Raw genomic sequence first — 57,671 nt, forward strand, 5'->3', positions numbered from 1 at the left:
GTCTTCGTCCATGCGGTTGTCGCTGATGAGTCCGAGCAACTTGAAGCCCATATCTTGCAAGCTCATGTCTTCAAGAAGTTGCTCCGTCTGTTTGTCTTTGGCTTTCTTGGCCATCTTCTTTTTCCACCTGGCAAGGTCTAAAACTCGCGCCGGCTTCGGCTGTGGTGTGGGTGGCTGACTCAGCTCGCGCTCCGGCATGGCCAGCACATTGTAATTAGGCGAGCCGACAGCGACGACTGAGCGGCGCGCTGGCCTCAAGTCCTCAGCGGTTTCGCGCCATTCAGGATAAGCATGAGTGAATGGCGAGGCAAGGACTACGCGCATAATGTTTCTTGCTTCGTCTTTGCGGCCCACTTCACCAAGCTCAACGGCATAGCTGTTGAGCAGATCGAAGTAGATGTGTGCTGGCGCATGCTTGATAACGGGTAAGATGCTTTCCAAGTCTTTTATTGCCTGCCTGTGATTACCTTCTATCGCTTTCAGAACAGCGAGGCCTCTAATAGCTTGTATCCCAGCTAAATTCAATTTTCCGGTTTCAAGCGCTTCTTGAAGGTAATAAAAAGCCGAATCAAAATCCCCTCTGTTATACGACAATGCGCCCAATGAAAGAATGCCCTTCACCTTGTAAGCGTCAGGGGCCTTATCCACTGTCAGTTCAAATAATTTCCTGGCTTCATCCTGATCGCCGTTGCCTTTGCTGTTCGTAGCGACCGCTAAAAAGTAGTGCCCTATCGCTTGATATTTCTTGATGGGCAGGTTCGATAACATCAATCCCATCTCTTTAATTTTATCGAATTGCCGGAACGCATAAGCCTGTTCCGCAAATTGAATAAGCCGATTACCTAGCTGCTGATAGTTTTCAATGCCGCGCAGTAATACCTGATACAATTCAGCCGATTTTGCTTCAGAAGGAGAAGCTATGAAGAAACTTGTGGCTGTTTGTCTTCTCATTTTTGCTCTGTCCTTTCCGGCTTTCGCAGGGCATACGTTTCCGGGGAACGAGGCTTGTGCCTGCGGTACGGCGGGGTGTCTGCCGGATTATCCTGGCGAATGTGGCAATCTGCTTTCGACATCAACGGAAGCTCCCGGTGACGGTACAGCGGCATGGGGAATCGTTTTAGTCGCGCTGCTGTTGTGGCTTAGACTGAAAGCCTAACAGTCAAGAAAAACCTGACACTGCGGTTGCTCTCGTGGCAACTAAGTATTTGTCTGTCGCATTGTAGCCGAAAGCACAGAAAACGCAAACTAGAAGTTACAGAGACGGGATTCTGAGGCGGGCAGGGTGCGGGGCTTGTGATATACTAGGTGGGCTAATTTTTTGTGCAAGTCACGGCTTTCTTGTGCAAGAGCGATTATTTATGCCAAGCCTTTCTTGTTCACCCAATATGGTGGCTCGGTGGCCGTACTTGTTTCGCCGCTCTGGTTTCTGCTTTCCTCTATTATGAACGCTTCCATACTGCCAATGCCGACGATCACTTGGCGTGCATTCGCTGCGTCCCTCGCCGCCGGCGCAGCCTTTTTCGCGTAAGTATTACTGAATGACTCAATCGGTAAGACTTTACCCTTTATGGTTGCTATTGTAGAATTTCCCGGCAGTATTAATCCTTTCGGTTCTTATAGTCCTATTATTTCAAAGGATTTGTCTCCGCTCTGTAGGCTGTTTTAGGAGATTCATGTTGCTTTCTGATGTTAGCTGGCCCATTGTACTGGATACTTCGTCAGCAGACTTGATCAAAGATTTTTTTACACCTGCATTAGCCAGGGCATCGCGCTACGACCGAGGTGTCGCCTTTTTCAGTTCTGGATGGTTGCGCGCGGCAGCCGAAGGGATGATTCCTTTTGCAGCCAACAAGGGGCGCGCACGTTGGGTGACGAGTCCCATTCTTGATGAAGCCGACTGGAAAGCGATGCAAACCGGCGATGATGCATGCCGTAACGAAGCATTACGCCGCGCCTTGAGTCACAACATCAATGATCTTGCCGAAGCGATTGAGCGAGACACGTTATCAGCGCTGGCATGGATGATTGCCGACAAAGTGATTACTTTCAAGCTAGCCGTGCCATACAACAAACTGGAGGGCGGTGCGTTTCACGACAAATTTGGTATCTTCACCGATGTGAAGGGCAATCAGATCAGCTTCAGTGGTTCGTACAACGATAGCATTCAAGGGCTGCGCAATTATGAATCCATCAAGGTATTTTGCTCGTGGCAGGCGGCCTTCGCGCCGCTCGTTGCCACTGATGCCACGCGGTTTGAACGGCTTTGGCATAATAAGGACGCTAACGTCCGCGTCTATGACCTGCCTGATGCAGCGCACGAACAAATACTTACACTGCGCACCGGCGACCGGCCTTATCCTGAACCTACCTGGCTGAAGCCACCTTCACTCACATTCACTTATCGCCCTCCACGACCATTCCTGCCTGAAAGGATCACATTACACAACTATCAACTAGAAGCGATTCAAGAATGGTTCAATCATGATTGCCAGGGCCTGCTTGAAATGGCGACCGGCACGGGCAAGACCATTACCGCGCTCGCGGCATCGGCGCGATTATTTGAACGCGAGAAGCGCCTCGCAGTCATCATCGCCGCGCCGTATCAGCATCTGGTCGATCAGTGGAGTGAAGAGGCCGAACGCTTCGGTTATCGCCCCTTGCTCGCTTATCAAAGCAAGGCGCGATGGCTTAATGAATTGAATGAGCAAATCGCAGAATATAGCGCTGGGCATCGACAGTTCATTTCCGTCATCACAACGCACACAACGTTTATCAGCACGGAATTTCAGAAGAGCGTTGCGCGGCTAATGGGTCCGTCGCTGGTGATTGCTGACGAAGCGCACCATCTCGGCGCGGAACGCAGCCGAGATAGTTATCCAAAACAAATTCCGTTCCGCCTGGCGCTATCAGCGACGCCTGACCGCTGGTTCGATGACGTGGGAACTGCTGCACTACGCGATTACTTCGGTGAAACGGTCTTTTCGTTTCCGCTCGAACGCGCCATCGGAGTCAGCTTAACGCCTTACTACTACCATCCGCATCTCGTCTCGCTCACTGATGACGAATTGGAGAGCTACGAAGATTTATCAGCAAAGATTGCTCGCTTGATGAACCGCGAGGACGATGAAGGCCAGCGAGTGTTCAAGTTACTGCTGATTCGCCGCGCCGAACTGCTGAACAAGGCAGCCAACAAACTCGAAGCGCTGTCGCAACTTGTAGATGCGGAGGATAACATCACGCATACGCTGTTTTATTGCGCGCCGGGACAGGTCGATGACGTGATGAGCTTGCTGGGATGGGATAAGGGATTGCTCGTGCATCGCTTCACCGCCGAAGAGAGCAGTGACGAGCGCCAGGAGTTGCTCGCAGATTTTGCGAGTGAGCGATTGCAGGCGCTGGTGGCGATGAAATGCCTCGACGAAGGCGTTGACGTGCCGAGCACGCGCACGGCATTCATTCTGGCAAGCAGTAGCAACCCTCGCGAATTCATTCAGCGTCGCGGGCGCATCCTGCGCAAATCGCCAGACAAAGAGTTTTCTGTTATTCATGATTTGATTGCTGTGCCGCCAACAGCTTGGACAGCATCAGCAGGCTCGCCGACCTGCCAGGCCGAACGTAGCATCATTCGCCGCGAACTAGGGCGGTTCAAGGAATTCGCCGCGCCCGCTCTCAACAAGCATCAGGCGCTCGATGTCGTCTGGAATATCGCCAGCCGTTACGGGCTGATGGACTTTTAGGAGGAAGGATGCTCAAAGACCGCGTGATGGAGTTGTTCAAGAATTATGAAAAAGATGTGCAGCAGGTCATCGCCGAAGTCCTCACGTTTGAACAGGAACACATCAGCCTGGAACGGTTTCGCGTAAAAGAACCGATTAAAGAGATCATCGACCAAGCGGTGAAGAAATGAAGCTCGAACGCATCACGCTGGAAAACTTTCGCCAGTACCATATCCGCCAGCGGCTTGCGTTTGCCAAAGACCGCAAGCGCAATGTGACGATCATTCACGGCATCAACGGCGCGGGCAAGTCTTCGCTATTTTTAGCCATCAACTGGTGCCTTTATGGCGAAGGTATATCCAACGTCGCCGAGTTGATGAGTAAAGAAGCCATCAGCCACGCACAAGTGGGAGAAATTGTGCGACTAATCGTCGAAGTGGCTTTCCAGCACGATGGCGAACGCTACGTCGTCACTCGCCGGTTAGCGGGCGAGAAGCGGGCGGATGGCTCGGTCTCCATCGTCGGCGAAGATGATTTCACGATGATGCAAACGCGTAGAGACGGACAGGCCCGGCGTGCAGGCAATCCCATCAGCCGAATGAATTCTATCCTGCCGAGCAATGTGCGAACTTATTTTCTGTTCGACAGCGAGAAGATAGACAATTTCGCCAAGTCGGAGGCAAGTAACGAAGTGCGTTATGCCATCTACAATGTACTCAAGCTCGAAGTGCTGACGCGAGGCCGCCGCCACCTCGAAGAAGCCGCCGCTGAATATCGTCGCGAGTTGAAACGCATCTCGACCGGCGAACTCAAAGAGTTAGTCGAGCAGGAGGAGAAGGCGCTCGCAGCAAGAGACAAGGCCGTCGCGCGCAAAGAAGAACTGGAACGCGAAATCGAATCGGCCCGCCGCAAAATCAGCGACATAGATCAGCGACTCAGCGAGATGCAGAGCGCGCAAGGGTTGCAGCAACAGCGAGCGACGCTTGAGCGCGAATTGAAAGAACGCGAAGACGAGTTAGACCAATTGGTCGGACAAATCAGGAATCTTGCGGCAAGCGGATTCATTATCATCGCGCAACCGGCCATCGACCAAGCGCTTGCGATATTGGACGAGAAACGCGAGCGCGGCGAGATTCCAAGCAATATCCGCCGGCAATTCGTGCAGGATTTGATTGAGCGGATGCGCTGCATCTGCGGGCGCGATTTCAAAGCGGGCGGCGCAGAATACAAGCGGTTGCTCGCACTGATGAATTCAAGCCTGTCCGGCTCACTTGAAGACGAAGTGCTGAACGCCGCCGCCGCGCTCAAATCGTTTGCTGAGCGCGGCGAAAGGCTGCGGGGTGATTTGAACAATGCGATGCGTCGGCGTGTGGAACTGGTCGACATTATCAACCGTCTTGATGAAGAAATCACAGATGTAGGTAATAAGCTGAAAGGCTCGCCACAGGAAGAAATCAGCCGCCTGGAAAAACAGCGTGAGGACTTTCGCGCCGATATCGAAAGCAACAAGAGCGGACAGGGCAGCCTTGATGCGCAGCTTGAATCGTTAAGCGGACAACTGGACGAGTTAAAGAAACAGATACAGGCCGCGAAAAAAGTGAAGAGCGCCGAGCGGGTATTAACGCGCAAAGCCGAGCTTGCGCAGAGCGCAGCGGACGCCATTGGCGAAGTATACGAAACGTTTGCGGGCGATATGCGCCGGCGCATCGAAGCGAAGACGAAAGAGATATTCAAACTGCTGGTCTGGAAAGATAGCCACTTTTGTGACGTGCGGTTGGGCGAAGATTATAACCTCGAAGTTATCGACCGCTACGGCCTGCCCGCCCGCCCTGATTTATCAGCAGGCGAGCGCCAAGTGTTGAGCCTGTCATTCATCACGGCGATGTCGCGCGTATCGGAAGAAGAAGCACCGCTCGTAATGGACACGCCGTTCGGGCGCTTGTCGTCGCATCATCGAAATAGTATCACCAAGCACTTGCCGGAACTGGCAGACCAGTTGGTATTATTCGTGACTGACGAAGAGCTGCGCGACCAGGCCCGCAAGAATCTTGAAGCACGCATCGGTGCTGAGTACCGCTTGGTGTTTGATCGCAAGACGAGTTGTACAACCATCGAAGAGGAATGAGTATGCCTGAAACAGAAACTTCGCGGAGTGATCGTGTCAACATTGATGAGTCAGTGATACAGAACTACAAATCGTTGACGGAGAATCCGATCATAGAGGAATCACCTTTTGACACATATAAAGACGTGTTTATGTTTGCAGCCTGCCTGGGATATGCCGCAGGAGATCGAAAGAAACTCTCTGCGGGGAAAAAGCATACGATTCGCAGAGAAGTTTTCACAGAAAATGACTTTATCCTGCTGAAAACGATTGCGATTGCCGAGACAGGTGATGTACAGGTATTGTCACGGTTTGACGAGATTCTGACGATAGCTGAAGAGTATGCTCACGCCGGCATTCGCGCTCTAAAGGCGGGCTTGCTTGACCAGCACGGGCGACCTTTGTGGAATTTGGTTGAACTTCTTAACTCGTAATGAGGAGCAAGGAGTTGATCTGATGACTACCAGCTTTGAAGAAGACGTTAGCCCAGGACAACAACTGCACGTTTTGCTTAAAAGAATGTTTCCAATGGATGACGGTAACGATTCTTCTTTCGCAGCAAGAATAGACTATGCCTTACGTGCTGATGGAGAGCTTGTTGAAATAATGTATAACAGCACTATCAACTATATGACGCGAAGGCTTATAACTACAGCCAGGTATTTGAAAAGAAAATCTGAAAAAGAAGGGGCTTCTGATAGGGATTTTATTTACACTCTAAGAAGGTTTCTTGAGAATGAGTTGCATATTCCAGGTGATAAGATAGAACTTATTCTCGTGCTATTACGAGAATGCGTCAGGATGAGCGAAAAAGAATTGACCAGAAAAACAATAAGACGCATCCGAGCACAAAGAAGGAATTGCTACATTTGCGGCATCGTACTTAATAGGGACGAAGATCAGCCATACGATTCTGCAACAGTAGAACATTTATGGCCTCAATCAATAGGTGGGGCAGATAAAGATTATAATCTCAAGCTGGCATGCAAGAATTGCAACGAAAGCAAAGCAAGCTATGTTGATGCGAGTGACTATCATTATGAGGAGATGTGCCTAATATCCGACAAGGAAGATGAAAGTTTTTCCGCTGATATGAGCAGAGTTTATGAAGTGGCTATATGGGCAAAGAATGGATATAAATGTACTGTTTGTGCTAAGGATGCTGTGTACATGGGCAAGCTAAACTTTGGTCGCCGCAATCCAAGAGACAGCTGGCATTTCCTGAACATCGATGCATATTGCAGCAGGCATCTGCCTGAATAGAAGGGAATAATGAAAAAGAGTGCCTCAGAGAAGAGATGTTTCTTTGGCTTTCGAGTCAAGCAACGAGTGGATACTGATACTGTGTCTTTCTTCGTTTTCTTTGCTCGAGCAAAAGATATTAAGCAATGGACTGGCATTAAGCGTTCAGCCGAATTCCCGGAAGGAATTCAACGAATACTAAGACCGTCCAGAAAAAAGGCGATTACACGGTTCCTGGCGTCAAATCCAATGAATACCATTCCCAATAATATCCTTCTAGCGTTTGAGCCAACCAAAACACGATTTGGTTCTTTGACAAACAAAATGCACAAATGCATTCCTAAGAAAGATATTCTGAATAAATGCAAAGGCCAACTTGACTGGGGATTCCTTGAGTTTTCATTCAATCCTGACGAAGAGGAGCATTTAAGACCTGCGCTTATAGTGGATGGACAACACCGACTTTATGGAATATCGGCTTATAATGAAGAGGATTTGCCCTTGCTTGTTGTCAGTTTGATTGATGCTCCGCTTCAAGAGCAGGCGTTCCAGTTCATCGTAATTAATAGCAAAGCCGTAAGAGTCCAGGCAGATAATGCGAAAGCTATAATCGCTGATTTAAGCCAAGATGTTGAAGATGAGCTTCGGAAACGTCTGCTGAATTCAGGAGTAAAATATGGAGATCAGACTCCGTTACTCATAACAATTAATGACTTACCTACAAGTCCTTTTCAGAAGTTACTGAAATGGAGCTATAACAGAGAAGGAATACACCTAGTTGAACTCACTACTATTGAACAGGCTACAAGCCATATAAGAGCACTTTTTGCCAGATACTTGGAAGATGATGAGGATTCGTTAATTGAAATCTTCTGTGCTATTTGGAGGGCTGTGAAAGCAAGCTACCCAGAACTTTGGGGCAAAGAGAAACTTGAGGGCGAAACGAACAAGTTTATGACCAAAGTAAACATCAATGCCTTAAATGAATTCATTGCTGATCGATTGAAAATCGCACATGAGATGGGATTCTTGAAGAATATATTTGAGTCTAAGGAAGTCGAAAATATTGTTTCAAATGTTTTCAGTTCAATCCCTAAAGAGTTCTGGGAAGCGAAATGGAAGAAAGAGATAAAAATTCAAGACAATGCCAATGTTAGAAGAATGATTAAAGAAGACCTGGAAACCCTTATGGAGAATACCAAATTGAAGAGACAGTGGAATGAAGATTTGAAACTTACGGAAGATGCTACAGAAGATGCTTCTCAAGAGGTTTCTTGAGGAAACTTGCGTTTTAGCCTGTAGCCAGAGAGACGCACGCCATGTTCATCTAGTACTCCTTGCCAGCCTTCCCTTGTACCTATCAATTCGGGTTTGTCGTATAGATGCCATCGCTCTTCTTGCAGCGTTAGCCGTGCGAATTTTTCACGCAGCGAGTGATCGGTTGGGATGAATTCTTCTTTGCGGTGTAGAATTGGCGGGTTCTTTGAATGCGTGTACTCTCGGTACTGTACACGAAAAGTTTGCAGGTGAACGACGAGCGAGGCCGCCAATGCTGGATGTGGGTCTCGTTCAAATTTGGGGTAAGACAAATAAGAAACCTGTGGCGTGTTGCGGTGGAGCTTGATTATGTTCGCACCTTCAACAGCGCCGATGTAAGCGCGAGCACAGCCCTCATAGACACGCAGTACCGGCGGCAGATGAGCAAGTGCAGTGATGTGAACGTAAAGCGCGCTAGGGGTCAGCTTTCCAACGCTCCCGCTTCTGTAGGCTTCGTCAAGAAGTTCTCTGTTGCCAGCAGCAAAAAGTAATTCGTCAGCCTTAACACAAGCGCGATTATATGTCGAAAAAAACGCGCGAACATCGAGTTGAAGGCTACACGAAAGTTGCGAGAATCGAGGACGCCCGCCGAACCGAGCCAGCGCCAGATAAATGAGCAAATCCTGAGTCCGATCTTCGCGAATTCGCTTCCACTGTTCAGCCCCAGTTACCCGACGAATAACGTCAAAGGCACGGTTCAAGCTTCGCAATTCGTTGCGAATGAGTGGGACCACATTTAACTCCGAATCATCCGGTAGACGACCGCGTGAAGCTACGAACTCCATTAGCGGTTCAAGCAATGTCTTGTATTGCTCAAAGAGAATATCGCTACGTTTCTGGCGCGGCGCGGCGGTGCGTCGCCTGTAGCGCGAAGCGACGAAAGACTGTCGCAATTCGTCATCGCGGAAGACATAAAATATCCCCGGCGCGGCAGGCAGGCTCGATACGTCAAGCACACTATCAATCCAATCTCGGAGTTCGTGTTGTTCGTAGTATCTCTGAAAAGTTCCAGTTCGCGTTAACCAGCCATCTTCATAACGAATCTGGTTCGTTTCTTTCGCCTCTACAGTAAGCCGTGCAGATATTACTAGCAGTTTTTTAGTCAAGCTCCAGGCTTCCCGAAGGACAGAAGTCCTCTCCATGGGATTTTCAATAACATTGATCACGTAGCCGAGATTGACAATGTCAGCTAAATCACGCTGAGTTTCTGGGCGGTAAACCGGATCCCATCCTGCGCAAGCGATTCCCTGGCTACGGAGGTGCCGAAGATCGTCACCTTGTCCGCAGCCATAGTCAAAAACGTTGGTGTCCTGATTGATCAATCCGTTTTCAATGGACAGCCGAAGGGGACGAGATAGCTCAGGACGACGGAGAGCTGTGCGGTGTCTTGCTATCGGCGTTGAGGACATTACTTTGAAGCAGCATTGATGGAGACTCGTCTTGAGAAATCCGAAATACTTTTTATGCGTCGATCCGCAGCCAGATACCCAATTCCACGGTGCAGGTGGAGCCGAAACTGCGCGGTCAATACTTCATCCGCAGTGCCTAGCCCATCAAGTCGACACCTCTCCTTAAGAAGAGCCAAATAGATTTCAGAGTACTGGCCACCAAAGACCTTCCAAGACATCTCTACCGAGCTATCTGAAGGAATCCTTGCTGATGGGGGGATGCCTGGTTCCGCTAGCGACAGACAAAACGCCCAGCGGCACAGCACATTCCAATGCTGAATCTTAGTCGAGCGCTTCAATTTGATGAGTTGATCTTTGGCCTGCTGCGAAAGGTATATATTATCAATTGGCATGGCAAACCACCTTTACATAAAATAGCCAGGCTGAATGCGTGTTGCCCCGATAGAATCATCAAACTCCAAACTGTAGGAGCGACCTATCCAGGGCTTCAGCTTCTCATAGTACTGGTTGTTAATTTCTTTATCAGTTGACAACAACAGCACTTGATGGCTTGCGTGCGGGAAGTATCGCTCAACAAGGCGCTCGCGGTGAGAAGCATCAAGGCGTCCGAGCGGCGTATCAATGATGGCGGGCAACTGCCGATCAGCAGCGCGAGCAAGACCCCATAAAATCGATATGGCTAATAGTTGCCTCTCACCAGCCGATAGTCTATCCGGCGACAAAACACGGCCATCTGCTCCTCGCAATTCGATGGAAAAATGTTCTGGGTCTATTCTCAAATCTGATACCAGCGACTCCTTATGAAGCAAATGCCGCAGGCTACCCATCACAAGGCGTTCGATCCGGGTCACGTGATGTTTTACTACCGTATCACGAAACTTCGCCAATGTCTGCCGAGCCTTCCGCGAATGCAAGAGCTTTTGCGAAATGTCTTCTTGCTCAAAATCTTGTTCTACGGCTTTTTCAATCTGAGCAATCAGGCTGGCGTTCTTTTGATCCCGTTCTCTTTTGACACGCTCAATTTCTAGCCCAAAAATCTCCAGCCGCCTGCGAGATTCATCAATTGCGGCTCGCGCTTTTTCACGCGACTCAATCAAGTGGGCGACAGTATCTTCTGCGGGAATGCTAGCAAGCTTGCGATCCAGATCAATCAAAGCGGCTTGCAACCCCTCTGCTTGTTGAAGCAATTCATCCACATGGATTTGAATATCAGGGAGTACCTTTGTCTGAAGCAATCGCAAACTTTCTATATCCTCAACACTCAAATTCAGGTAGCATCCGCCTTCTTTGGTCGCAACGCGACGACTACGATCCTTAACTAAAAATCTCTTTGCGGCGTTTATGATTCCTTTGTCCGCGCCATGCTGTTTAATGTTTTCCAGAAGCTGGGCGTCTCGTTCAGCAAGAGTCTGACTGAAAATCTCTGACTGGATGATCTCATGCTCCTTATAACATTGCTGATTTATCCGTTCGAGATACTCTACAACCATTAAAAGGGGGGCAGGACCAGACGCGGTTTCCCTCAACTGCTCTTCAACTTCTCGTAAATTGCTTTCAATCTCCGCTCGTTGGGCTTCTAACGAGGTCTGCTGTTCGAATAGTTCGCCTCCTTGAAGGCGAAACTCATTCTCAATCTCATGCAATCGCTTTTCCCGATATTCAAGTTCAACACCCAATTCGTTTTGTTGTCTTACAAGCTCTTCAAGATGCTTTTCCAATCTGTTTACTGCCGCTTGTGCATCTTCAATCTGCCGACGGTCTACATCTGTTTTTAGGGAAATTTGTTTCCGTCTTTCAAAAACAATCAGATCCGTCGTCAGGCGTTCTACAATATCCAGCCCAAGTAGGGAGCGAATAGCCGTTGATAACAACTGAGCAGAGTTTTCAAAATCCGCTAAACTTTCAATCTTCTCTCCGTCAAAAAAGAAAAGATGAGAGATGCGCAGAGGCATAAACGCTTCTACCTGCTCATTCCATGACCCTGCAAGAACTCGGTCCACCGTTCCATCGCGCAGAACCTCCATGCGTTCCTTGACTCCATTTCCATTCACCGACCAGGAACGATGGATGCGGTATACGTGTTCTTCACCGTCGGAATTATGACGAAACTGAACTTCTAACGATGCACCTTCAGATGGGTCTGTTGCGCGATGTATGCAACGGCGCAGATATTCATCATAAGCGAGAACTCCCCTGTTTGAGCAGCGCGCGAGTTTCCCATAGAGCGCAAGTTGTAAAGCATCTAGAAAAGTTGTTTTTCCAGCCCCATTAAGTCCTCCTAGAAGCACTATTGGTGTGCTAGGAGACGGAGGAGATAAACATAAGGACTGGCGCTCACCATAAACTCCGAAGTTATGAAGAACGATCTCATCGAAGATCATGAATGGCCTTTCTAATCAGAGTTGGTTGCTGAGGTAGAAGAGTCTTCTGTGTTGCTGATGTGGAGGAAAGACAATTGCTCATACTTTCCCTCCTTAGCGGTTACCATTGCCTGATGGCGGCGGCGGGCACGCTCAATAGCATCTTCTTCCCCGCTATAAAAGTTTCGTTGAAACGCCTGTTCTATGGCATCGTACAACCCTGCACGTCTTGCCATAGTGCGATAGCGTCCTTCTACATCGAGTAACTCGCGGATCAATTCGAAATGCAAATGGTCTTCGCCACAGGTTTCTCGAAGCAGAGACATTTCATCAACCCCGAAAGCTGAGTTATCACTTATCGGTTTGCCAGAGAATGGTTGTCCAACAATGTCCTCATAAATACGTGGCAGGCTGTCTTCTATTTCGTGCTTTTCGACCACCCAGATTCGCCGAATCTCACTCAATTCATCAAGTGTGATCAACTCAATATCTCTGACACTAGGCGGCCCGTTCTTGCGAACAAAATTTTGCGCTTCAAGCACTCTTCGAAGCCACATTTCCCGCGTAGATTGAGTGTAGGGACCAGGAATGGGGCGGTCATAATAAAGCTGGACAAGACCGCTCATTCTGCGAAAATCGCGCAGATGGCGGTCATCCTGAGTGTCGAGCGCATTTCGTAGCTCAAGGAGGGGGAGCATCCACTCTTTCTCTGCATCGTTCTGAATCATTGCGTGCATTGACCGATCCTGATCGACAAGAGTACAGACCCAGCACCCGAAGCGGCTGTCGCCGCAGCTTGGTGTGGTTGTATCCACGACAAGAGGACATTCGCCATCCGAAGATGCGCCTTGGTACATAGTCAATAAATCCTTGTTGTTATACCCCCAAGGATTCGCAATCTGCATAAGAAAAAGCCATACGTCGTCGTTGGACCAATCTTCAATAGGGCTAAACACAAGGCTGTTAGGAAGAGCTATATTAGGACTAAGACGTTCACGAACACGCTGACGTTCTAGCCTCGTCATGAGGAGAGATCTAGCGGCACTTTCGGCCTTTCGAGTTCCAAGTATAAGAATGACTTCCCCATTTTCGCGCACAACATTTTTGATAAAGGCGTTTGATGGGGCGATTTTTAATCTTTCCGTACACCACCTAAATTTTGGACGAGGAGCTGGATAGCCACGCCCTATAAGATTCACGAAAAATGTGTCTCTAATTTCTGGTGTTAGTCGGTGAGGGTAGATTGGAAGGCCCTGTTTGCTCGCAGCACGATTCATGGTTTCAAGTGATTGAGATACCCAAGCCGCTACTATAGGGTTTTCAACAAGCGTGTCCGTGCTGATAACATGAACCGACTTTGATCTCTTTTTTCGACTCAAATCAGATAGAGCAAGCCAAACTAATTGGAGGGTGGCAGAAGAGTCTTTTCCGCCACTATACCCTACAACCCAAGGAATATTGTCTGCAAGGTAGAGAGTCTTTATTTCTTCCAATAATAGGGACACCGTCTTTTTGAAGCCGTGTTGATCGAATGCGGACTTCGCTTTTTCCTCTTTATGTTGAGCCATATATTTTCCTTATCAGCCTTCGACCATCTAATCGCGCTATACTATTTATTCTCCATCAGCAAACTCTCAGATTGCCTGAAAGAGTGATTGAAGGGAGATACCTATTCATATCCTTAATCCAAGAACATTTTCAAAGAAATTTCCGCTTAGCTAGTGAGGGGCTTATATGTGTTCCCGTTAGTGCCAACTCACACCCTATATATAGTGCTTTGACCTGCCTATATGCCCATTATATAGTTACACCTCTGGGAACGTATAATTTAATCTTGCTCTAGCTGATGCGTCAACTCCCGGAGGGCGAATTCCAATAACGTTTTGAACGGGGCACCAAACGTCCACGTAAGGGGAAGTTATGACTGTCTATTTAGATTGCAATGCCACCACTCCGCTAGACTCAAGAGTCCGAGAAGAAGTACTACGTTATTTAACAGAAGAATTCGGCAATGCAGGGAGTCGCACCCATGAATATGGAGCACGGGCAAACCAAGCGGTGCAACATGCTCGAGATCAGATTGCAGGTGTCGTTAAGGCTGAACGCGATGAAGTTATCTTCACAAGCGGGGCTACTGAAAGCAACAACTTGGCCATACTTGGCCTTGTCCCGTACGGAAAGAGTGCTGATAGGAAGCATATCATCAGCACGATGATTGAGCATAAGGCTGTATTAGAGCCTCTAGATGCTCTTGCTCAACAGGGATTCGAAATAACTCTTGTCTCACCTACCCGCGGCGGATGGGTAGATCCATTAGCCGTGCGCAATGCGTTGCGCAAAGACACATTGCTCGTCTCAGTCATGCACGTCAATAACGAAACGGGGGTGGTTCAGCCGATACCTGATTTGTGTGAAATACTAACTAATCATCCAGTCTTTCTTCACGTAGATGCAGCGCAAGGTTTCGGAAAAGAAATTGCTGCTTTACAAAATCCTCGGATAGATTTTATCAGCATAAGCAGCCACAAGATATTTGGCCCGAAAGGAGTAGGTGCTCTTGTCGCTCGTCGTCGGGGATTCAATCGCCCGCCTTTAACTCCGTTGCTTTTTGGCGGTGGGCAAGAGCGTGGTTTGCGACCTGGAACGCTTCCTGTGCCTTTGGTGGCGGGGTTCGGTTTGGCTGCTGAGTTGGCATTGAAAGAAGTTCATCAGCGTAAGGAGGCTTGTCAAACTTATCGGAATATAGTTTTGGAGGCTTTAAAGCCTCTTCATCCTGTCATGAATGGAGATCCAACGCGAACTCTGCCTCATGTACTCAATCTCTCATTTCCGAACCTAGATTCGGAAGCCCTGATGATAGCACTCAAAAATATTATTGCGATTTCAAATGGTTCTGCCTGCACCTCGCAAAGCTATCAGCCTAGCCATGTACTTAAAGCAATGGGGGCTACGGATTCAATCATTCAAAGTGCTGTACGTTTATCTTGGAGTCATTTGACAGAAGGCCCTGACTGGAATGAAGTGGCTAAGATCATTGAGCGACTATATTGAGTTGATCTTCATCATTATGGGCGCAGTACTGATCCAGTCCCCAATAATTGGAAATGTAAAATTAAGTGGAACCCCACCACATCAGCTTGAGTTGTTGATTTCAAAGCCCTTCTTGACTATCCAACTAAAAAGTATCCGAACCATTGCCATAACATCACTTGATTCCATTCAGGGATTTTTGAAGTGCTGACTTGTACAAGCTATTGATGTTAGTAGGCAAGCAGCACTCAGGGTTGAATTACTCTCTACTTATACTGAACCCTATCGTCGTACACTGTCACTTATCCTGTGCGCGTCTTGCCTCTCATTTGCGACACGTTCAGTCGCCAATCTCATCCAAATATTTCCGAATGGTCTGCGCCCGATAGATGGCATCGATCATCTGGCTCTCTAAGACATTGCGCGGCTGCCACTCGGCAATGTACTTCTCGCGCAACACCAGAAACCTTGCCCGTGAGATGGCCCGGTGATCTCCCACCGCAACCGAGGCCGCCCGCTGGCCGCTTTCCAACTCATCAGTTACGAGCATATTCCCTGAGGCGCTCCCAGAGGATGGCGAAGCTACCCGGCTGTTGCTCCTCTTAAGCTGCTTCCTTGTGTTGCAAGCTCAAACAAAGTGCCGATTCCCTGGCGTTTGCGAAGCTTCTCTTGATAAACCCAACCGCTTCGGTTTATTATTCCTTTGGATGCCAACAGTATTGCGACAGGACGGATTCGAGTTCGTGATTTACACGAACGATCACACGCCGATGCATGTTCATGTGTTCAAAGGCGACGATGAAGTGAAGATTAATCTGTTGCCTGTCACAGTGGTTGAGAGTTGGAATATGAAGAAATCCGATGCTCGCAAAGCCAAGCAGATTACCATCAAGCAGCAAGATTTCTTAATAGAGATGTGGAGAGAAATTCATGGCTAAGGATAGCTTTGATCTTGAGTTCAAGCGCGCTGTCCGGGCGGCGAAAGAATCTGATGCGGCGGAACCGCGCGCGGCGGCAGCGCGCTATGATCGCAAGACAAACCGCATTGTGGTTGACCTTCGCAATGGTGCGAGCTTTATGTTCCCGCCTGAGAAGGCGCAAGGGCTGGCCGGGGCGTCGGCTGCTGACCTGGCTAAAGTCGTTGTAACTCTGTCCGGGTCTGGGCTGCGCTGGCCGACGCTTGACGCCGATTTCAGTCTGCCGGCACTGATGCTCGGCATCTTCGGCTCGAAAAGCTGGATGGCTGAAGTAGGACGGCGCGGCGGGCGTGTCACGTCAAAGGCGAAGGCGGCGACGGCCCGCGCGAATGGCCGAAAAGGAGGACGCCCGAAGAAAGCCAGGGCACAAGCGACATCTAGTTAATCGCGCAGAATTGGCCTGTGAGTGTTCAGATGCTGCAAAAACTTGCCTCAGAGAACCACAGATGAGGTTTTCATGGTGATGGGGCGGGCCACTGGTTCGCCGCTACCATAGCCCTGACTCAGGTGCTTCATTTTACTTGAACAGATTCTGAGGCCGGATTTATTTCTATATTCTCTCCCTTTGCGCCGAGTTGTTTGGGCCTGATAGCCTTTTTACTCTGCTTGCGCTTGCTGAGATTGCCAGCTTTTTTCTTTGCTGATTTCTTGTTGTGCTTATTCCTTTGCACGTTCACCTGCTGGCCACCGTCAGCTGCAATGTTCACCTGCTGTGGATTATTGATCGTCACCGGCACCGCGTAGCGCCGCAGATCGCGCAGCGCCCGCACTGCCCGAATAAACACCCTGTCCCATCGCTCTGCTTCTTCGCGGGCCTCGCGCGCTGATTCGCTCCCGTCTATCCGCTTCTCACTGCGCTTGCCATTGTGTTCGACCCAGAATCGCTCGATCTCACATTCCACTGCGACCCGCTCAGTCGCCAATCTCATCCAGTACTCTCGAATCGTCTGCGCCTGACAGATAGCGTCAATCATCTGGCTCTCCAAGACATTGCGCGGCTGCCATTCGGTGATGTACTTCTCGCGCAGCACCAGAAACCTTGCCCGTGAAATGGCCCGATGGTCTCCCACCGCAACCGAGGCCGCCCGCTGGCCGCTTTCCAACTCATCACGAGCATATTCCTTGAGGCGCTCCCAGAGGATGGCGAAGCTGCCCGGCTGTTGCTCCTCCAGTCGGGCCATTGCTGTCCAAGTCACATCTTCAGGCGAAGCGCCGAGCGCATCCTCAAGGGAGTCGAACCAATGGCGGCCTTCAATACCGGCAGACCCTTGACGCTTTTCCAATTCAAGCACGCGCGCAAATGACCTGGCCGCGAGCGTTGTAATGGGCTCAATTTCATTTGTCTTGATAAGCGACTCACTCATTTCAAACCTCCAATTGCAGTCAAGAGAGACGGATCAGATAGCAATTTATCGATGCGCCGTATCTCTCTGGATAACTTGATGAATGCTTTTCTGTCGGCTGCTCTTCGCTTCTGAAGCGCGCGCCACGCTGAATACGCTTCCCACAACTCAGCCGCGTTAGCTTTGCGGATGTAGGACTTCTTGAGCTTGCCGTTTTCGCGATAGAAGAAAAAGAAATACGGCCCGTGCAGAGCGCCGACGCTGCACTTGCAGCCGGCCTTGCCGCATTTCCTGAACTGCTGACAGATTGCCATTTTCTTGGGTAACATTTTTCAAAATCGATTTCGGGATTTACTACGTGCCATTCTGCGTCTTAGTATCTTTTTCGCCTGACCGCTATGTAACAATCCCCATGCCTTATTGTTTCTTCGTCTCGATGCGTTGATGCGTATCGCATTTCAGGCAATACCCATAGCCTGTTCCTTGCTGCCAATAGAACCTGACGGGCGAGCCGCAACCGACTAAACAAGGCTCTTCAATAGGCTCGCCCAGCACAACACTTTCCGTCAGCGCAAAATGAAGATTGGATGGCTGCTGAAACATCTTGAGCAACTCTGCTTTGTACATAACCAGTGCGTCGCGCATTTCAGGTGTCAGCACACCGCAAGGGGCATTAATGCGCAGCCGGTCGCCGTTCGCTTCGATTCGCACATCTCGCTTGCGAAGATCGCTCAAAAGTCTAAAAACAGTCATATCTCGAATACTTCTCGCTCCATGTCCATTTTGCCATCCGCCACATTCGCCACACCTTTTGCTCTCATATAGTTAAGGCTAGATTCATCCGCCACAGAACCCTCACCGTGTGGCGTTTGCCATTCCTTATAAGTCATTGAATCTGGGCCGTGTGGCGTTTGTGGCATTTCGATTTCCAGATAGCGTTCAAAAGCCTCCTCGAAATCGCTCCGATTATATCCGCGCAGTATGTCGTTGCCTTCCCGCCATTTAATTGGGCGAATTCTGAAAGGAGCCAGTAGCCGAGCCAAGCCATTTTTGGTGAGCGGTTTGCCATTACGCCATTCAGCCCAAGGTCGTCCCTCCATTTCAATAAGAGCTTGAACCATTTCTTCAGAAGGAAGGCGATCTCGGCGCTCATCGAAGATCGCTTTGAGGTCTCTGAGTAGAAGTGTTCCCCGTGAGTCGGATTCAGGTTCTGCGCCTGTCATCGCGCGGGCGGCTTCGCGAGCGAGTCGCGGCCAATCACCGCCGGCAGCATCGGCAATGGCAAGCAACGGTCGCCAGTTATCGCGTGCGCGGTCATTTGTGATTTCAGGCGGTATGTCCGGGTCGGAGGCGCAAAGCTCTTCTTTCAGGTCTGAAACGAATCGAGCAGCGCGGCTACACACAAGCTCAAGTTCGCCCATTCGATCAGAACGAAGCCGCTCCTTTTTCTCTGTTGCGCGCTTGCGCTCAAGTCGAACGACCAGCGCGCGGTCTTCAAGAGTATCTGGCAAAGCGCCAATCAAAGCTATGACCTTCGGACACCACGTGGCGAATTTTCGCGGCTCAAACTCTTCGCCCGTCGCTCGAATCACGTAGGCAAGGGATTTGCGATGACCACTATTCAAAATCCCTCTCAATTCTTCGTTGTCTTTGAGAAACGAATCTGCCTCATCGATCAGCAGCGTTGGGCAGTGCTTCTCAACCGTCCTGAAGAGCGCGCTTGGGGTGATGTTGGAAGTAGATAGCGGGCGCGGGACGAGAGCCGGAAAGAGATTAAGAAGCGTGGTCTTGCCACATCGTTTCTCTGGACTTGTGATTGCAAGCAAAGGAGAAATATCGAAGGAATCAAAGGCATGAGCGTAGACGATCCAGAGAGCGACGGTATTAAAAATATGCTCTGTTGCTGAGACAAAGCGGTGAAGCAAAGTAACGATTTCGTTGAGTAGCACTGAGCCGTCAACCGGCTCAGGCCAAAGATCAGGATCGCGCAGCGTAAGCCCTTTCGTTTCTTTCTGTTCATCCTGAGCTTTTGGCATTGCAGCATCAACCAGTCGGGCAGGGCTTGAGCAGCCGTGCTCTCTGAGAATCCTGATGGCATTTTCGCGCGCGACCCCTCGCGCAATATCGTCAATTCTTCTCACAGCAGCAGAGAAATCTCTAAGCGCCTTTTCAATGTCAGACATCGTTGCGCCCTCGTCGAGACTACGGAGCGAAGTCAGAGCATCATCGCTCGTATTACTGCGGGATTGGGAATGATTGCCTTTACCGTTCGGCTGTTCAGGCAGACCAAAAGACCGAAGCAATGCGGTGTGAGAGCAACCTTTCTGGCATTTGACCGCGCCAGTGGCAGGATTGAACATAATGCCTGCGTCACTCTTGGGAACATGGCAACGTGCGCGGCAATGGTAAAAGCCATCACCGTTTAGCTTGGCTGTAGGATCGCTCATGATGCGGCGCTTGAGTTCGGCGTTAAGATCATCCCAAGTTGTATAATCTGAACTGGCGTTGGACTCTTCAGCTAGCTCTGATAGCTCTCCGGTGGCTTTGACAACTTCACGCCAATTCAGAAGCTTGCCGTCTAAGATGTGATATTCATAAGGCGCATTAGGGGAAGCTTTCGCCGGGATGTAGAACATTCGAGATTCGTCTTTAGTCTGCGGGTCGATCTTGCCGCCCGAAACCTGGGAAGCCCATTGCCAGAGCAAAGGGTAAAGAGATGCCGGTATCGGTTCAGATAGGGGTAGGATAAGACGAAAGCGGTCTTCTGCATTTGGGTTTGAATCGGTGACGCGGCAGTGAGAATGAGTCGTATAGGCCGCGAAGCATAGCCCCAAGTTCAGCCAAGGCTGGTGGTCTTCATTGATCTTGGCGTGATGGTCATAGTCGAGCACCAGCAGAGAAAGCTCAACAACATTTGCTTTCTTCCGTTCAGGTGCGCTGAATGTTGCGGGTGAGAATAACGGGCCATCCTTTTCTGCACGCACAGACGGTTGAGCGAATTCCTTGCACATACCAAACCAACTGCGATGTACAAGCTGTGGAAGCTTGTCGTGCTTGTTTTTGAATAGTGAAATCGCGTATTGCAACGGTCTTTATCCTCAACTATCAAGATGTACACATCAATCGCGCATTCTTTGCCATTCGAGTTTGTGGATTAGTGAGGCCGGATAGCAGGGGCAAATGCCGCCCTCATTTGCTACGCTGTTCGCGCGGCTTCGCCTTGATGCACCGGGCGCAATTGTTTTTGAAGTCCTCTAGGCTTTGTGCATCATAAAGGATTCGACGGCCAGCTTTGAAATAAGTAATCAGCTTTTTGCTCTTATACTTGTTAAGTGTGGCGCGTGAGATTTTGATCTTTTGCAGGAATTCTTTTTCGCTCATCAAGCCATCGGATATTGCTGCAAACTCTGCCGTTGCTATGCTCATTGTCTCCCCTCCGCAATTTCGGTATCTGCACGTCTATCTGTGCGTAGGGGTGATTTTATCGAGGCGGTGAGCAAAGGACGAATGGCTAATATAAGGCGGTTTTATACCATAGCATTAGGGGGCACTTTTGCTATGGTTCAAGCTGGGGACTTGAACCATAGTGCCTGTTTCTCTCTCAATACTTCAAACAGCCACGTCAAGGAATAGTAGTAAGGAGGTACGCCGCAAAGACGCGCCGAATGTTCCAGAGCAATCTCGGAAGGTTTACAAAGCTCCAGCCCTTTTTTCAGCTTCTGAGGAAGGAATTTCAAATCGATGCGAGCCTCAAGTATGGCTCGTTTTTCCTGCTCGTTCTCATTTAACCACTCAATTAGGTCATCAGGCAGATCATAAGAATACGATGCCTGTATGCGCTTGCGCCAATTGGCTCTGAGTAAATGATTCTTCTGGGCCTTTTGGGCGTCTCGCTTCGCGGATGTCCAAATCTCCCTTAGATTATGATAATGATCTGGCAACTCAGCGAGGTTATAGTCTGGTTTTACGCCAACCCCTTCTTTCTTTGGCAATTTTAAGTCCTCCTGTACTACCCAGCTTTGGAGCGCATGAAAAGCGTTTACAAGATCATGACCTACAGCAATTGGCGATACCGAGCTGATCGAATCTACCACAAGGCTGCTCATCATACATTCAAACCTGATTTTGTATTTATCCTTTATGAATTCGAGGGCTTTAGGTATCCGCTTTTCAGCTTCTCTCTTAATGATCTCTTGATTCTCTGCAACCACAGTTTCACACGCATTTGTTATAGCTTGATTGATTTGATCTATAGTTATTTGGCTATCGCTGCTTTGTGCCATTATCGCACGTACTGTAGCTTCCAATTGCTGGCGTTGGTTCTTATAGCGGGCATCCTGTTCAAGTAGATCACATGCGAGTGTTTTAACTACTGCTGTAGCGACTAGAAAACTAAGATCGGGGTTGTCATCGGGTAATAATTGGTCAGGTGTGTAACTAAGGAGACCTTGATTCGAGAGTGCCATAATGCGCATCGAAATTTCCGCTGCGCCAGTAATCATTATTCGCTTGAGATCAGTAGAATCATCGTTTTTCTTGCGCTTCACTCTATCCTTCTCCCATGCTCGACTGTTCTGGCCCGCATCACATTTAGAATAATGTAGCTATCCACTGATTCGAGACGCCGGTGTTAGGAAGCCAACCAATATCAGTTTATCACTGGCTGCCCGCTCTCATCAGCTTGATTAAATGCGTTGAGCACAGCAGCAGCTCGGCGCACGGTCTCTGCATTCGCATTCACATATCTATAGGTAGTATTGGCTTGGGTGTGGCCAAGAATCCTTCCAATTTCTGGAAGCGAGATGCCTGCGGCATTCAGCCGAGTAGCATACGTGTGCCGCAGGTCATGAAACCTGACATCTGGTAAGCCGGCATCTCTGCGGGCTGCGTCAAATGCCTTTTTAACATTATCTTCGATCCCAAACACCAGTAGGTCATCAATCTTCGGAGACTGTTCGTAAAGCATCTGTAGTTCTCTCGCAAGCCTATCTGTTATCCCTACCTGTCGCTCGCGCATCGTCTTTGTGTTGAAAGCCTGGACAGTAATCTGCTCCCCAGTGAAATCAACATCTGCCCATTTCAGCTTAAGGATTTCGCCGTGCCGCATTCCCGTGTCGAGCGCACATATAATGATCGGCCTGATGTGTTCACGCCTCCGGGTGCAAGCCGCAAGCAATCGTTCCTCTTCTTCTTTCGTCAGGATTCGTTCTCTCTTGGTTTCGTCGGCTTTATTGATAAGCGCATCGCCCTGGTTGAAGGGATTTCGGATGATCCAGCTTTGGTGTACGGCGATGTTGAGCATGCGCCGAATCAATTCCAATTCTCGGTTGACCGAGGTGATGGAGCGTTGTTTGCCGCGTATGGTCTTCGTGTTGAGTCTTATGGTTCGATACTTGGCGATGTCGCCATGCGTAAGGGTTCGCAGCTTCTTCTTACCGAAATAGTCCTTTACGACTTGCCACATTGATAGCGCGCTGTTGAGGGCGCGAAGCCCGCTGATCTTTCGTCCTCCCACATATTGAGCGGGCTGCAAGTAAGTCTCTTTATAATAATCAGCCAAGTCACCGAACGTCATATGTGCGGCGTCGAGCGGACGGCTGCCATGATCATCAAGCTCTCTGAGCATTTGCTTGGCAATCTCTTTCGCATCACTCTTGCTTTCGGCACGACGGCGCTTCTCCACCCGCTTTCCGCCCTCGAAGTAAGTGATTCGTCCATACCATATGTTTACTGTCTTCTTGCCCTTATTGATCTTTTTGCAAACAGCCGATCCTACACGATTACGCGCCATTGTTATCCTCCCCTTCGCTACCTTTGGCCTGTACCAAAAGGTCTCCGGTCACATTTTCAGTCACACATTTGGTCACACATTGAAGGCTGACACCAATATACAACCGAAGACGATTATATACGAAAAAGAGAGAATTCCCCAGAAAAATGAATAGTTTTTGGGCAGTCAAAGACAATGAAAGACAACGGGGAATCGGCTACGAACCAAAAGGTCGCACGTTCGAGTCGTGCCGGGCGCACTTTAGACTCAAACAGTCAGGGCAGGTCATACGGCCTGCCTTTCTTTGTTTGTGACAAACTTGAGACAATTGTTTTCAGCGTACCCGTCGAGACTTTCTACAGCCCGCCGCTTGTTCTGGTCTAAAGCGTGAGTGTATTGCTTGGTCATGTGTAGCGTGGCGTGCCCTAGTATCTCGGCAATAGTGAAGGCATCCACTCCCGCATCAGCCATCCTCGTCGCTGCCGTATGCCGCAAGTCATGGAAGTGAAAATCTTCGATGCCGGCATCCTCGCATGCTGAAACAAATGCGTTCTTGATGTCAGTGAGCCGCTTGCCCGTTCTAGGGTTGACGAAAATGTACTCGGAGTCGGGAGCCGATTCCATCAGGGCGACGAGCTCATCCTTCACCCTGGCGTTCATCGGCACGGTGCGCGCCTTGCCCGTCTTCGTCTTCGTTAGGAAAGCAGCCCGACGCTAGCTCATTGCCGGAGGCGCAGAAATCCGTTGCTGATTATTGTAAGGTGATCGCTAAGAAGCTCAATCGCTTTTCGCTACAGGAACGGCAGCGATTCCTGCGTTATATCGTGAGAGAGATCAGCTTTGAGGGCAATCGGGTGCGAATTACAGGAGCACTACCGGTATCGCCAAGAGGCGCGATGAGCGCGGTATTGCTATGAGCAAGACGGCGATGTGCCGATTGGTACAGGGCTGTGATTTGAGTAGATTCCGCAGCCAACGTCCCCACGTCTACCCCAATGGTCCCTTGCCTTAGTTGCTAGACGAAAATATCCAATTCGGGTAGGAGAGCAGGCCAGTCTGTCCATTAAGGAAAGCTGGCCCTTGTCCTCTCCGCTGTGCGGTTCGATAGCCGCCCCCACTCGTGGCCCGCCACATTCAATGGTTGCCAGGGTAGCAATCGCAAAATGATGTCCCGTCTGCTCTCCATTACCCTGGCTTCAGAAGTTCCGCCAGAATTCCATACTGCCCAGCTTTGACGCCTTTGGGCTGGTACGTCCTCGCCGGGACTTCGCCCCAACCCGGAACTGGTATTTTGCAATAATATCTAACTCCGCATCACTTTTAAGGTAGTGGAGGAGATTATGAGTCAGCCACCAGATAACCGCCGAACGAAGAACTTCATCCTGAGGGCGTTGCCGGCCCCGGAGTATAACCGGCTCGCACCTTACCTGCAACCGGTCACCTTAGCGCAAGGTGAGGTGATTTATGACACAGACGCTCCTATCCGCTTGGCCTATTTCCCAGACCGAGGCATGTTCTCTTTGCTCTCAACCTCTGTTGAAGGGGAGATCATTGAAGTCGCTATGGTTAGCAATGCGGGGATGCTCGGTACCCCCATTATCTGGGGCAGCGAGACCATCCCTTACCGTGTGATAGTGCAGATCCCCGGCTCTGCTTTGGCCCTGCGGGTGCCGCGACTCAAAGATGAGTTCAACCGTCATGGCCGCTTGCACGACCTACTGCTGCACCATACTTACGCCCTCGTCAAACAGATCTCCCAGTCGGCCATCTGCAACCGCTTTCACAGCATCAGGCAGCGACTCTGCCGCTGGCTGCTCATAGTCCGCGACCACGTCAAGACTGACGAGTTCCTGATCACCCAGGACTATATTGCTTATATGCTCGGCTCACGCCGAGAGCGGATCACCGAGGCGGCCAATGCCCTGCAACGGCAAGGGCTGATCCGCTACAAGCGCGGCCGCATCGTCGTGTTAGACCGCCCCGGTCTGGAAGCGACTTCTTGCGAGTGTTACTCGATCATCAAAGAAACCTACAAAAAAAGTGCGGATATTTGATTCTTAAGAATATTTACTCTTATGTTCCCTGGGGAACAGACAGGTATTTTGAACTATATATAAGATTGTTGTTCCTTCGCACGATGGAGTGAAGGAATTTCGCAGGCCCAATCCAGGTTCACTGATCCGCTCCGCTAAACCGAACAACGGGTAGGGTGTAGTCATTTAGTCATCTAAATCCCTTTTCATCTGGCAGGCAGTTTGTCTGCCGGTTTCTTGAGGGCGTCCTTTACATTTGCCTTGAGGAGAGTTATGCGTCGGAATCATTCTCGTTCTATCCCCCGCCTATTTGCGGCGTTTTCTCATTCTATTCGCAAGGGTTATCGGCGTTCGTTTCTCAGAAGCCTGACGGCGCTAGTTCTATTATTCAGTTTTCTTATGGTTCCATCGCCGCAGCTCGCCCGTGATCTCGCCGTCTCTGTCTCGGCAGGTATCAGCACCGTCGCGGCCAAGACCATGAACCTTTATGCGCAGCTGTTCTCATCCTTTTTCACGGCTAATGCAGCCGTGGCGCACCCGGAGACCCTCGCCGACCGCCTCGCCTACGTCAGCCAGTTGCAGATCAATCCCCGCAAGTTCGTCGGCTACGTCGGCCAGCAGGTCGCTTTCCGCGCGTTGCCGCTCAACGCTAGCGGCGAAACGATTCAAGGCGTGCGCTTCGACTGGGAATCTTCCGACACCGACAAGGTGCAGATTGATGATGCCGGTTACGCCCACCTCTTGCACCCCGGGCTCGTGCGCCTGACCTGCCATGCCGGCAACGTCTCGGCTAGCGCCCCGCTGTTGGTGCGACCCGGCAGCCGTCCGCGGCAAACCGATCTGGAGTGGCGTCTCGACCAGAACGCCCTGAGACCCGACGGGACGGACACGATTGGCCAAAGCAATTCGAGCGGCGAAGGTGTCGTCGCGGCGCTGCTTGATCATCTCGCGCCGACGGCAGAGGCACAGGTTATGGGCGGCGGCGGCAGTAGCGGCGATCTCATCCACGATGAACTGTGGAGTGACGTGCGCAATCTCGTCGGCCACCCACGCAACCGCGCTGCCGAAAGCACACGCATTGGCACGGTGCTGCCGGAAGGCTCCAACTTCAATTTCGCGGCACCAATCATTAGCCTCGGCGGGCGCGGCATCGGTGCGAATCTGGCGCTCTATTACAACAGCCGCGTCTGGTCACGGCGCGGCAACAGCGTCGCCTTTGATGCCATCGGCGGCTGGCCAGCGCCGGGTTTCTCGCTCGGCTTCGGGCGTATCGTAACGTATGAAATCTCAGCCGGTCTCAACCCCACCTGCAAATACATGCTGATAGACCCGGACGGCACGCGCCATTACCTCGGCAGCGGCTCGTGGGCCGGCAGTGGCTATGCGCTGGGCGGGCCCTTCGAGACCAACGACGGCAGCCACATCGTCTATACCGGCAATGGCAGCCACGGTGGCGACCTGCATTACCCGGATGGCACGACCGCATCCTTCACGATGGTCAACAACTGCCTGCTGCCGACCTCGATCAGCGACACCAACGGCAACTATGTGCAGATCGCCTACAAGCCCGAATGCTTTCAGGTGGGGACGGAAGAGTACTGTGACGTGTTTGCGCCGATGGCGATTGATTATATTACCGACACGATGGGGCGGGTGATCCAGTTCAACTACGACAGCAACTACCGCCTGACTTCGATCACCGCGCCGGGATTCGGCGGCAGCGCCCAGCAGCCGGTGACGCAGACCGTCGTGCAGTTCGATTACCAGACCGTGACCACCGGCGGCACGTTCAGCGGCTTGACGGTCGAGCACGGCACCGGCGGCAGCATCACGACGCTGAAGCATATCTACTTCCCGGCGACCGGCACTGGCTACATTCCGAGCTATTCAATCTATGGCCAGATCATCAGTATCTCAGGGCGGCGGCAGATGAGCATCGGCTGGCCGAACACGATTCAGGACGGCGTCGAGAGCAATAACGTGTCGTTCAACTACCCGACCTCAGGGCCGCTAACGGACGCGCCGGCCTTCACGCTGCGCACCGAGACGGCGGTGAGCGCGCCGACCTCGACCTACTGGTACAGCCGCTGGGAAGGCCAGGGCTACACGGTCTTCATCGTCCTGCAGCCCGACGGCACCTACTATACGATGGGGCGCTACGACCCGGCGACCGCCGGCTATGGCGGGCTGTTGTATTACGTGCAGCCGCAGCGCACAAACGGCACGCCGATGCACTCGACCTTTTACAGCTACGCCAACGATGGGGGCGGCGAGCCGCAGGTAGTTTATGTAAACGACAGCGACGAGACCGGCGCCGGCACGCTCGTCGGCTTCGCCTATGACCAGTACGGCAACGTCACGAACAAGTACGACTATGGCTATCAGGTGAACGGTCAATGGCTGGTGCGCCGACGCACCCGCAATATCTACAAGACGGACAGCAGCTACGTGAATGCCTACATGCGCGGCCTGGTGATTGAAAACGATATTTACGACTCAATGGTTAATGACAGTGTGCCGGTGGCGAAGACCACCTATACGTATGACGATTATCAGGCGATGGGCGGCATGGAGGATTACCGCGATCCGGACACCGGACAACTGCCGCCGAATCCACCCGGCCATCTGAGCTGGTATAACACGGCTCTTACAGTGCGCGGCAATGTCACCGGCATGACACAGTGGTATGACATCGCCAACAATCTCTCCTACACGCACCTGCGCAAGATCGACGTGTATGGCAACATCGTCAAAGAACAACTGTCGTGCTGTAACGAGCAGACACAAATGGCCAGCCAGACTTATAACTGGGCCGTTGCCGAGCAGGTGACGAAAGGCAGCACTAGCGGAGCCCAGTTAACTTACAGCAAGCAGTATGACTTCAACACCATGGCAGTAAAATCTGCTACAGACCCGAACCAGCAGACGACGGTGAACGCCTATGACGGGGTGTTGCGCGCGACCTCGGTGAGCGCACCGGGCGGCAAGATTGCTTCAGCCGGCTACAACGACAGCGGGCTTTCAGTAACCAGCACGGTTACGTATGACGACGGCGGGACGCAGAAGACGATTACCACGACGACCGACTACGACGGCTGGGGACGGGTGATCCACGAGACCAACATTCACGGCGGACAGGTGAACACCACCTACGACAATATGGGGCGGGTAGCGAGCGTCAGCAACCCGTTCGCCATCGGCGGGTCACCTTCGTACTGGACGAATTACAGCTACGACGCGCTCGGGCGGCAGACGACTGTTACATCGCCTGACAATCAGATGGTGCAAAATACCTTCAGTGGCAACAGCGTCATGGTCATAGACCAGGTGAACCGCAAAATCCAGCGCATCAGCGACGGGCTTGGCCGGCTGGTAACGATCAATGAACAGGACGCGGCGGGCAACGTGACGCAGGCGACCAACTATACTTATGACATCCTCAACAACCTGACGCAGGTCAATCAAGGTAATCAACTGCGCAGTTACAAGTATGACGCCCTGTCAAGGCTGACGGCTGAAAAGATCCCCGAACAGGGCGATCCGACGCAGGCCAACCAGTGGACGACCACTTACACATATACAGATTTTGATCAGGTGGCGACGAGGACGGATGCGCGCGGCGTGGTGACCTCTTATGCCTATGACACACTCAATCGCTTGACACAGATGAGTTATAACACGGTCAGCGGGGTGATGACCGCGCCGACCGTGACCTACAACTACGACAGCTACAATGGGACGACGGCCAATGGCAAGTTGGTCCGCGTGGCGGTCGGCACGGATTATGAAGAACGTTACACCTTCGACAGCAAGTTTCGTATCGCCAGCACAGTCCGGACTATTGGTACGCGCAGCTATACGAGCGGTTATAGCTATAATGGGGCGGACCAGATGACCCAAGCGACCTATCCATCACTGCGCCAACTGGGCTTCAGTTATGATAATGTCGGGCGCTTGAGCAGTATGAGTTATATGAACAATGTAACTTATGACATTGCCGGGCATGTTAACGGGGACACACTCGGCAACGGCGTGACCGAGCAATTCGGCTACGATCCGGCCACCATGCAGATGACCTCGCAGAATGCCGGCACCGTTTCGCCTTTCACCAACCGTGTGAATCTGAGCTACATATACAATGCGACCACCGGCGGCCAATTTGGCGTGAGCACCTCAACAGGCAATGCGGATCAGATGGTGAGCGCGTCAGGAACGATCAACGGCACTACGGAGAGCGCCAGCTACACTTATGACAATTACGGCAGATTAGTGACCAGCAATCAGACGAGCAACGGGCAGACGGCGCAGCGGCGCTTTGCCTACGACCGCTGGAACAACCGCACAGGAGTCTGGGATGCGGTGAGCGGCGGTACGCAGATTCAAAGCGTCAGCGTGCAAACGGCGAGCTTTCCAGGAACCGGCAGCGCTCCCACAAACCGTGTCAGCGCCGTCAACGGCACGAGCTATTTGTATGATCCCAGCGGCAATGTCACCTACGATGGGGCACACAACTATATGTATGACAGCGAGAACCGGCTGGTGAGTGTGGATGGCGGCGCGACGGCGAGCTACGCCTACGACCATCAGAACCGGCGGTACAAGAAGGTGGCGGGCGGCAGCGTGACGCATTACGTGTGGCAAGGCGGGCAGGTACTGGCCGAGCACAATGGCAGCACGGGGGCGGTGCTGGTGGATTACATCTATAATGGCAGCCAGATGATTGCAAAGGTGGTGAGCGGCGCAACAAGCTATTTTCTAAGTGACCGCTTGAGCGCGCGGCTGACCCTGGATGCGAGCGGCAATGTTGTTGGCCGGCAGGGGCATCTGCCGTTTGGCGAGGACTTCGCCGAAAGTGGGAGCCAATCAAAAATACATTTGACGACCTATGAGAGGGATGGAGAGAAGGGGACCGACTATGCGACGAATAGGCACTACAGCTTCGCTGACAGTAAGTTTATGACTCCCGACCCCTATAGGGGAAGCGGCCAAACCAGCTCGCCGCAAAGTTGGAATAGGTACGCCTATGTTTTGAATGATCCGATTAACAGCACGGACCCCACTGGCTTAACTCGCTGCGCGATTGGCCTGCACAACAACGGCGACGTAATACAGGGCTTCTACCGGAACGAGTCATTGGGTAGGGTCACAGGGCCAGTCACGACTAGCGAGTTTTACGGATATCTCCTCGAGGTCGTTTTTACTTGGCAGGAAACTCCTGTTTCAGGACAAGGAGTGATTCTGGTCTATTATCAGGTTCAGTTTCATTTCGAAAAAAACCTAACGTACTTCCACAAACGTAAGGGAGGTAAACGCGAATTTGATGATCAGACGGGGGACATTCCCAATTATGGAGTTTTCTTGCAAGCAGTCTTAATTCCTGGGGTCGGAGAAGCCGTAGCCCTTCTTTACTTGCCATCGGTCGTAGCCCGCAAGTACCCCGATAATCCCCGGTTCAGGCTCGGCTATGATGCGTTCCACCCTGTAAGTTTTGAACGCTTCAAGTATACTTTTACAGGATATGACGAACTTCACAGAGAGCGATGTCGTGCGTCAATTGACCTGGTTTTTAACTACGGCATCGTTTCTCCGGATGGGTCCTGGGATTATCGTACCACGGGGCTGCCATAGCAATGAAGACTACGTCAGGCCAATCCGTACGAGTTTACGTTGTGCTGCTCACGATTTCGTTAGGAGGGCTATCTATGCCAGGCCGCACTCCCCAGTCGCAAACCGATAGTGCAATGAAGAAATTATGGTCATTGAATGAGAAAGAGAGGGGGGAGGGGATGGATGAGCTTCTGCGACTGGGACCCGGTAGCATCGAGAAGCTGACATCCCTGCTCGCGGAGTTAATACATGACCAGCGCCCGAGATTTTCGCCAGGCAAGGAGCAGGAAGGACAGCGGGCGCTGGATGAGTACCTTCGCTCGGTGCGCACGTTTTATAAGGAAGGCACCGATTATGCCGACACTAAACCCGCAAAAGACCGCCTGAATGCCCTTACAATCAACTCCAGATTGATGACCGATGTCATCCATCTTCTGGCGAAATTAAAGGCGGAACAGGCGGTCCCTCTCTTGATGGAGATGGTGAATAGGCACTGGGAAATCACTCACTCGGGCTTTATTTTCCAGACTCCGGAAACAATCGCATTAGAGCAGATTGGAGCAGCATCCGTACCGCAGCTAGTTAAGAACCTTGACGAAGACACAATTCGCAGTTTTGGATTTGAGCCACTGGTTTACGGCTGGCGCGTTGTGGTAGAGGATGAGGACGAGGATGAGCCTGATCCTGATGATGAACTCGACCGTCAAACTCATATCGGCAATGTTAGGCTCCGGGTAGCAGCGATTTTGGGCGACATTGGTGACACTCGGGCACTGCCTTACCTCGAAAGGTTACTGTCGGAAACCAGGTCCCATCCCGAGTCTCCTATGTTTGGAATCGCAGGCTCCCTGTCCGGCACAATTGAGTTTGCTATTGCCAGGATAAAAAAGACGGGGCCATGGAGTGCTGAAAAAAATGCGATAACTCCAGGAACCATCAGGCCCGTGCCAAAACCTTGATTGGGTACTTCTGCCATCGCCGCGTCCTACCGTCGTGGGCCTAATTCGGTAGAAGAAGTTCTCTTTGAAGTAAGCCAAATCTTCCTCAGCAACCTCCTCCAATAAGACAACAGATCGGCTCTGATTACCTGCGCGAGCTCATTGAGCATGATCCGCGTTGTACGCTCAAGCAACTTTGCGACTGGGCATACAGGGAGCGCGGCTTTACGCTAAGCCTGACGGAGATGTGCCGGCTGGTGAAGAGCTATGGTCTGAAGCGTAGGCGTAGCCACCAACTGTCTGTGAGCCGAAATCAATCAAAAGTGCTGACACTGCCATTTGCCGCGTTTTTTCCCTTGACTGCTTTTTATGCTGTGGTACTATGAGGCCGCCGTAGCATAAGGGTCTGGCAACGGCGCTTCTTTCATAGGAAATATTCGGTTCTTCTATCCACTCTTATGGGTGAGATAGACGTGTATTCAAAAAGGTCGAAAGGCCCGATCATTCGGGTGCAAGGGACGACCTCGTGCGTTCGAGTAACGAAACGACGGTTCGTGATTCCATCTGACGCCCCATCCTCACAGGTTTGACATTCCAAATTAAGAGAGAAAGTTTTACTTGCCATAAGTAAAATACGGCGGTCTTGCGCCCATCTCTTTTGTCCTGAATGGAGAGTTGATCTATGTTACTGCGTCTGTCCTCCAGGGGGCTGATTTTCATCATCTTGAGCAGCCTGACCTATTGCGCCTTATCGCTTCGCATGCAGAGCTTTGCCGTGACGGATAATTCCTTGTCACTCAATGGCTCGGGTGCCTACATGAGTGTGCCTAACAGCAGCAGCCTTAACATTACGGGCAACATTACCGTAGAGGCATGGGTTAAGACAAACTCCACCTCCCAGCAAGGCATCGTCGAGCGTTACAAAACCGGCGCGGGCAATGATGGCGGGTACATTATCAGGCTGTCCGGGGGCTATCTTCAATTCTTCACTCTCATTCACGGAAGTTCCTTTGACTATATCCAGAGTAGTGTCACGATCAGCACAGGGTCCTGGCACCACGTGGCGGGCATCTTCGACGGCACCCAGATGCGAGTCTATGTTGATGGGGTTCAGCGTGGCTCAAAATCTTCAACCTTTGCTCCTGGTACTGGTACTAACAGCCTGAAGATCGGCGCGCGCGGCGATGATGGCAGCAACACCTTCAGCGGTCTAATCGATGAAGTCAGGATTACGGCCGGTGTAGTCTATACCTCCGACTTCACCCCGCAACGCAATCTCGCTGCCCTCACGGAAACCAGGGGCTTATGGAAATTCGACGGACAGACGACCGCGGACTCGTCCGGGAATAACAACAATGGCTCCCTGGTCAACAGCCCGACCTACTCCACCGATGTTCCCAACCTACACCCGACTGTATCGCTAACCAGCCCGGCCAATAACGCGACATTTTTTGCGCCGGCTAACATCACGCTGACGGCAAACGCCAGCGATAGCGATGGGACGATCAGCAAAGTCGAGTTCTTCCAGGGGAGCACGAAGCTAGGTGAGGATACCTCCAGTCCCTACAGCATCGTTTGGAGCAATGCGCCGACAGGAACTTATACTCTGACAGCCATAGCCACAGATGATGCGGGCTCGACAACCACTTCCGATGCGGTGAGTATCAATGTGCTTGTAGCCGCCGGGACCATTGCCGGTACGGTGACCGCCGCCGGCGGGTCAACGGCAATCGCCTCTGCAACGATCAAGATTATTCAAGGCGCTTCTGTGATCGCCACCACGACGAGCAATAGCGCCGGCAACTACTCGGTCACCAACCTCGATGCCGGCACCTATAGTGTGGAAGCTTCAGCGGCGGGATATGAAACCAGCACGCAAGCGAATATCTCGGTGACTCTGGGGGCGACTTCGACAGTCAACTTCAGCATGGCAGTCCCCATCACTTACGTGTATGACGATCTCGGCAGGCTGGTTTCCGTCATCGATCAGAGCGGCAACGCCGCGACCTACAATTACGACGCGGTCGGCAACCTGCTGTCGATCTCGCGCCAGGCCGCCGCGCAGATTTCGCTCATCCGCTTTACGCCGGGCGCCGGGCCGGTCGGAACCGCAGTCACCATTTACGGAACGGGGTTCAGCGCGACGGCCAGTCAGAACACGGTGACCTTCAACGGCACCACGGCCACCGTGACTGCATCGAGCCCGTCATTGATTGTCACGGCGGTGCCGGCGGGAGCGACCACCGGCACGATAACCGTGACTTCACCGGCAGGGACGATCACCAGCAGCACCGCGTTCACCGTCACGTCTGCCTCGCCGGGCGCGCCGACCATCACCAGTTTCACGCCGACCATCGGGACGCCCGGCACCGCGGTAAGCATCTCCGGTACGAACTTCGACGCGACGCCCGCAAACAACCGCTCGACGTTCAACGTCGTCAACTCGACGATCAGCGCGGCGACGACGACGAGTCTGACGACCAGTGTGCCGCAAGCTGGATCGGGGCACATCTCAGTTTCAACTGCCTATGGCAAAGCGGTGAGCGGTGCGGACTTTTACATCCCGCCGTCGCCCTACACAGCGGCCAATGTTGAGTTCACGGGCCGCATGTCGGTTGGTACCAGCGGCACCGCCACGATCAATACAGCTAACAAGATCGGCCTGATGCTGTTCGACGGCACGATCAACCAGCACGTCAGCCTCTACGTGAGCAGCGGCATTACCAGCAGCCTTTTTATTTACAGCCCTGACGGAACCCTGCTGGCTTCTGCTGACAACGCCGGGGGCGGCTACGTGCTAGACCCCGTGACTCTACCGGCGACCGGGACCTATACGATCTTGATCAATGCTGGCGGGCGGACAGGAAGTCTGACTTTGGCGCTTTATGACGCCCCGGATGTGACCGGGACAATCACGCCCGGCGGGGCCTCGGTCACCAAGGCTACGACGGTCCCGGGTCAGAATATCCGGCTGACGTTCAGCGGCACTGCCGGTCATAAAGTCAGCCTGCAAATATCGAGCATTACATTCGCCCAGGTCGGTGGCGTGTCGATCATCAACCCGAACGGCATCGTGTTGTTTTCGACTTCGTTGCCGCCGAGCTCGCAGTTTGTTGACGCGCAGACATTGCCGGTGACCGGGACTTACACGATTCTGCTTGATCCTTATCAGGCCAACACCGGCAGCGCCACTTGCACGCTCTACGATGCCACGGACGTGACCGGCTCTATTTCTGTCGGCGGCTCCTCGGTCAATGTGACAATCGCGGTGCCGGGGCAAAGCGCCAGATACAGCTTCAGCGGCACGACGGGGCAGAAAGTCAGTCTGCTGATCAGTAACCGCATGATCAACACCAATACGGTGGCATCGGTTTTGAAGCCGGATGGCACGGCGCTGGCAACTATGACGGTCTCCTCCAGCGTCGCCTTCCTTGACACGATGACGCTGCCGGTCAACGGCACGTACACCGCCGTCGTCGACCCGCTGGGCACAGGCACAGGCACCCTCACACTGGCGCTTTACGACGCTTCCGACATTACCGGGACAATCACGCCGGGCGGGTCAGCGGTGACCGTCTCCGCCGGCAACCCCGGACAGAACGCCCGCCTCACCTTCAGCGGCACTGCCGCACAGCGGCTGAGCCTCAACATCAGCAGCGTGACGATTGGCAGCACGACCTCTGTAAGCCTGCTGAAGCCGGACGGCACGACGCTCACCTCCGTTACTGCCAACAGCAGCGCCGGAGGATGGATCGATGCTACCAGCCTGCCGGTGACCGGCACCTACACGATTCTCGTTGACCCCTTTGACCTCTATACGGGGAACATGACCTTGACGCTGTATGACGTGCCGGCTGATGTGAGCGGGACGATAACGGTCGGAGGCTCATCGGTGTCGGTCACGGCCACGACGCCGGGGCAGAATGCGCAGCTCACGTTCAGCGGCACGTCGGGCCAGCAGGTCACGGTCTCGCTGACGAGCAACACGCTTGGGAATCTGCCGGTCACCCTGTTCAAGCCTGACGGCACCATACTGACTTCAACGTCGTCAGGCAGCAGCAGCTTCAGCCTGGCAACCCAGACATTGCCGACGACGGGGACCTACACCATCCTCATCGATCCCAGGAATGCCAATACCGGCAGCGTCAGCGTCACGGTAACCAGCCCTTGAAGTGGGGGTGCGTACAGAAATCGCTTACACGCGAAGGGGTTTGTCCAACAAGAGCAGATAAGGAATTGAAGAGGCTGAAATGAGAAAGCGGTTCAACATTAGCGTCGTTGCGAGTCTGTGCATCAGTTTGATGGCCAGCCTGTGGCCGGCTTCTGCTGCTGAAATCAAACCGAGAAGTAACCTCGGAAGCCACCCTTCCACGATCAAAGAAGCCGGCGCAAGAAAGCTGGTGCCTACAGCCTACAGCAGAGCGAGCGGGCGTGAGAGAGCCGGCAAGCCGCAGTCATCGCCGGAAGGCCGGACGCAGACGCTGTTGCCTGATGGCCGCCTGTTGATCATCGGTGGAGAAGGGATTGATGGCCCGCTGGCATCAGCAGAAATCAAAGACCCGCGCGCCAATGAAGCTATTCCTCTTTCAGCACCGCTGCAATTCGCGCGCGCCTGGCATTCGGCAACGATGCTCCCGGACGGCAAGGTTTTTATCAGCGGCGGGGTCGGCACAGATGGCAAGCTAGTAGAGACGGTTGAGCTCTTCGACCCGACGACACAACGGTTTGATCTTTTACCTGCGACGAGCTTGATTGCGCGGGCGCATCACACGGCCACCCTGTTGACCGATGGGCGGGTGCTCATCGCCGGCGGCCTGTCTAAGAACGGTAAAGCAACTAACAAGCTTGAATTATGGGACTCGCAAACCGGGTCGGTTGAAACCTTGTCCGCGAAGCTCCTGAATGCACGCTATGGCCACACCGCGAGGCTGCTGGCCGATGGCAACGCCCTGCTATGGAGCGGCTTCAACAGTGCTGGCACGCCGCTGCAAAATGGCGAGCTATTCATGGCCGGCGACAGAGCCAAAGGCGTCACGGCGAACCGGGCCGCGAGTCATGCGGCGCGCATTGTCGCCGTTGATGCGCTGCCGGAATCTTCTAGCAATGACACGCCGCGCCTCGCCGCCTCATTGCCTGAGAATGGCGCTGCGGATGTGGCGCTCGATACGCGCATCGCTTTGCGCTTCTCGAAAGCACTACGAGTCGAGACCGTGAACGCCACTACGGTCACCCTTTCATCGCCGAGCGGCGCGGTCTCTGCGAAGATCATCCCGGCAGAAGGCGGGATGCTTGCCTTTGTGACTCCTGAAGCGCCGCTGCTGCCGGCCACGCTTTACACCCTGTCGATCAACGGCGCTACCGACAGCGCCGGCTCGCCGATCCAGCCCGTGTCCATACAGTTCGCCGCGGCGGCAGAGGAGAGGCCGCGCGATCACGTCTGGGTTCCGGGGGAAGCGGCTTTAAATGGCGATTGGACCAGCCACTACCCGCGTTCCAGTTGGCAAGACCTGCCGGCGTTTCAAGCGCCCACCGGGACCGGCATCACCGCGCTGTCGGGCCAGGTGCTGCGACTGGATGGCTGGCCGCTTGAGAAGGTGATCCTGCGGCTCGGCAACCAGACGACGACGACCGATCACACGGGGCGATTTATCCTGACGGGCGTGGCCGCCGGACGCGGCACGCTGATCGTCGACTGCCGCCCGGCCAGCACGCCTAAGGAGACCTATGGCTTCTTCATGATCGCCGTCGACGTGCCCAAGAGCGGCGTCACGAACGTCCTGCCCTATACGATCTGGATGCCGGCGCTCGACACCAAGCACGCGATTCACGTCCCGTCGCCGATTAAGAAAGAACTGGTCGCCGCCACGCCGCTGCTGCCGGGGCTTGAAGTACATATCCCGCCGAAGACGGTGCTGCGCGATGTCGACGGGCAGGTGGCGAGCTCGTTCACAATCACCCCGATTCCTCTGGATCGCGGCCCCTTCCCCGGGCCCGTAGGTGTGAAGTTCCCGATGTTCTTCACCCTGCAACTGGGCGGCACGACGGTCAGGGCCGAGGATGGCACGCTCAGTTCGGGGATGCGGCTGGTCTTTCCGAATTATGGCAAAGTGCCGGCGGGCACGCGCATTGACTTCTGGGGCTACGCGGCAGACGGAGTTGGCTGGTACACCTATGGCAAGGGCACGGTGAGCGCCGACGGCAAGCAGATCGTGCCCGACGCGGGGGTGACGATTCACCTGTTCACCTGCGCTTCAATCGGCGACCCGAATGAGCCGGATGGCCCGGTGCCAGGAGGTTCCCCTCTGGACGGTGATCCGGTTGACTTAGGTAGTGGGCTTTTTGTCTATACCCAGACTGACCTCGTATTGCCGGACATCATTCCCATCTCACTGACCCGTGTGTATCGTCCGAATGATCCGAAGTGGCGACCGTTCGGCAGCGGCACCCGCCACCCTTACGAGATGTTCCTGGTCGGTGACCAGACTAGCTATAGCTATGCGCAAGTCATCTTGCCGGATGGCGGCAAGGTCCGCTTCGACCGGGTATCTGCTGGGAGTGGCCCCGACGGTGCCATTATGGAGGCAACAACCACGCCCACAGCGTTTTATAAAGCTCTACTGACCTTCTATGGCGGGGCGCTGCCGCACTGGGACATCAAGCTGAGAGATGGCTCCGTCTACCGCTTCACCGCGGATGGCAGAGAGGTATCGCCGCTTGAGGCAATTATCGACCGCAATGGCAATAAGCTGTCGGTTGTGCGCATCAACGACTTCAACGGCATCTTACAGGGCCACAGGGTCAGCAGATTGGTAACACCTAATGGCCGGTGGGTAGAGTTCACATACGACGCCAATTACCACATCACACAAGCCAAAGACAATATCGGCAGGACGGTCAGCTATACGTATGATGCAAACGGCAGGTTAACACAGGTGACCAATGCCAACGGCGGTGTGACGCAATACACCTATGACGGCGCAAACCGAATATTAACTATCCGGGACGCACGAGGGACGCTCTATCTCACCAATGAATACGACACAAACGGAAGGGTAAGCAAGCAGACGCAGGCGGACGGCACAACGTACCAGTTCGCCTACACACTTGATGCCAATGGCAGAGTCACGCAAACCGATGTTACCGATCCGCGCGGCAATATCCGGCGTGTGACATTCAACTCCGGCGGTTATATTCTCAGCGAAACCTATGCGCTGGGCAAATCGGAACAGCAGACTTACAACTTCGAGTGGCAGACGGGGACCAACCTGCTCTTGAGCTTGACGGATGCGCTCGGGCGACGTACTTCTGTCGCTTACGACTCGGCAGGCAATGTAACGAGCTTTACACGGCTGGCCGGGACTGCGGAAGCGGTGACGACCTCTTTTACTTACGAACCCACTTTCAACCAAGTAGCCAGCGTGACTGACCCGCTCAATCACACGAGTAACTTTGCTTATGACAGCAATGGCAATTTAACCAGTGTTACAGACCCGCTCAGTAATCAGGCGACCTACACGTACAACGCTGTCGGGCAGGTGCTGAGCTTGACTAATGCCGAGGGAAAGACCTGGACGTTTGACTACAACGGTGCTGACCTGGTTCGCATAACCAACCCATTAGGAAATAGCATCACTCAGTTTGTGGATGCGGCGGGCCGCGTACTGAGTGTGAGCAATGCGGTAGGGCATACCGTCAGGCTCGAGTACGACGCTCTCAATCGGGTAGTGCAGGCAATAGACCCGTCGCAAGGCAGCACCAGTCTCAGTTACGACGGGAACAGCAACCTGCTGAGCGTGACCGATCCTCGCAACAACGTCATTAGCTACGTCTACAATAACCTGGATCAGAGCACGACGCGCACCGACGCGCTCTCGCACAATGATAGCTACCTCTACGACGAAGTAGGAAATCTGCGCCAGGCCACTGACCGCAAAGGGCAGGTCACCACTTATACCTATGATGCGTTGGGCCGATTGAAACTGGTGACGTTCGCCGACTCAACGACCATCAGTTACACCTACGATGCCGGGAACCGTCTGACGCAGGTGGTTGACTCGGCGTCCGGCACGATCACCTATGGGTACGACAACCGCGACCATTTGACCAGCGAGGCCTCATCACGAGGTACGGTGAGCTACACCTACGATGCAGCCGGGCGGCTGGCGACGATGAGCGTGCCGGGGCAGGCGACGGTCAATTACACTTACGACAATGCCAGCCGGCTGACGCAGATTCAGCAAGGCACTGCGACCGTGACCATGAGTTATGACCACATCGGTCGTCTGACCTCACAGACGCAACCGAACGGCGTAACCAACGAGTACAGCTATGATGGGGCCTCGCATCTGACCGGCATCACCTACAAAAAGGGCGCGACGACGCTAGGTAATTTGACTTACGGTTATGACGCAGCAGGCCGGAAGACCCGCACCGGCGGCAGTTTCGCGCATACAGATTTGCCACAGGCGGTGACTTCAACCGCATACAACAACGCCAATCAGCAGACGGGCTTTAGCGGACAGACGCTGACTTACGATTTAAACGGTAATCTGACGAGCGATGGTGTCAACACCTATGGCTGGAATGCCAGAGATCAATTGGTTTCCGTTAGCGGGCCGGGGCTGAGTGCCAGCTTTAGTTACGATGCGGTAGGCCAACGGGTGAGTAAGACGGTCAATGGCACGACCACGAGCCTGCTCTACAGCGGCGGCAATATCGTGCAGGAGCAGACTGGCGGCGCGGCCAGCGCCAACGTCCTGACCGGCGGCACGGATCACTTTTTCAGCCGCAGCGATGCATCGGGGACAACCAGTCCGCTGGTCGATGCGCTCGGCTCGCCCATCGCCCTGACCGATTCAAATGGCGTGGTGCAGACCAGCTACAGTTACGAGCCGTTCGGCAAGACGACGGCGAGTGGCACGGCCTCCAGCAACCCGACACAATACACCGGCAGGGAGAATGACGGCACCGGGCTTTATTACTACCGGGCACGCTACTACTCGCCTTCCTTGCAGCGCTTCATCAGCGAAGACCCGATTGGCCTAGCTGGCGGCATTAACATCTACGCCTATGCCTATAACAATCCCATCAACTTCAGTGATCCGTCGGGGCTGAGTCCCTTTGACGGCAGTCCCTTCGGCGATTTCGTTCATGGGTTCAGTGATGCAACCAACCCGTTCCCCCACATACCGAGTCCCACAGGCATCGTCGACGGTCACGTCATTCCAGACGTAGATGATATATTCGGCCCGGCCAATCGCAACTCGATCTGTTACAAGCTGGGCTTTGCCGCGGGCGTTGGCGCGATGATCGCTGCAACCGTAGCAGACCCGATACTGGGAATGGAAGAAGAGCTGGGCGGGGCCGAAGGTGCGGCCGCCAGAGAAGCCGAACGTGAAGCGGGAAATGGCTCGAAAACCCCCTGCTTCGTGGCAGGGACATTGGTTTTGACCGCGACTGGCTACAAACCAATAGAGCAAATCGCTGCCGGCGAGCAGGTGATCTCAACTGATCCCGTCCAAGCCGTCACGGCGACTCAGACTGTCAGCCGCACGTTCGCGCGCGCAGCGGCGGAAGTCGTTGACCTTCGTGTCGGCGGCATTACCATCACCGCGACGCCGGAACACCCTTTCTGGGTAGAAGGGCGAGGCTGGACGGCAGCCGGCGAGTTGGCGCGCGGGGCAAAGCTGCGGACGAAGGATGGCGGCATTGTTGAGGTTGAATCTGTAACCAGGCGGCAGGGTGAGTTCGCCGTCTACAATCTGGAAGTCGCCAGCATCCACAGCTACTATGTTTCCCAGCTTGGTATCCTCGTCCATAATCAGTGTGGCGGGAACACCCCTAAGCCTACAAAAGATGGAGGTAGATTTACTGAGCCCGATCTGCCACCTAAAAATATCGCCGACGGGGACGGTGTCAATATTTCTCATAACTATCGCAGCGGCGATCATGGTCCCCCACATGCGCATGTTAGTGGTGAAGGGCCAAATACAAGGATAGGCCAAAATGGAAAGCCTCTTGCTGGAGATCCAGAACTAAGCCCTACTCAAAGGCGTGTTGTCGATGCCAATAGGAGTGTGATTCGAAAAGCCATCAGAAAAATAGGCCGATGGTATTGGTACAATCAGCCGTGAGACTATAATGATCGCTCAAAGTCACAATGGCTGAGATTGGTATGCTTCATAATGAGAAAGTATGCCCTTCGGATCAATCTCATTATCAAGTCTTAAAGCCCAATCAGATAAGTGATTTGTCAACCGGGGGACTTCCTGCTCACTGGTTGGCGAACGTAGTTTGATGGGCGGATCTCGCCAACTGGGCTTTTATGCTTGTGTTTGAGTTTAGATTTCATAAACTGCCTCATGGCGGAATGAGATGCGTTAACGGGGAAAGCAGATGAAGGAAGAAGAAATCGTAATGATCTTTCAATTCAGTAAGAAATGGAGCGAATTAGGCATTATTACTCCAGATGTACTGAAAGAATTGGAAAGGGAATATGCAAAAGGTGAAGACCCTTATCCAGAGCATTATCGCTGGCGGGCTTTCCAGAGTTTTATGCAAAGAAATGCAAATTTTGATGATAATATCGCGAAGGCTCTTTATAAACTGGGAGAAGATGATTTAGACAGCAGCCTGGGTGGTGCTATTATGGTGGCTATACTAAAAAGGAAGGACTGTCCTTTAGATTTATTGGAAGAAGCGGCACATTCAACGAAGAGATTTCTCGCTAAGACCGCTTTGCAACAGCTCTCAAAAAGAAAGCTTTCAGAGGATCATTCATAAAACGCCAGCACGGGGCTTTATTACTAACGGGCACACTACTACTCGCCTTCCTTGCGGCGCTTCATCAGCGCAGACCCAATCAGACTATCTGGCGGCGTCAACCGTCCGCGTGGATATCCCGGCCCGTTGCCAAAGCGTAAGTTCTGGCGATAGGAGGACACAATGTTACTTACAGTTGAATATGATCCCAAAGGTGTGGTTGAGATTCATTGCGACAAAGAGGGATTGGATTTATTAGCTACAAAGCTAGAGGCTCTAAGGGCGCATGGCGGGCACGAACATTTTATGATGAGTAAAATAACTGAATGAGCGATTGTTTGAAGTGTACTGATTGCGCTGACACACGTCGGCATCAGAGTGCTTAGCGCCTCACGTGCGGCAATGGGTGCGGAGGCTAATTGTTGTCCATTCGCGGCGAAGTGGGACGCATTTCTTTGACGGTCGAGCAATGATCATGAACAAACAACCAGCTCGAGCCATTTCGCTTGAAGATCGATGTGCATTTCTTATTACGTGTAGTTAGCTCTCCCGCCAACCCATATTTCAACGTCATGTCATAGCTGGCCCAAGCGGCACTCCCGGTCACATCAACGGAGATGTTGCTGTATTGAACGAATAATATTAAGGGCTTCCCGAGCTTGAGTTGCTCCAGGATTATTTTAAGGTTCTGCCTTATATTAGCTAATGTTCCTATCTCTCCATCCCTTATCTCGAAGAATTCTGGCGCATAAAACCGCAGATTGCCTTCAACGTCATGAGTGCGGTGGAAGTTATTTGCAGCCTGTGCTTCATCATTGAGAACTTTCCTAATCTCTTCTTTTTCCTGTTCAACAGAAACCGCTCGTTGTTGGGCAAAACTCATACCGACGTTTGCGAACACGAAAGAATAAGCGAAAACCATAACAAGAACTCTTTTCATAATTCACCTGAATAATGGATCATGACTTAAAGGGGCAGGCTGTTAGACGTGGCGACGGATGCTGTTGACCATTCCGCGCACCTATACTTTTCGGTGGGTGCAGGATGTGTTTACCGGGCAAATTTGAAGAGCCCCACATGAGTTATTTGCCTAAATAAAGATATGGCTTCCTTAATATGCCATCCTCATTTGATCGTGATGAACCCCACCCTAGTTACGGAGCCTTTGTAATGCACACGGCTTTGGCTTTCAAGTGTTTTCTTATCGCTATAGGCCGTCCCTGAGAAAAGCTTCTGGTAGAGTGATGGCTATTTAAGCCAAGAATCTGATGCGTCATGACGGCGCACATCGCTGATGCTGGCAAGTAGAGTGGTGACGGTCTGCGGCTACGACGACGCCTCACGCCTTGTTGGCCTCACCTACAGAAAAGGCGCGACAACGCTCGGCAACCTCACCTACAGCCATGATGCCGCGGCCGGTTGGTCAAGACCGGCGGCAGCTTCGCCCGCACCAACCTGCCGCAGGCGGTGAGCACGACCAGCTATAATGCCGCCAACCATCAGACGGCGTTCGGCTCTCAGACCCTGACCTATGATCTGAATGGCAACCTGACCAGCGATGGGGTGAACACCTACACCTGGAACGCGCGCGATCAGCTGGTGGCGATCAGCGGGCCGGGCCTCAGCGATGGCACTCTCCTTCATGTCTTATGAGCCGCTTCGTCGAAAAAATTGCGCGGCTGAGAGGTCTTTTTGGAATTTTTTCAGGCGAACACCGGGGAGGAATAGGAGACGACCGTCTTATGGCGACAACCTAAGTTTCAGCGCCCGTTGCGGGCCGGGCGAATAGCCGTGACAGGTGACCGAGACCGCCTTCAATTGCGAGGCGCGGCACGGCGGGCTATGCTACCGGAATAGGAGAAACGCGATGATTCATTCGGAAGGGTTCTTGAAGATCGTCAACGACGCCAAGTCGCGCGTCAAAGAAACGACGCCCGAAGCGGTGCGCCGCCGTCAGCAGGCGGGCGAGTCGTTTCACCTGGTTGACGTGCGCGAAGACAACGAATGGCAGGCCGGCCGCGCCGCCGGCGCCGTGCATCTGGGCAAAGGCATCATCGAGCGCGACATCGAAGGCGCAATCCCTAATCACGACGCCGAGATCATTCTCTATTGCGGCGGCGGTTATCGCTCGGCGCTTGCGGCAGACGCCTTACAGCAGATGGGCTACACCAATGTCATCTCGATGGACGGCGGCTGGAAGCGCTGGAAAGAGCTGGGCTATCCGACCGAGGACCAGGGTCAATAAGTATTCTGTCGGTGGTGCAGGACACTGATCACCCACCGCCTTGCGCAAAAGAGCATTACCTTATTACTATGCCTCGGCAAGAGTGAGGCTCATGGCTCGCTCTGCGCCGCCTCAAGCCAAGCCGCAACATATCTCGGTCAGGTCAGCGCCTTATGACGAATGACGCCAGACAAGTCCGAATTGGCCGCGATGCCAATGACAACGTCATCATTACCGGCGATAGTAACGTGGTGATCTTTCAAACGGCGCGGGTGCTTGAGCCGGAAGGGCCTGCGGCGGTGCCGGAAATCGGCCCGAACCCGTATAAGGGGTTGGCCGCCTTCCAGGAGAAGGACGCCAACTTCTTTTTTGGCCGCGAAGAGTTAATCAAGCACCTTCGGGCAAAGTTTGGCGAACTCCATGAGCCGCAACCCGGAGCAAAGCCACTCCCACGCATCTTACCCATCCTTGGCCCTTCCGGTTCGGGTAAATCATCGGTCGTGCGCGCCGGGCTGATTCCCGAACTCGCTCGCGAGCCCTTGCCCGGACGGCAGTCATCACACGTCGCCCTGATGTCGCCGGGGGCGCATCCCCTGGAAGCGCTGGCTGCGGTTTTGGCGCGGGTCGTGGCGGACGAGGACGCCGCGGTCAGAAAAGTCCGAGAGTTCGTCGAGGAATTAAAGATCAGGAATGAGCAGGGCGGCTATGATGGTCTGCGGCGCATCGTCGCCGCCCTGCGTGATATTGATGTGAGCCCCTTGATTCTTTTCGTCGATCAGTTCGAGGAGATCTATTCTCATTGTGACGACGCGCAGGAACGCGAGCGATTCGTTGAGAACCTGTTGACGGCGGCGGCGGACCGCTCCGGTCATACCGCAATCATCCTCACCCTGCGCACAGACTTTATCGGCCAGACGATTCACCAGGAAGAGTTCAACCAGGTTATCTCGACGCAGGGCGTGATCGTCCCGGTCATGAAGCGGGAGGAGTTACGCAGCGCGATTGCCGAGCCGGCGCGGCACGCCGGTCACCCTCTGGACGACGCGACCGTGGAGTTGCTGATCTCTGAAACCAGGGGCCGCGAGGGGGTGCTGCCTCTGCTGCAATTTGCGCTGACGCGGATATGGGAAGGCATGGCCAGGGGCGTTAAGCCCTCCGACACCTTGCGCGAAATCGGCGGGGTCGGCGGCGCGCTGGCCAGGGAAGCGCAGCGGCTCTACGACAGCCTCCAGAGCGATGCCGACAAGGCCATCGCGCGGCGCGCTTTCCTACGCCTGATCCGCGTCGGCAAGGACATTCCGACAACCCGACGCACGCTCAAGGTCCAGGAGCTTGTCGGTCAGGGCGAAGACAGCAATCATGTGAAAGCCGTATTGAATCGCTTTGCCGCGCCCGGGGCGCGCATCATCACCCTGTCAGCCGAGCCGGACGGCACAGAGATCGCCAGGCTCACGCATGAGGCGCTCATCGACAACTGGGCGCAGTTGCAGGAGTGGATCAAGGCGGACTATGACGATCTGTTGTTCCAATATCGACTGGAAGAGGCCTCGCAGTACTGGGATGTTCAGAAGCGCGCGCCGGGGCTGCTCTGGCGTTCGCCAGACTTAGATCGCCTGACCGCCTTCCGCGCCCGCGACGAAAACAGCCTGACCCCGGTTCAGATCGCGTTTCATGAGAAGTCCAAGAAGGAGGCTCGAAAGGCCCGCCTGCTTAACATCGCCTTCGTCTCTATCGTCGGCGTCCTCCTGGTCTCTACTGCGGTTGCTCTGTTCATCGTATTCATTAAGCCAGTGCCTCATCCGGCCAATACTAATGGGAATACCAATACTAGACCCAGTATTCCATCTTCAGGCAACAACAATCCGAGCGCAAATGTACGCGTGCTGACTCCATTGACGGGTGATAACAATGGGATTGACATTACTTACTATCAGGGCCGAGTGGATTGGTCGAAGCTTGACAAAAGCAAGATCAAGTTTGTTTTCCTCCGCGCCGGTGTAGGGACTAAGAAAGACAGGGGATTTGAGCGCAACTGGCAAGGGTACAAGGCGGTTGGCATTTTGCGGGGAGCGTACCATATATATAGTTTTGAGAACGGCGCAAAAGAGCAAGCCACTGCCTTTCTTCAAGCTCTCGGCGCAGACGTCGGCGAGTTGCCGCCGGTTCTTGATCTCGAACCTTCCCTAGCACATACTACTTTGCCAGATGCCGCAACTTTGGCCGCCGCAGTCAAAATCTGGCTGGATGTGGTTGAACATCGGACCGGACGCAAACCCATTATTTATGCCTACAAAGCATTTTGGGACGAGCATCTGACCGCTGAATTCGGAGGTTATCCGCTGTGGATCGGGTCTTATAGCTCGTCTGAACCATCACTTCCGAAAGGGTGGAACCGATGGACCTTCTGGCAATATTCTCAATCCGGCACGGTGGACGGCATTTCAGGTCCAATAAATCTGAATCGCTTTAACGGCTCCGAGGTGGAGCTTCAGAGGTTTGCCAATGCTCAACGCCATTGAATGATAAAGCGGCCCTCATCTAACGCTAGGCGACCTCTCTTTCCCTCGCCCCTGAGCGACTGCCGATGTGGTGACTGCGTGGCAAACGCCTTGCGGCTGGTTATAATCATCGGGTGAAGGCTCGTGAGCCCGAATAGAAGAGAACGGCTGAGAATTCATGCGAAGACCTACGCGCAACAAAGCGACCGAGTCAATCCCTGCCGAATCGTTCATGCAAGAAAAGCCGCACGTCTTGCTGTCGCCGAGCCGTCGCCGCGCAGTGACCGCGGGCGTGATGCTCGGCATGTTCCTGGCGGCCCTTGAAGCCACCGTCGTCGGCACGGCGATGCCGACGATCATCGCTCGCCTGGGCGGGCTCGATCATTACAGCTGGGTTTTTTCGGCTTACCTGCTGACCTCGACGGTGACCGTGCCGGTGTGGGGACGGCTCTCTGACCTGTTCGGGCGCAGGTCGCTTTATCTGGGTGCCGTCGTCTTTTTCCTGATCGGCTCGGCGCTGTCAGGCGCGGCGCAAGACATCACGCAGTTGATCCTCTTTCGCGCCATTCAAGGATTGGGCGCGGGCGGTTTGATCCCGCTGACGATGACGATCACCGGCGACATCTACACCTTGCGCGAGCGCGCCAACATGCAGGGCCTGTTCAGCGGCGTCTGGGGACTGGCGTCGATTCTTGGGCCGCTCGCGGGCGGCTTCATCACCGACCACTGGTCGTGGCGATGGGTCTTCTACATCAACATTCCTTTTGGGCTGGCCGCCGCCGCCGTCGTCGGCATCACCTTGATCGAGCCGCGGCGCACGGAGCATCCGGTGATCGATTATGCCGGCGCGACATGGTTGACGGTCGCCGTCACCTTGCTGCTGATCGCGCTGGTCGAAAGCGGCGAGCCGAGCATCTGGACGCGCCCGTGGATGTGGCTGCTGGTCGCGGGGGCAATCGGTTTTGGCTATTTGTTTGTGCGCGCCGAGCGCCGCGCCCGCGAGCCCATTGTGCCGTTCTCGTTGTTTCAAAATCGGGTCATCGCCGTCGGCTCGATGATCTCGTTTCTGGTCGGCGCGGCGATGTTCGGCGCCATCACCTTCATCCCGCTCTTCGTCCAAGGCGTGCTGGGCGGCACGGCGACGCAAGCGGGCGTGCTTTTGACGCCCTTTCTATTAGGCTGGGTAACGATGTCTGTCGTCGGCGGGCGCTTGATCTTTCGCGTCGGCTATCGCCCGACGATCCTTTCGGGGCTGATGCTGCTGGTGGCCAGCTCGGCGGCGCTGGCGACCTTCGGCCAGGGAACACCGCATGTCGCCTTGATGATCGATGTGGCGGCGATGGGCTGTGGTATGGGATTGGTGATGTTCACGCTCATCGTCACGATGCAGAACGCCGTAGACCGCAGCCGCCTGGGAATCGCCACCTCGCTCAATCAATTCTCGCGCTCAATCGGGCAAACGCTCGGCGTCGCGGCGATGGGGATGGTGATGACGATCAGCCTGATGGCGCACCTCGCCGACATTCAACGAACCAGCGGACGCCCGCCCGCGGAAGTCGCGCAAGTCGTTCACAATCCGAGTGCCTTAATTGACCCGATTGCTCGCGCCCAACTGCCGGTGGAATTGTTCCGGGCGATGGCGGCGGCGCTCGGCGGCGCGCTCCAGCGCGTCTTCATTGTCGGTGTGATTTTTGCGGCGCTGGCTTTGATCGTCGGCTTCATGCTGCCGAAGCGGCAAGCCGCCACGGCTGCCGCGTCGCCTACCGAAGCGCCTTCGACCGCCGACTGTGAGCGCATGTTGATGGCCGAGATGGCGACGATAGACGCCGAGCACGAGCCGGCAATGACGGCGGCGAGTGACAAGTAACGCGGAGAGAAGTCAGGAGTCAGGAGTCAGGAGCCAGAAGGGAAGAGGAAGTTGGCTATCGCTGCATTCTCATTCTGACTTCTGACTTCTGACTCCTGACTCCTGACTTCTCTCCGCGTTACTTGTCACTCGTCCTATCGCCTCTGAATAAGTTCATCAAAGTCGTTGGTCGGTCGGTCTTGATTGCGTCCGCCCCCAATTCCCGCATGCGCTCGGCCACGCCGGTGTCATTGACCGTCCACACCCAGACTTCGACGCCCGCCCGGTGGGCGCTCTCGACCATGTCGCGCGCCAGCAGCTTGTAAGAGATCGACACCGAATGCGGCTTGAATTTCAAAAGCTGTTTAAGCGTATCTCGCAGCGGCGCGGTGTGATCGTATTCGGGATTGATGTGCAGCTTGAGCTGTGGGCCTAGCGCTTTGCGGAGCTTCTTGGCCGTATCGAGGTCGGGCGCTTCCAACACGATGCGATCAAGCTCGGCGTAACCTTTCAAGATGGCGATGGTCTTTTTGACAAGCTCCTCGAAGCGGGCACAGCGCTTCAATTCGATGTTGAGCAGACGCCCGTGAACCTGCGCCAGCAGGTCGCTGAGCGTCGGCACGCGCCGCCCGCCAGTGTCTTCGCCAACCGGGATCAAGGTCTGCGCCGTCAGCTCGCCGTAGGTCATGTCCGACACCAGCCGCGTGCGCTGCGCTTGCGGCAAGCCTTCGACGCGCCCGAAGTAATCGTCGTGATAGACCACCACCATGCCGTCACGAGTCAGGCGAATGTCGGTTTCGATGCCGTCGGCGCCGATGCGGAAAGCGCGCTGAAAAGCGGCGATGGTATTCTCGGTTGATTCAAGCGCGCCGCCGCGGTGCGCGATGATCAGCGGCCTGGGGGGGGCGGGCGCTGCCGCCCGCGAAGCAGGCGGATGGATGGTGAGCAGCGCCACGAGTCCGGTTACAACAAAGCCGGCCCAACGCCGAGCAAGCGGGGTGCAGCAGCCAGTCAGTTTCATGTCGCCTCTCCTGCGGTCACTGGTTTTGTAAGCCAGGCCACAACTCAAAAATGCTTCCTCAGCCTGCCGCAAGTCGTCGCCAGGTCTTCGGGCAGGACGCGGGTTTCGCCGATGGTTGAAACGAAGTTCGCGTCGCCCGCCCAGCGCGGCACGACGTGCAGATGCAGATGGCCGGCGATGCCCGCGCCCGCCGCGCCGCCCAGGTTCATGCCGATGTTGAAGCCGTCGGGGTGATACTCAGCTTCGAGCGCCCGCTGCGCCTGCTTGGCCAGGGCCATCATCTCTGCCGTCGCTTCATCGCTTGCGTCAGCGAACGATGCCTGATGCTCGTAAGGCACGACCATCAGATGACCGCTCGTGTAAGGGAAGAGGTTAAGGATGACAAAGTTCAACCGCCCGCGATGGACGACGTAATTCTCGTCATCCTCGGCAGCCTCTTGCACATGGCAGAAGACACAGCCTTCCGCGCGGTCAGCCGTCGCAATGTAGCGGTAACGCCAGGGACTCCACAGGTGATCCATAGTCGTCAAAAGAAAAACGCGACCCAAAACCGCTTCGGGTCGCGTCGCTGAGACATTGGCTGAAGAGTGTTGCGGCTTACTCTTCGTCGTCCTTGCCGGTCTGAAGATTCTTGAACATCTCGCCGAGCGTCGCCATGCCGCCAGTCTCCTGGTAGCTGCGCACGTCTTCGGGATCGTTCTCCTTGCCGACAGCGCGCGCCGACAAACCGATCTTCTTTTGCGCCGGGTCGAGCTTCAAAATCTTGAACGGCATGACCTGACCGATCTTCACCGCGTCTTCGGGCTTCTCGACGCGCCCGTCGCTCAACTCCGACACGTGGCAAAGGCCTTCGATGCCCTCTTCGATCTCGACAAACGCGCCGAAGTTGGCAAAGCGCACGACCTTGCCGGTCACCGTGTCACCGACCTTGTGGACCTCGAAGAAGCGATCCCAGGCGTTCGGCTCCAGATCTTTGATCGACAGCGACAGCCGCCGGCCTTCAAGATCGATGTTGGTGATGACCGCGTCAACCGTCTGGTTCTTCTTCAACACGTCGGACGGATGCTTGATGCGCTTGGTCCACGAGATGTCCGAGACATGCACGAGGCCATCAATGCCGTCTTCGATCTCGACAAACGCGCCGAAGTCGGTCAGCGAGCGCACCTTGCCGGTGACCCGCGAGCCGATGTGGTAACGCTGCACGAGGGTCATCCACGGGTCGTCCGTAATCTGCTTGATGCCGAGGCTGATGCGGCGATTGTGTGAATCAACTTCGAGGACGATGGCTTCGACTTCCTGGCCAATCGACAGCAACTTCGACGGGTGCTTCAGGCGCTTCGACCAGGTCATCTCGGTGACATGCACCAGACCCTCGACGCCCGCCTCGATCTCGATGAAGGCGCCGTAGTCAGTCAGGCTGACGACCTTGCCGCGGACATGCGAGCCTTTCGGATAGCGCTCGGCCACCGACTGCCACGGGTCAGGCATCAGTTGCTTGTAGCCTAGTGAGATGCGCTCTTTGTCGCGGTCGAACTTCAGCACCTTGACCTGGAGCGTGTCGCCGACCTTGAGGATGTCGCCGGGCGATTGAATGCGCCCCCAGCTCATGTCAATGATGTGCAGAAGCCCATCGATGCCGCCGAGGTCAATGAACGCGCCGTAATCGGTGATGTTCTTGACCACGCCTTCCATGACGACGCCCTCTTCGATCTGCTCAAGGGTTTCAGTCTTCTTGTGGCTGGCCTCTTCTTCAAGCACCGCCTTGCGCGAGACGACGACGTTGCCGCGCTTGCGGTTGAGCTTGATGACGCGCACCTCGATGTCCTGGTTCATGAAGCTTTCGAGGTTGCGCACCGGGCGTACGTCGACTTGCGAGCCGGGCAGAAAGGCCGCGATGCCTTCGAGGTCAACCTTGAGGCCGCCCTTGATGCGCTCGGTGACGCGCCCGGTAATCGTCTCGTGGTTCTGGTGGGCGCGGCGCAGCTTCTCCCAGGATTGCACCTGTACGGCGGCAGCACGCGAGAGGATCGCGTATCCGTCCTGGTTTTCGAGGCTCTTGATCAGCACATCAACTTCGTCGCCGGGCTTGACCGTGAGGCCGCCTGAGCGGTCAACGAACTCTTCGCGCGCCACAACACCTTCGGACTTGTAGCCGATGTCGACCATGACGTACTTGTCGGAGACACCGACGACCGTGCCGCGGACGATCTCGCCTTCTTGTTTGGTGGCCGCCTGCTCGCGCTCGTAGTTTTCGAGCAGGGCGCTGAAATCGCCGCCGCCGGCTTCCGTGTCGGCCGCAGACTCGCTGGGCGCGTCGTCAGCCGGAGCGGCTGCGCCCGGGGTCGGAGCGGGATTATCCTGAGCCGTCGGGTTCGCGTCTGCCGCAGCGCGCGGCTCGGCGGCTGCGTTGTCTGGGCCGGCGCTCTCTGGCAGCGCAGCGGTCTCCTCTTTGGCGCTATCGGCCACCGCGCTCGCACCGGACTGGTTTACATTCTCTGTCGCCATTAATTGCTGCTCCTCCTGGACTGCCGTAGTCAACGAAATGGGGAATTGTCCCATAGTCTGCGGTCTGCGCAAGTCAGGCTCGCTTTATGAAGGACGATGGGCGACAGCCTCTCCAGAGCCGATTCGTTCGGGCGCGGTCTTGCTCGCGCAAATCGCAACAGCGAGCACGATAGCTTTAGCATCGAGTGTCGCAGATGCTGCGGAACTCTCCGTGATTGTAGAGAGCGTGGCAGGACTCTGAGTGTGTGCGCCTGTCTATATATCGCTTCATAAGCCTATGAGGCAAGGCTCAACTCTACACTTTCACGCCAGCCCTGTCAAGCAATTGCGGGGCGCATAATTTCCCGTGAAATCCGCGCGCACTTATAGTAGAATGCCGGACGGCAAAGTGATAAAAACCACCTAAGCCCCCGCGGCAGGGCGCTCGCTGAATGTTAATTGAAATCGTGTGCTTTGGTTTTATACCGCCCGTCGCGCTGGCTATGTACGCAGCCGCGGCCAGACCAGCAGCGCCAACGCCACGAAAGCGCCGCGGTGCCGTAGTCGGCCTCAGAGGTTGGCGTTTTGCCGCCCGGCGTCTTATCCTCTGACTGCCCGCTGGCGGCGGAGGTTCGAGCACAACCGGGCGATTCGTCGGGATCACAGATGTAGCCGGGGCAGCCGCAGGTGCGGGCTTCGCCACCCGCCGTCGCATGTCCGGCAAAGGCGATGACCGCAGGCCCGGAAACCGCTGAGTGCTTGCCGGGGGAAATTGACGCGAGCATCGGCAGAAACATGATGCAGGAAGCGACCAGGAACAAGCTTTTCAACATTGAATCGTTCGCCCCTAAGGGTGACACAGACCACCTCCCATTGCATGGCGCATTCTATCAGCAGATTGCCGCGAAACTGGTAAAGGTTGTTTACGATACAAAGAGCCTGAAGGCGGCGGGGAATCGGCTCATTGCTATCGCCGATCATGCGCTGGACCTGAGAGCGACAGAGACGGTCGAGCAGATCAGCCATATCCTCACCCAAGCGCCTTTGCCGCGCCCGTATCAAAGTCTTGGCCATTACTATCAGGTCTTCTGCTGGAAGCGGCGCGGCGACATTGAGCGGGCGCGGGCGGGCTTCGAGCGGCTGGCCGAATCTTTTGACCTGCCTCTCGGCTTCCGGGCGCGGGCGATCCAGGCTCTGGGGCTTTCCTACAAAGAAGCTGGCCGGCACGACGAGGCGGTGCGCCTCTTCGTCGAAGCGGCCCGTGCCGCTTCGACTCGATATGGCGGCGACATGGTGACAACCGTCAACGCGCAGTCCATTATGGCGGTCTACAGATGCGCGCATGGCGACCATCAGGGCGCGTTGCGGCACCTTGAAAGCCTCGGCCCGCTGGTCCGCACGCTGGCGCCTTCCCAACCGCTCGTCCCTTATTTGTATATCAACAACTTGGCCCTTGAGCTCGCCGAACTGGGCCGCCTCGAAGAGGCGAGAAGGTGGGCGGAAATCATTGCGCGCTCGCCTTATGTCCGCGCCTACCCGGAATGTCAAGAGACCTATGATGAGATTCTGGCGAAATCGCGCCGCCCATCACCCTCCGTTATCGCCGGCGTCGCCTGGCCGCAAGCGCCCGCAGAGGCCGCGGTGACCGGCAGCGTCGCGACGAACGTCGTCGCCATGCCGGTCGCGGCTCGCCCGGCGAGCACAGCGGAAGCCAACGCCGCGCCCGCACAGCCGGGGCGCGTCATCGCTTACCACGGCTGGCAGCGCTGCCAGCCCGAGCCGTCCGACGCCATACAAGAAAGCTTTACCGATAACGATCTCAATCAGATGAGCATCGCCGACAAGCAGAGGGCGCTGCTCGACGTCATCTATAGCGACAGAGTGACGCATCATACGCTCGACCAGCTGCTGGCCGTCGCAGGCCGCGTCAAGGCCGATGCGCCCGCCAGCTAGGGTCATCCCGCCCCACCTCGCGATCAGCCGGAACCACCTTTGGATGGAAGAAAATCGCAATCGCTTTCGACTTGCGAGCGGCGCTTCGAATCAGATATACTCGCGACCTTAAATTATTTGCCGCACGCGTGCTTGTTGGGGAGAAGGTGCGGGCGGTATTCATAGCTTATCGGCGAAGTCGTAATTATTCAGTGAGAATCGGAATCTAGCTACGACAGGCTTCGGGCGAAACTCCCCCGCTCGAATTTCCCTGACCAGCTCAGGCAGACGGTTGCAGGGCTCCGGTGCCGTCTTTCCCTGATCATTGGTTTCGCTCATTGCGCCATCCCGCCTGCAGCCGACGCAGGCAGTAACGGCTGCGGGATTCACGCTCCATTGAGGTTGTTACTGATGCTTCGTGTGGTTTTGCTGTGCTGTGTTCTGCTACTGCTCATAACTGTTGCAAGTGCCCACGCTTCGGCACAGACTGCCGCGTCGCGCGCGCCGGTCGAAGCCATGAAAGATTACGCGCTCGTTCTGGTCGAGGCCGAGACCGCAAACGAGCTGATTGAAGCGCGGGACTTTATCACGGCGGCGGGCGGCACGGTCGCCGTGGTGTTGCCGCCGAAAGCCATCTTCGGCTGGATCACGCCCGCCGTCGAAGCCCGCCTCCTCGGCCAGCACCGTATACGCGCCATTCACCGTGCAGTCATCACTGCGCCGCCCGCAGGCTTTCGCGACCGCAACACACAGATCGCCATCCGCCTGTTCAATGACATGGCTTCGGGCCGTAGTGCGCGCCGCCGTCAGCGCGACGCCGCGCGCCCGACCGGGGCGCAGACCGACCGACCGGGCTTCATCGATACCGAGCCGCACCCGCGGATCAACCGCGAGCAGATGATCCAGAACCTGCGGCTGCTGGGCCGCGCACCCAGTGGCGATGTGCATACACAGTTCTTCGGCAACTCGGACGTCATGGATGGCACCGTGGCCGTCGCCCTCTTTCTGATCGAGAGCAACGGCACGGCTGACCCCAACCTCTATTCATGGTCGAATGACGATGCGACGGCGGCGGTCTCGCAGACGCTCGAAGGCTTGAACTGGTGGGTCGAGCAGTCGCGCGCCTTTCAGTTGGCGCGGCCCCTGCAATTCACACTGGTTACCCACCTGCCGAGCGATCCCGCCTGCCAGGTGCCTTACGAACCGATCCTGCACCCGGCTAGTGATGCGACCTTCTGGATCGCTAAAATCATGTCGAACCTCGGAGTCAGCGACGGCGATACGGCGACGCGCGTCGCGGCCTATGACGAGGCGCTCAGGCAGCAACAGCACACCGACTGGGCCTACTCGATATTCGTCGGGTATAACCCGATTGGCACGGCGACCGCGTTTACCGACCACCGCGCTTCGTGGGCCTTCATCGGCGGCCCGTACGTGCAGAGCCTGTACCGCAGCTTTGGCTGGCCGCTGTCGCGCGTCGTCAGCCACGAAACCGGCCACATCTTTTACGCCTGCGATGAATACTTTCAGCCCGGCTATCAGACCTGTAGTTGTAGTTGCGCGCCCGAAATCCGCCGCGAAGCCATCAACGGCAACTGCCAGGATGCGAGCTGCACGCAGAACTCGACCGCCTGCATGATGCGGCTCAACGAGCTGGCCCTCTGTCCGCACACCGCGGCGCAGATCGGCTGGATCAACCAGTTGCCGCCCCCGCCGCCATCGGCGCCGGCCAGCCTCGTCGCCACCGCTTCTTCGCCCACCGAAGTCACGCTCGTCTGGCAAGACACATCGGCAGGCAGCGATGGCGCGGCGCAAGGGTTTCAGATCGAGCGGCGCGGCGGCACGAGCGCCGAATTCAGTCTGCTGGCGACGACGCCGACCAGCTCGCCGCGCTACACAGACGGCACAGCGCTGCCGAACACGGCTTACGCTTATCGCGTGCGCGCCTTCAACATCAGCGGCCAGTCCGCCTATTCCAACGAAGTCCCGGTCGTTACGCCGACGGTCGCGCCGAGCCTCTCAATCGGCACCACCAGCATGCCCGAAGCGACGGTCGCCGTCGCTTATGACCGCGCCCTGGTCGCCAGCGGCGGCAGGCCCGATTATCTCTGGATCGTCGAGAGCGGCACGCTGCCGGCGGGGCTGACGCTTTCGCAATCCGGCAGCATCTCCGGCACGCCGACGACTGCCGGCACCAGCAACTTTGTTGTCAAAGTTACGGACAGCAACAACGGCTCGGCGACCAAGGCGTTGACCCTTATCGTCAAGCCCGCCGCGCCGCTGACGATTACCTCGGCGCAGTTGCCGCGCGGCTCGGTCGGCACGACCTACAGCCAGAGCCTCGGCGCCTCGGGCGGCCAGACGCCTTACAACTGGTCTAAGGTGTCGGGCAATCTCCCCGATGGCCTGTCGCTCAACCAGACGAGTGGCGTCATCGCCGGTGTGCCTGAGCGTGCCGGCACGTCGAGCTTTGTCATCCGGCTCGCAGACTCGGCTTCGGCCAGCGTCACCGTGACGCTGGCGATCACCATCAACCCGGCGATCAGCGCCCTGGAGATTACCACCGAATCGCTGCCCGATGGCGTCGTCGGTCAGGATTACTTGCGCACCTTACAGGCCATCGGCGGCAGCGCGCCTTATCGCTGGACGGTCGGCGCCGGGCACCTGCCCGATGGCTTGCAATTGAGCAGCGACGGCAGCATCACGGGCCGACCGACGACACCCGGCACCACAAACTTTACGGTGCAGGTGACCGAGCAGAGCGGCCAGACGGCGACCAGGGCCTTAGCCATTGACATTGAAGCGCCGCCGCAATTCACTATCCTGAGCAGCAACCCGCTGCCGGCTGCCGCCGTCGGCGTGCCATATCAGCATCAGCTACAGGCCACCGCCGGCAGCGCGCCTTACAACTGGGTCAAGAAGAAGAAGGCGAAATACGGCGCCCTGCCTGATGGCATCAAGCTCTCAGCCGATGGCATGTTGTCGGGAACGCCGACGGCGCAGGGGACGAGCGACTTTACGGTCATCGCCAGCGACGCGGCCGACCGCCAGGCGAAAAA

The 57,671-nt window shown here is 54.6% G+C and carries 40 protein-coding genes and 1 pseudogene (1 of these 41 running past the window's edge); 22 read left to right on the forward strand and 19 right to left on the reverse strand.

The window, feature by feature from the left end:
• The coding region (locus VJ464_11485) for a tetratricopeptide repeat protein (protein ID HKQ05747.1) at window positions 1–951 on the reverse strand (951 nt) is incomplete at its 3' end.
• Between the two features lie 722 nt (window positions 952–1,673).
• On the opposite strand from VJ464_11485, the gene VJ464_11490 reads away from it, so the two are divergent.
• Genes VJ464_11490 through VJ464_11515 form a run of 6 tightly spaced genes read left to right on the forward strand, consistent with a single transcriptional unit; the run spans window position 1,674 to window position 8,340 of the window.
• A complete protein-coding gene (locus VJ464_11490) occupies window positions 1,674–3,737 on the forward strand; it encodes a DEAD/DEAH box helicase family protein (GenBank protein HKQ05748.1) in 2,064 nt (687 codons plus the stop codon).
• A gap of 8 nt (window positions 3,738–3,745) precedes the next feature.
• Window positions 3,746–3,907 (forward strand): hypothetical protein, encoded by a 162-nt coding sequence (locus VJ464_11495; protein HKQ05749.1) that lies wholly within the window; start codon window positions 3,746–3,748, stop codon window positions 3,905–3,907.
• Complete coding sequence (locus tag VJ464_11500) at window positions 3,904–5,841, forward strand: AAA family ATPase (GenBank protein HKQ05750.1); 1,938 nt, start codon at window positions 3,904–3,906, stop codon at window positions 5,839–5,841. Before VJ464_11495 ends, VJ464_11500 begins: the two co-directional genes overlap by 4 nt.
• A gap of 2 nt (window positions 5,842–5,843) precedes the next feature.
• Window positions 5,844–6,254 (forward strand): hypothetical protein, encoded by a 411-nt coding sequence (locus VJ464_11505; protein HKQ05751.1) that lies wholly within the window; start codon window positions 5,844–5,846, stop codon window positions 6,252–6,254.
• Window positions 6,255–6,276: 22 nt separating this feature from the next.
• Window positions 6,277–7,083 carry an HNH endonuclease gene (locus VJ464_11510; GenBank protein HKQ05752.1) on the forward strand — a complete coding sequence of 269 codons (807 nt, stop codon included), beginning with the start codon at window positions 6,277–6,279 and terminating at the stop codon, window positions 7,081–7,083.
• 9 nt (window positions 7,084–7,092) lie between these two features.
• Complete coding sequence (locus tag VJ464_11515; protein ID HKQ05753.1) at window positions 7,093–8,340, forward strand: DGQHR domain-containing protein; 1,248 nt, start codon at window positions 7,093–7,095, stop codon at window positions 8,338–8,340.
• Here the strand turns inward: VJ464_11515 and VJ464_11520 are convergent.
• From VJ464_11520 to dndC, 4 genes are read right to left on the reverse strand one after another with little or no spacing between them, the layout of a single operon-like run.
• On the reverse strand, window positions 8,325–9,788 hold the full coding sequence (locus tag VJ464_11520; protein ID HKQ05754.1) for a DNA phosphorothioation-associated putative methyltransferase: 1,464 nt from the start codon (window positions 9,786–9,788) through the stop codon (window positions 8,325–8,327). The genes VJ464_11515 and VJ464_11520 overlap by 16 nt on opposite strands.
• Window positions 9,788–10,180 (reverse strand): DNA sulfur modification protein DndE, encoded by a 393-nt coding sequence (gene dndE / locus VJ464_11525; GenBank protein HKQ05755.1) that lies wholly within the window; start codon window positions 10,178–10,180, stop codon window positions 9,788–9,790. Before dndE ends, VJ464_11520 begins: the two co-directional genes overlap by 1 nt.
• Before the next feature lie 12 nt (window positions 10,181–10,192).
• Window positions 10,193–12,169 carry a DNA sulfur modification protein DndD gene (gene dndD / locus VJ464_11530; GenBank protein HKQ05756.1) on the reverse strand — a complete coding sequence of 659 codons (1,977 nt, stop codon included), beginning with the start codon at window positions 12,167–12,169 and terminating at the stop codon, window positions 10,193–10,195.
• An 11-nt stretch (window positions 12,170–12,180) separates the two neighbouring features.
• Window positions 12,181–13,716: a DNA phosphorothioation system sulfurtransferase DndC gene (gene dndC / locus VJ464_11535; GenBank protein ID HKQ05757.1), complete on the reverse strand. Its 1,536-nt coding sequence runs from the start codon at window positions 13,714–13,716 to the stop codon at window positions 12,181–12,183.
• 352 nt (window positions 13,717–14,068) lie between these two features.
• Here dndC and dndA point away from each other — a divergent pair, with 352 nt between their 5' ends.
• Window positions 14,069–15,199 (forward strand): cysteine desulfurase DndA, encoded by a 1,131-nt coding sequence (dndA, locus tag VJ464_11540; protein HKQ05758.1) that lies wholly within the window; start codon window positions 14,069–14,071, stop codon window positions 15,197–15,199.
• A gap of 319 nt (window positions 15,200–15,518) precedes the next feature.
• On the opposite strand, the gene VJ464_11545 is transcribed toward dndA, so the two are convergent.
• The gene (locus VJ464_11545; protein ID HKQ05759.1) at window positions 15,519–15,728 is read right to left on the reverse strand and encodes a hypothetical protein; all 210 of its coding nucleotides are present in this window, start codon (window positions 15,726–15,728) and stop codon (window positions 15,519–15,521) included.
• A 67-nt stretch (window positions 15,729–15,795) separates the two neighbouring features.
• Here VJ464_11545 and VJ464_11550 point away from each other — a divergent pair, with 67 nt between their 5' ends.
• A complete protein-coding gene (locus VJ464_11550; protein ID HKQ05760.1) occupies window positions 15,796–16,116 on the forward strand; it encodes a DUF4160 domain-containing protein in 321 nt (106 codons plus the stop codon).
• A complete protein-coding gene (locus tag VJ464_11555; GenBank protein HKQ05761.1) occupies window positions 16,109–16,540 on the forward strand; it encodes a DUF2442 domain-containing protein in 432 nt (143 codons plus the stop codon). Before VJ464_11550 ends, VJ464_11555 begins: the two co-directional genes overlap by 8 nt.
• Before the next feature lie 127 nt (window positions 16,541–16,667).
• Here the strand turns inward: VJ464_11555 and VJ464_11560 are convergent, their stop codons facing one another.
• The 8 genes and pseudogenes from VJ464_11560 to VJ464_11595 all read right to left on the reverse strand — a co-directional run bounded on the left by VJ464_11560 (window position 16,668) and on the right by VJ464_11595 (window position 23,964).
• Complete coding sequence (locus VJ464_11560) at window positions 16,668–17,519, reverse strand: hypothetical protein (GenBank protein ID HKQ05762.1); 852 nt, start codon at window positions 17,517–17,519, stop codon at window positions 16,668–16,670.
• On the reverse strand, window positions 17,516–17,827 hold the full coding sequence (locus VJ464_11565) for a DUF6788 family protein (GenBank protein HKQ05763.1): 312 nt from the start codon (window positions 17,825–17,827) through the stop codon (window positions 17,516–17,518). The genes VJ464_11560 and VJ464_11565 overlap by 4 nt, the downstream gene beginning before the upstream one ends.
• Window positions 17,828–17,915: 88 nt before the next feature.
• A complete protein-coding gene (locus tag VJ464_11570) occupies window positions 17,916–18,251 on the reverse strand; it encodes a hypothetical protein (protein ID HKQ05764.1) in 336 nt (111 codons plus the stop codon).
• Complete coding sequence (locus tag VJ464_11575) at window positions 18,248–20,584, reverse strand: DUF3631 domain-containing protein (GenBank protein HKQ05765.1); 2,337 nt, start codon at window positions 20,582–20,584, stop codon at window positions 18,248–18,250. The genes VJ464_11570 and VJ464_11575 overlap by 4 nt, the downstream gene beginning before the upstream one ends.
• Before the next feature lie 103 nt (window positions 20,585–20,687).
• On the reverse strand, window positions 20,688–20,924 hold the full coding sequence (locus VJ464_11580) for a hypothetical protein (GenBank protein HKQ05766.1): 237 nt from the start codon (window positions 20,922–20,924) through the stop codon (window positions 20,688–20,690).
• A 137-nt stretch (window positions 20,925–21,061) separates the two neighbouring features.
• Entirely contained in the window at window positions 21,062–22,045 is a 984-nt protein-coding gene (locus VJ464_11585) for a hypothetical protein (protein HKQ05767.1), read from the reverse strand.
• A 101-nt stretch (window positions 22,046–22,146) separates the two neighbouring features.
• Complete coding sequence (locus VJ464_11590) at window positions 22,147–23,289, reverse strand: site-specific integrase (protein HKQ05768.1); 1,143 nt, start codon at window positions 23,287–23,289, stop codon at window positions 22,147–22,149.
• Between the two features lie 264 nt (window positions 23,290–23,553).
• A pseudogene (locus VJ464_11595) lies at window positions 23,554–23,964 on the reverse strand (site-specific integrase).
• Between the two features lie 644 nt (window positions 23,965–24,608).
• Here VJ464_11595 and VJ464_11600 point away from each other — a divergent pair.
• The 7 genes from VJ464_11600 to VJ464_11630 all read left to right on the forward strand — a co-directional run bounded on the left by VJ464_11600 (window position 24,609) and on the right by VJ464_11630 (window position 42,937).
• Window positions 24,609–25,322 (forward strand): Crp/Fnr family transcriptional regulator, encoded by a 714-nt coding sequence (locus tag VJ464_11600; GenBank protein HKQ05769.1) that lies wholly within the window; start codon window positions 24,609–24,611, stop codon window positions 25,320–25,322.
• A 378-nt stretch (window positions 25,323–25,700) separates the two neighbouring features.
• Window positions 25,701–30,929 (forward strand): RHS repeat-associated core domain-containing protein, encoded by a 5,229-nt coding sequence (locus tag VJ464_11605; GenBank protein HKQ05770.1) that lies wholly within the window; start codon window positions 25,701–25,703, stop codon window positions 30,927–30,929.
• 74 nt (window positions 30,930–31,003) lie between these two features.
• Window positions 31,004–31,867 carry a hypothetical protein gene (locus tag VJ464_11610; protein ID HKQ05771.1) on the forward strand — a complete coding sequence of 288 codons (864 nt, stop codon included), beginning with the start codon at window positions 31,004–31,006 and terminating at the stop codon, window positions 31,865–31,867.
• 661 nt (window positions 31,868–32,528) lie between these two features.
• The gene (locus VJ464_11615) at window positions 32,529–36,017 is read left to right on the forward strand and encodes a LamG-like jellyroll fold domain-containing protein (GenBank protein ID HKQ05772.1); all 3,489 of its coding nucleotides are present in this window, start codon (window positions 32,529–32,531) and stop codon (window positions 36,015–36,017) included.
• 79 nt (window positions 36,018–36,096) lie between these two features.
• Window positions 36,097–41,979 carry an RHS repeat-associated core domain-containing protein gene (locus tag VJ464_11620; protein ID HKQ05773.1) on the forward strand — a complete coding sequence of 1,961 codons (5,883 nt, stop codon included), beginning with the start codon at window positions 36,097–36,099 and terminating at the stop codon, window positions 41,977–41,979.
• Window positions 41,980–42,241: 262 nt separating this feature from the next.
• Window positions 42,242–42,628, forward strand: coding sequence for a hypothetical protein (locus tag VJ464_11625; GenBank protein ID HKQ05774.1), 387 nt, complete (start codon window positions 42,242–42,244; stop codon window positions 42,626–42,628).
• 162 nt (window positions 42,629–42,790) lie between these two features.
• Complete coding sequence (locus tag VJ464_11630) at window positions 42,791–42,937, forward strand: hypothetical protein (GenBank protein HKQ05775.1); 147 nt, start codon at window positions 42,791–42,793, stop codon at window positions 42,935–42,937.
• Between the two features lie 85 nt (window positions 42,938–43,022).
• Here the strand turns inward: VJ464_11630 and VJ464_11635 are convergent, their stop codons facing one another.
• Window positions 43,023–43,547: a nuclear transport factor 2 family protein gene (locus tag VJ464_11635; GenBank protein ID HKQ05776.1), complete on the reverse strand. Its 525-nt coding sequence runs from the start codon at window positions 43,545–43,547 to the stop codon at window positions 43,023–43,025.
• Window positions 43,548–44,026: 479 nt separating this feature from the next.
• On the opposite strand from VJ464_11635, the gene VJ464_11640 reads away from it, so the two are divergent.
• The 4 genes from VJ464_11640 (at window position 44,027) to VJ464_11655 (ending at window position 49,196) form a co-directional block, all read left to right on the forward strand.
• On the forward strand, window positions 44,027–44,260 hold the full coding sequence (locus tag VJ464_11640; GenBank protein ID HKQ05777.1) for a hypothetical protein: 234 nt from the start codon (window positions 44,027–44,029) through the stop codon (window positions 44,258–44,260).
• 214 nt (window positions 44,261–44,474) lie between these two features.
• Window positions 44,475–44,852: a rhodanese-like domain-containing protein gene (locus VJ464_11645; GenBank protein ID HKQ05778.1), complete on the forward strand. Its 378-nt coding sequence runs from the start codon at window positions 44,475–44,477 to the stop codon at window positions 44,850–44,852.
• A 152-nt stretch (window positions 44,853–45,004) separates the two neighbouring features.
• Window positions 45,005–47,350 (forward strand): GH25 family lysozyme, encoded by a 2,346-nt coding sequence (locus VJ464_11650; protein HKQ05779.1) that lies wholly within the window; start codon window positions 45,005–45,007, stop codon window positions 47,348–47,350.
• A gap of 157 nt (window positions 47,351–47,507) precedes the next feature.
• Window positions 47,508–49,196, forward strand: coding sequence for an MDR family MFS transporter (locus VJ464_11655; GenBank protein HKQ05780.1), 1,689 nt, complete (start codon window positions 47,508–47,510; stop codon window positions 49,194–49,196).
• Between the two features lie 118 nt (window positions 49,197–49,314).
• On the opposite strand, the gene VJ464_11660 is transcribed toward VJ464_11655, so the two are convergent.
• The 4 genes from VJ464_11660 to VJ464_11675 form a co-directional block, all read right to left on the reverse strand.
• Complete coding sequence (locus VJ464_11660; protein HKQ05781.1) at window positions 49,315–50,196, reverse strand: glycerophosphodiester phosphodiesterase family protein; 882 nt, start codon at window positions 50,194–50,196, stop codon at window positions 49,315–49,317.
• Window positions 50,197–50,240: 44 nt separating this feature from the next.
• Entirely contained in the window at window positions 50,241–50,717 is a 477-nt protein-coding gene (locus VJ464_11665) for an HIT domain-containing protein (protein HKQ05782.1), read from the reverse strand.
• Between the two features lie 76 nt (window positions 50,718–50,793).
• A complete protein-coding gene (locus VJ464_11670; protein HKQ05783.1) occupies window positions 50,794–52,701 on the reverse strand; it encodes a 30S ribosomal protein S1 in 1,908 nt (635 codons plus the stop codon).
• Window positions 52,702–53,135: 434 nt separating this feature from the next.
• Complete coding sequence (locus VJ464_11675) at window positions 53,136–53,513, reverse strand: hypothetical protein (GenBank protein ID HKQ05784.1); 378 nt, start codon at window positions 53,511–53,513, stop codon at window positions 53,136–53,138.
• A 40-nt stretch (window positions 53,514–53,553) separates the two neighbouring features.
• On the opposite strand from VJ464_11675, the gene VJ464_11680 reads away from it, so the two are divergent.
• Window positions 53,554–54,633: a hypothetical protein gene (locus tag VJ464_11680; protein HKQ05785.1), complete on the forward strand. Its 1,080-nt coding sequence runs from the start codon at window positions 53,554–53,556 to the stop codon at window positions 54,631–54,633.
• Window positions 54,634–55,023: 390 nt separating this feature from the next.
• Window positions 55,024–57,671: the 5' portion of a putative Ig domain-containing protein gene (locus VJ464_11685; protein HKQ05786.1), read on the forward strand. 1,981 nt of this gene lie beyond the right edge of the window; only the first 2,648 of its 4,629 coding nucleotides appear in the window; the start codon lies at window positions 55,024–55,026; its stop codon lies off the right edge, out of view.

It is taken from the genome of Blastocatellia bacterium (genome assembly GCA_035275065.1).
In the GTDB taxonomy this organism is placed as follows: domain Bacteria; phylum Acidobacteriota; class Blastocatellia; order UBA7656; family UBA7656; genus DATENM01.

Coding starts and splice junctions, on each gene's coding strand:
- VJ464_11490 (HKQ05748.1), top strand. CDS start 1,674: ATGTTGCTTTCTGATGTTAGCTGGCCCATTGTACTGGATACTTCGTCA.
- VJ464_11495 (HKQ05749.1), top strand. CDS start 3,746: ATGCTCAAAGACCGCGTGATGGAGTTGTTCAAGAATTATGAAAAAGAT.
- VJ464_11500 (HKQ05750.1), top strand. CDS start 3,904: ATGAAGCTCGAACGCATCACGCTGGAAAACTTTCGCCAGTACCATATC.
- VJ464_11505 (HKQ05751.1), top strand. CDS start 5,844: ATGCCTGAAACAGAAACTTCGCGGAGTGATCGTGTCAACATTGATGAG.
- VJ464_11510 (HKQ05752.1), top strand. CDS start 6,277: ATGACTACCAGCTTTGAAGAAGACGTTAGCCCAGGACAACAACTGCAC.
- VJ464_11515 (HKQ05753.1), top strand. CDS start 7,093: ATGAAAAAGAGTGCCTCAGAGAAGAGATGTTTCTTTGGCTTTCGAGTC.
- VJ464_11520 (HKQ05754.1), bottom strand. CDS start 9,788: ATGTCCTCAACGCCGATAGCAAGACACCGCACAGCTCTCCGTCGTCCT.
- dndE (HKQ05755.1), bottom strand. CDS start 10,180: ATGCCAATTGATAATATATACCTTTCGCAGCAGGCCAAAGATCAACTC.
- dndD (HKQ05756.1), bottom strand. CDS start 12,169: ATGATCTTCGATGAGATCGTTCTTCATAACTTCGGAGTTTATGGTGAG.
- dndC (HKQ05757.1), bottom strand. CDS start 13,716: ATGGCTCAACATAAAGAGGAAAAAGCGAAGTCCGCATTCGATCAACAC.
- dndA (HKQ05758.1), top strand. CDS start 14,069: ATGACTGTCTATTTAGATTGCAATGCCACCACTCCGCTAGACTCAAGA.
- VJ464_11545 (HKQ05759.1), bottom strand. CDS start 15,728: ATGCTCGTAACTGATGAGTTGGAAAGCGGCCAGCGGGCGGCCTCGGTT.
- VJ464_11555 (HKQ05761.1), top strand. CDS start 16,109: ATGGCTAAGGATAGCTTTGATCTTGAGTTCAAGCGCGCTGTCCGGGCG.
- VJ464_11560 (HKQ05762.1), bottom strand. CDS start 17,519: ATGAGTGAGTCGCTTATCAAGACAAATGAAATTGAGCCCATTACAACG.
- VJ464_11565 (HKQ05763.1), bottom strand. CDS start 17,827: ATGTTACCCAAGAAAATGGCAATCTGTCAGCAGTTCAGGAAATGCGGC.
- VJ464_11570 (HKQ05764.1), bottom strand. CDS start 18,251: ATGACTGTTTTTAGACTTTTGAGCGATCTTCGCAAGCGAGATGTGCGA.
- VJ464_11580 (HKQ05766.1), bottom strand. CDS start 20,924: ATGAGCATAGCAACGGCAGAGTTTGCAGCAATATCCGATGGCTTGATG.
- VJ464_11590 (HKQ05768.1), bottom strand. CDS start 23,289: ATGGCGCGTAATCGTGTAGGATCGGCTGTTTGCAAAAAGATCAATAAG.
- VJ464_11600 (HKQ05769.1), top strand. CDS start 24,609: ATGAGTCAGCCACCAGATAACCGCCGAACGAAGAACTTCATCCTGAGG.
- VJ464_11605 (HKQ05770.1), top strand. CDS start 25,701: ATGGTTCCATCGCCGCAGCTCGCCCGTGATCTCGCCGTCTCTGTCTCG.
- VJ464_11610 (HKQ05771.1), top strand. CDS start 31,004: ATGCCAGGCCGCACTCCCCAGTCGCAAACCGATAGTGCAATGAAGAAA.
- VJ464_11615 (HKQ05772.1), top strand. CDS start 32,529: ATGTTACTGCGTCTGTCCTCCAGGGGGCTGATTTTCATCATCTTGAGC.
- VJ464_11620 (HKQ05773.1), top strand. CDS start 36,097: ATGAGAAAGCGGTTCAACATTAGCGTCGTTGCGAGTCTGTGCATCAGT.
- VJ464_11625 (HKQ05774.1), top strand. CDS start 42,242: ATGAAGGAAGAAGAAATCGTAATGATCTTTCAATTCAGTAAGAAATGG.
- VJ464_11630 (HKQ05775.1), top strand. CDS start 42,791: ATGTTACTTACAGTTGAATATGATCCCAAAGGTGTGGTTGAGATTCAT.
- VJ464_11635 (HKQ05776.1), bottom strand. CDS start 43,547: ATGAAAAGAGTTCTTGTTATGGTTTTCGCTTATTCTTTCGTGTTCGCA.
- VJ464_11645 (HKQ05778.1), top strand. CDS start 44,475: ATGATTCATTCGGAAGGGTTCTTGAAGATCGTCAACGACGCCAAGTCG.
- VJ464_11650 (HKQ05779.1), top strand. CDS start 45,005: ATGACGAATGACGCCAGACAAGTCCGAATTGGCCGCGATGCCAATGAC.
- VJ464_11655 (HKQ05780.1), top strand. CDS start 47,508: ATGCGAAGACCTACGCGCAACAAAGCGACCGAGTCAATCCCTGCCGAA.
- VJ464_11660 (HKQ05781.1), bottom strand. CDS start 50,196: ATGAAACTGACTGGCTGCTGCACCCCGCTTGCTCGGCGTTGGGCCGGC.
- VJ464_11665 (HKQ05782.1), bottom strand. CDS start 50,717: ATGGATCACCTGTGGAGTCCCTGGCGTTACCGCTACATTGCGACGGCT.
- VJ464_11670 (HKQ05783.1), bottom strand. CDS start 52,701: ATGGCGACAGAGAATGTAAACCAGTCCGGTGCGAGCGCGGTGGCCGAT.
- VJ464_11675 (HKQ05784.1), bottom strand. CDS start 53,513: ATGTTGAAAAGCTTGTTCCTGGTCGCTTCCTGCATCATGTTTCTGCCG.